Raw genomic sequence first — 57,671 nt, 5'->3', positions numbered from 1 at the left:
CTGAAGCAGAATTGATGTTAGATGATGCTGAAATGAAAGAAATGGCAGAAATGGAAATTGAAGAATCCAAAGCCGAAATTGAAGAAGTGGAGCAACAACTTCAAATTCTTTTATTACCGAAAGATCCAAATGATGAATATAACTGCTATTTAGAAATTCGTGCGGGTACTGGTGGTGATGAAGCGGGTATCTTTGCCGGTGATTTATTCCGTATGTACAGCCGTTATGCAGAAAGTAAACGCTGGCGTGTTGAAATGCTCAGCGCAAATGAAAGCGAGCAAGGCGGTTATAAAGAAGTGATCGTTAAAGTAAGCGGTGATGGCGTGTATGGTCAGTTGAAATTTGAATCAGGCGGCCACCGTGTACAACGTGTACCAAAAACGGAAAGCCAAGGTCGTATTCATACCTCTGCTTGTACTGTTGCGGTGATGCCAGAATTACCAGAATCTGAAATGCCGGAAATCAATCCTGCAGATTTACGTATTGATACCTACCGTTCATCTGGTGCGGGTGGTCAGCACGTTAATACCACAGACTCTGCGGTACGTATTACGCACATTCCAACAGGTATTGTGGTGGAATGTCAGGATGAGCGTTCTCAACATAAAAATAAAGCTAAAGCGATGTCTGTATTGGCTTCACGTATTGTTCAAGCGGAGCAAGAGCGTCAAGCCGCAGAGCAAGCGGATACCCGCCGTAACTTATTAGGTTCAGGCGATCGCTCTGATAAAATTCGTACTTATAACTACCCACAAGGTCGTGTAACAGATCACCGTATCAACTTAACGCTCTATCGCTTAGATGAAGTGATGAACGGCAAAATTGACGAGCTTATTCAACCGATTATCACTGAATATCAGGCAGATCAATTAGCGGCGTTATCTGAGAGTAATTAATGACCTATCAACAATGGCTTGCCGATGCTGCGCAAGCCTTAAATCAGGTAAATCCGACAGAGAATGGCAAAGTTGACGCGTTAGTGCTATTGCAACACGCAACGGGCAAATCGAGAACACAAATTTTAGCTTTCGATGAAACGGAAATTGATGAAAAAGTGCGGTTAAAATTGACCGCACTTTTAGATCGTCGTTTAAAAGGCGAACCTATCGCTTATATCCTCGGTGAAAAAGAATTCTGGTCCTTGCCTTTAAATGTGTCTGAAGGGACATTAATTCCTCGTCCCGATACCGAAATTCTCGTAGAAAAAGCATTACAAATTGCGTTGGAAAAACTGGAAGAAAATCCACCGCACTTTCGTATTCTCGATCTTGGTACTGGCACTGGCGCCATTGCGTTGGCATTGGCTTCTGAGCTTTTTCCTATTTGTCAAAAAAAGGCTATTCAATTGGATGTTATTGGTGTTGATTTAATGCCAGATGTCGTCAAATTAGCGCAATCCAATGCCGAAAAAAATCAGCTTGATGTGCAATTCTTGAAGAGTCATTGGTTTGAACATGTTGAAGGGCAGTTTGATATTATCGTCAGCAATCCGCCTTATATTGATGAAACTGATGAACATCTTTTCCAAGGCGATGTGCGTTTCGAGCCTCGTTCGGCGCTGGTGGCGGGTGAAAACGGTTTAGCTGATTTACGTCATCTTATTGAGTGCTCGCCGGTACATTTAAAAGATAACGGCTATTTATTGTTAGAGCACGGCTGGAAACAGGGTGAAGAAGTGCGGTCAATTTTCTGGCAAAATCATTGGCAAGGGGTTGCAACCATACGGGATTATGGCGACAATGAGCGCGTAACGTTGGGATATTGGAAGCGGTAATGAAATACGATCAAAAAGCCTTATATGCTGAACTGACTCATTTTTATCTAAGCATTTGTGAGAAAGAACAACTTGATGAGCCTCGTATAAGAGGGCTCGTGGGGAGTTTAGTACGCAAAGCTCGCCAATCTATTCCTGAAGAATGGGATGATAAAGCTAAAATTCATCAATTATTGCAGCTATTTTACGGTGATTGGAGCTTTCACTGCGATGCGGATAATTACTTCTATGCTCGCAATTTATATCTTCCGTATATTTTAGAAGAGCGTGAAGGCATGCCGGTGAGCCTTGGCGCTTTAGTACTTTATTTAGCCGCAAGTTTAAAATTGCCGATTTATCCCGTGAATTTCCCGACGCAACTGATTTTACGTGCAGAAGTCGATGGTGAAGTGGCGTTTATTGATCCTTGGAGTGGAAAATACATTTCAGTGGATGAATTGAAAAAACTCTATGAAGGCGCCTTTGGTTTTGGGGCTCAAATTCAACCAGAGGATTTAGCTCGAGCAGATATTCCGATGCTTACTGCACGTTTCCGTCAGCTCGCCAAGAATGCCTTAATTCGTGAAGAACAAAACGATTTGGCTTTTAATTATATCCAATTCTTGTTAGCGGGAAGAAAAGATCCTTACGATATTCGCGATCGTGGCTTAGTGTTGGCGCAAATGGGCGCTTATCCTTCAGCCATTGAGGATTTGGAATATTTTGTGGATCAATGTCCGAATGATCCCACTTCTTCTCTGTTAAAAACTCAACTTTTAGAACTGAAAGGCGAAGCATTGAAAGATGCCAAGTCCATCCATTAAAAAGGAAATATTATGCAAAATAAAATTGTAAAAATTGGCAATATTGATGTCGCAAATGACAAACCTTTTGTACTTTTCGGCGGGATGAACGTGCTTGAAAGTCGCGATATGGCGATGCAAGTTTGTGAAGCTTACGTAAAAGTGACTGAAAAGTTGGGTGTGCCTTATGTCTTCAAAGCATCTTTCGATAAAGCTAACCGTTCTTCAATTCATTCTTACCGTGGTCCTGGCATGGAAGAAGGTTTAAAAATTTTCCAAGAGTTAAAAGAAACCTTTGGCGTGAAAGTGATTACCGATGTGCACGAAATTTATCAATGCCAGCCTGTTGCTGATGTGGTGGATGTGATCCAGTTACCGGCATTTTTAGCGCGTCAAACGGATTTAGTTGAAGCTATGGCAAAAACCGGTGCGGTAATTAACGTGAAAAAACCACAATTCTTAAGCCCGGGTCAAATGGGCAATATCGTCGATAAGTTTGAAGAATGTGGTAACGATAAAATTATCCTTTGTGATCGAGGTTCAAACTTCGGTTACGATAATTTAGTGGTGGATATGTTAGGCTTCGGTGTGATGAAAAAAGTGTCTAAAGGTAGTCCAGTTATTTTTGACGTGACCCATTCATTACAATGCCGCGATCCGTTTGGTGCAGCTTCAGGTGGTCGTCGTGAACAAGTGACCGAATTAGCTCGTTCTGGTTTAGCAATTGGCATTGCAGGCTTATTCTTAGAAGCGCACCCAAATCCAAATCAAGCAAAATGTGATGGGCCTTCTGCATTGCCACTTTCAGCATTAGAAGGTTTTGTGTCACAGATGAAAGCCATTGATGATTTAGTGAAGTCTTTCCCTGAATTAGATACGTCCATCTAATGGAGAAGTGCGGTTGAAAACAGCGTTGTTTTTGACCGCACTTTTGTTCTGTAAAAGGAGATAACAATGAATATCGTATTTTTAGACAGCACGGCAATTCCAAAACATATTCCTATCCCTCGTCCAAGCTTTCCGCATAACTGGGTTGAGTATGAATATACTTCTGCAGAGCAAACCATTGAGCGAGCAAAAGACGCAGATATTATTATCACTAGCAAAGTGATTTTAAGCCGTGAGGTGTTGCAACAACTACCTAAATTAAAACTTATTGCTATCACCGCAACAGGCACCAATAACGTAGATTTAGAAGCTGCAAAAGAACTCGGTGTGGCAGTTAAAAATGTGACAGGTTATTCAGCAACAACAGTACCTGAACATGTATTAGGCATGATTTTTGCGTTAAAACACAGCTTGGCTGGCTGGCAACGCGATCAAATCACAGGAAAATGGACTGAGAGTAAACAGTTCTGTTATTTTGATTATCCTATTACAGATGTGAAAGGTTCAACATTAGGCGTGTTTGGAAAAGGCTGTTTAGGTAAAGAAGTAGGGCGTTTAGCAGAACTTTTAGGCATGAAAGTCCTTTATGCTGAACATCGAAATGCCACAATGTGCCGTGAAGGTTACACGCCTTTTGAAGAGGTGCTAAAACAAGCCGATATTCTCACATTACATTGTGCATTGACCGAAACAACCAAAAATTTAATCAATCAAGAAACCTTGTCACTTTGTAAGAAAGGGGCGTATTTAATCAATACTGGTCGTGGTCCATTGATTGATGAGCAAGCAGTTTGTGATGCATTAAAAACAGGGCAATTAGGCGGTGCTGCATTAGATGTATTAGTGAAAGAGCCACCAGAGAAAAATAATCCACTGATTGAATTAGCGAAAACGATGCCGAATTTAATTATCACACCTCATATTGCTTGGGCGAGTGATAGTGCGGTAACCACGCTAACGAAAAAAGTGACGCAAAATATTGAAGATTTCGTTCAACAATTAAATCAAAAATAATGAATTTACCTATTTCTTTATACGTCGCCCTGCGATATTGGCGAGCAAAAAGCGCTGATCGTTTTGGGCGACTTGTTGCTAATTTGGCAAGCTTTGGCATCGTACTGGGTGTGATGGCATTGATTATTGTGCTTTCTGTCATGAATGGATTAGAAGGCTATCAAAAACAACAGGTGCTTTCGAGCATTCCGCACGCGATTGTTAGCCAAGAAGCGCCTATTTCGGTAGAAAAACCGCTTGAAAATACACCGCACTTTGTGCAAAAAGCGGTGCCGATTAATACCACGAATGTTGTGTTTCAAACAGCAAAAGGCGTAAGTGCAGGCCAAGTGATTGGTATTCAGTCTTTTTCAGATGATCCTTTACTGGAAGGTTTCGATCCTAGCCAATTTAATCAACTTTTACCGCAAGGTGAGTTTAAGTTGATCATTGGTGATAACCTGGCGCAAAAATTAGGTTTAGCAGTGGGTGATAAAGTTCGCTTAATGATTACTGAAAATAGCCAATATACGCCATTTGGTCGTGTGCCGATGCAGCGTTTATTTACTGTGAGTGATATTTACTATGATTATGGCGAAGCATCAGGTTATGAAGTTTTTGCTAATTTAGCGGATATTGGTCGCCTAATGCGTATTCAGCCAGGTGAGGCTCAAGGCTATCGTTTATTCCTAGATGATCCTTTCCAAATCACAGAATTGCCGAGTTATTTTAAAGAGAGTCATATCAGCGATTGGCGTGTCCAAAAAGGGGAGTTTTTCCAAGCAGTTCGTATGGAAAAAAATATGATGGGCTTGTTGATTAGCTTAATTATTGTTGTTGCAATTTCCAATATCGTGACCTCATTAAGTTTAATGGTGGTGGATAAACAAGGGGAAATTGCCATTTTGCAAACACAAGGTGTCACTAAATCCCAAGTACGTTCGATCTTTATTTATCAAGGTTTATTGGTGGGGCTAGTGGGCACGTTAATTGGTGCTGTACTGGGCGTATTAATTACCTTAAATCTTGGGGCAATTTTAAGTGCGGTCAATCCGAACGGTGTTTTCTTGCCGACCTCGATTGAGCCAATGCAAGTCATTATTGTGATTGCCTTTTCTTTATTGTTATCTTTATTATCAACCATTTATCCAGCTTATCGTGCGGCAAAAACTGAGCCTGCGGAAGCATTACGTTATGAGTAAAATATGAATAACTACTTATTAGAATGCCAAAATATTAATAAATTTTACCAAGAAGGCGAGAACCAAACCCAAGTATTAAAAGGCGTAAGCTTTGCTATGAAACCACAAGAATTAGTGGCGATTGTGGGGAGTTCTGGTTCAGGAAAAAGTACTTTATTACACACCTTAGGTGGCTTAGATCAGCCAAGTAGTGGGGAAGTCTTTATTAAAGGACAATCTTTGCAAAAAGCGTCTGAAAGTGAATTGGCTAAATTACGTAACCAAAATCTAGGGTTTGTGTATCAATTTCACCATTTAATGGCAGATTTTACTGCGTTAGAAAATGTGATGATGCCGATGTTAATTGGTCGTCAAAATAAAACAGAAGCAAAAGATCGTGCGGAAAAAATATTAGGTGCAGTAGGCTTAAGTCATCGCATTACTCATCGTCCATCTGCCCTTTCGGGTGGTGAACGTCAACGTGTGGCAATTGCCCGTGCATTGGTGAATAATCCTGCTCTTGTCTTGGCCGATGAACCAACCGGTAACTTGGATCATAAAACCACAGAAAGTATTTTTGAGTTGATTCAAACCTTGAATGCGGAACAAAATATTGCGTTTTTATTGGTGACGCATGATATGTCATTGGCGCAAAAACTGTCTCGTTGCTTAACCATGCAAGACGGCATTTTGAAGGAAGGTGCATAATGAATACGCCTTTTTTCATTAGTTGGCGTTATCAACGAGGTAAGCAAAAGAATCCGTTGGTGGCGTTAATTTCAAAATTCTCTGCTATCGGTATCGCCCTTGGCGTAGCAGTATTGATTGTAGGGTTAAGTGCCATGAATGGCTTTGAGCGTGAATTAAACTCGCGCATTTTGGCTGTCGTGCCACATGCGGAAATCACAGTAAATCCACAGGACAATGAAGCCACATTAAACCATTGGCAAAAGCTAGCAGATCGTCTAAAAACAAATAAAAAAATTACCGCACTTTCACCTTTTGTGAGTTTTACTGCCTTAGTTGAAAACGGCAATAAACTTAAAGTCGTTCAAGTGAAAGGGGTCGATAAACAAGCTGAAGATCAAGTGAGTTCTCTCGGCAAGTTTGTGGAAGGCGATGGCTGGCAAAAATTCGCAGAAGAAGGTGGATTGGTGCTGGGCTCTGGTATTGCCAAAGAGTTAGATGTTAAAGCAGGCGATTGGGTATCGTTATTAATCTCTCAACCAAATGGCGAAGATCAAATGGCTCAGCCTAATCGTGAGCGTGTTCAAGTGACCGCTATTTTGCGTTTAGATGGCCAGTTAGACCACAGTTATGCCTTACTGGCATTGCCTCAAGCGCAAGAATTAATGGGGTATCGTGAAGATCAAATTACCGGTGTTGAATTGAAAGTGGATGATCCATTCAAAGTACAAGATATGGATTATTCGATGCTAAATGATTATCCTCAACTGCTTTACATTCAAAACTGGGTGGCAAAATTTGGCTATATGTATCGTGATATTCAGCTTATCCGTACTGTGATGTATATTGCGATGGTGCTTGTAATTGGGGTGGCGTGTTTTAATATCGTTTCTACTTTAATTATGGCGGTAAAAGACAAGCAAGGTGATATTGCGATTATGCGAACCCTGGGGGCAAATAATGGCTTTATTAAGCAGATCTTTATTTGGTATGGCTTGCTTGCAGGAATGAAAGGGTGTTTGATTGGTATCGTGTTAGGTGTTGTACTCGCGCTGAATCTCACGCCGATTATTCAAGGCATCGAGGCATTACTTGGTAAAAAACTGTTATCAGATGGCATCTATTTCGTTGATTTTTTACCAAGCGAATTACATTGGTTCGATGTTGTATTAGTTCTCGTGGCGGCATTGGTATTGAGTTTACTCGCCAGTCTTTATCCAGCCAGTCGAGCCGCGAAGTTACAACCGGCTCAAGTATTGAGTAATCACTAATAAAAAATCAGGGATTAAGTATTTAATCCCTGATTTTTTTATTGTTCAACCGTTAATCATTATTGGTTTTCTTTATCTGTTTTTAATAAGCCAGATGAACCTTCAGAATAATCACGCGGTGGCTCTTCAGATTTGCTTTCTGATGAGGCGGTCACCAATTGCTGGGTAAATAAACCTTTGTCGGTGGGTTTACCGCCAAGCAAGGCTTCAGATGAAGCTGCATAGTGACGGTACAGTTTTTGATAATCACCAATTAAGGTTTTAAATAATTCAGCACTTTCTGCAAAATGTTTTTCAAGTTGTGCTTGTTTATCGCTTAATTGTGTTTTTACTTCTTTTAGTTCAGCTTCGGTTTGAACTTGTTTTTTAACAGACCCTTTTGTTAATCGTAATACCACATAGCCTAAGATTACGCCAACAACAAGCCCAATCACTGCAGCTTGCCACATTTCTGGTGTCCATGATTGCATACATTACTCCTTCTTTTGAATTCAGTGTTTAGTGTAAAGGAAAATCGAAAAACTTTCTTTGCGGTTGGTCACATTTTGAAAAAACTTGTTTATACAGCCGCAATAATAACGATTTCAACTTTCCAATCAGGATCTGCAAGTTTTGCTTCTACCGTTGCTCGGCTTGGTGGATTTTGACTCTCGCCCCATTCATCCCATGCTTGGTTAAGTTGAGCATAATCAGCCATATCAGCAAGGAAGATTTGCGCGGTAAGAATTTTGCTTTTTTCCGAACCAATTTCAGCCAATAATTTATCGATCAGTGAAAGAACTTCTTTGGTTTGTTCGTAAGCATTTTGCTTAACGGTTTTTTCCGGTACTTGGCCGGCAAAATAGGCAGTATTGTTATGAATGACTACTTCAGAAAAGCGTTTGCTTGGTTGAATGCGTTGAATCGACATAATGGCTCCTTTTTGATGAAGATAATTCCATTCTAAAGGCGGTTTTAGACTTTGTAAATCAAGAAATTGTGGGATAAAATAACTGAGAATTTTTATCAACTAAAGAGAACTATGAAACTCCTGATTTCGAATCAATATGGCGCCATTGTGATGGCATTATTGCCTTTTGTTTACGGTATGTTATTAGCCTCACCTGTTTGGGCGCATTTCTTTTTGCTGTTAGCTTGGTTCACCATGTATTTGCTGAGTTACCCAATGCTTAGTCTCTTTAAAGGCAAAAATATGGCAGAATATAAAAAGTGGACCATCATCTATGGGGTTGCGGCTTTTTTATTTGCTCTTCCTGCCATTTTTTATAACTGGCAAATTCTTTTCTTTATTGCCGCCATGTTTCCTTTTGTGTTGGTGAGTATCTATTACACCAAGAAAAAAGATGAACGCAATCTTCTCAATGATTTAGCGGGTATTGCAATTTTTGCCCTTGCAGGTATGGGAGCCTATTATTTTTCTGACCGCACTTTTGACGAAAAAATCTGGTGGGTAGCATTGTATCCAAGCTTATTTTTTATTGGCACGACGCTTTACGTCAAATCAATGATGCGTGAACGTAAAAATCCGCTTTATCTCAAAGCCTCTATTATTTTCCACGTGCTTTGCGTACTCGGTTGCTTGTTTACCCAACAATATGTCTTATCACTTGCTTTCATGCCGGCGTTAATTCGTGCCATTTATTTACCCACCAAGAAACTTTCGGTTAAGCAAGTCGGTCTAATAGAATTCGGAACATCCGCCATTTTTTTGATTATTTTATTGATAGCGACGTTATAAGATGAAGAAATTAGCCAAACTTTTAGTCCTTGCCACCTTCACGTTAAGCAGTTCAGCATTTGCTATGAAAACCATTGATTTAGTTGATAAAGCGCAAATGACGGATCAGCAAAAAATGGATCTGGCACAAAAACTGGCAGAAAAACAAGATTGGAAAGCGGTTTTTGAAATTATGTATCCTTTAGCTTTGGAAGGTAATTTACAAGCGCAAAGCAATTTAGGTATGCTTTATAACTTAGGCCGTGGAGTGGATGAAAATAAAGAGTTGGCTTATTGGTGGTTTAGCGAAGCTGCTGAGCGAGGCAGTATTAAAGCTATTAATAATTTGGCAGTGATGTATTTCAACGGCAACAACTATGTGAAACAAAATACCGATCAAGCGATTAAATTATTTGAAGCCAGTGCAACAAAAGATCCTGATGCCATGCTTACATTAGGGGAAATTTATACCAATCAGAAGGAATTTACCAAAGCCTTTGAATGGTTTCAAAAAGCCGCAAATGCGGGTAGTAATGAGGGGCGATTCCGTTTGGCTCGTTTGTACGAGGAAGGGATAGGGACACAAGTGAATATTGGCTTGGCCAAATTACTTTATTTGGAAATTATGAATACGGCGAAAAAGGATGAAATCAAAGAAATCGCCAGACAGCGATTACAACGTTTAAGCTTGTATTAAGAAAAAGTGCGGTTGATTTTAACCGCACTTTTTTTATTTCACCTCCGCCCCTTTTAACCAGCGTCTGACCCAACTGCGGTTTGGCATTAAGTTATGAATCAAATCTTCACTCATTGGTAAGGGTTCGCCATAAATTAAGGAAGCTAGTGTTTCCCCTAACAACGGTGCAGAGGTTAATCCTCGTGAGCCTAATGCGCCGATTAAATAGAGATTAGGGTAGTTTTCGGCTTGTTCTATTGGCTGTTTACGGCGGCGCAAATTAAATAAATTCTGATATTGTGTTTGCTGAGCTGAAAAATGCGGAACAGCCCCCATCATTGGGGTGAGATCACGTACCGAACAACGCACACCGATTCGAGCAATATTACCTGATGTATCTACTTCTTTTGTCCAATCTTCAGGGATATTTTGCTGAATTTTTTGTTGGTTTTCTTGTTGTTCGGTTAGGCTAAATTCACGAGTCGCATTATCACGAACATGACTTGCGCCAATACAATGACTGGCTTTCGCTTGATCGACTGGCGTAAGATAGCCGTCATAGCACAACACGGTTTTGAGTTTAAGTAAGTTTTCCGATGTCGGAATTTCGCTCACTTGTCCGCGAACAGGATAGAGTGGCAGTTTTTGTGTTTGTTCAAACTCAGTGAGTTTATGTCCGTTTGCTAAAACAACCACTTCATGGCAGAAAGTTTCATTTTCAGCTGTGGTGATTTGCCAACCGTGTTCTGTTTGCGAAAGTGCGGTTACTTTTTGTGATGTTTTAATCTGGACACCTTGTTTCTCTAAAAAGGCAAAAGCATGCTGAACTAACTGACGTGGTGCAAGCCAAGCGCCTTGAGGAATAAAACCGCCTCCAAAAGGTAACGGTAAACCCACTTTTTCACTTAATTCAGATTGGCTTAAAGACTGATATAAATCAGAAGGTAAATTCAGCTCAGCGATTTTACTTAATTTACTTTCAGCTTTGTCGCTGTAAGCACAAAGCGCGACACCGCAAAATTCATGTTCAAATTCGATTTTGTGCTGAATTGCCCATTGTAGGAATTGATGGCCATAGGCAAAGGCATGAATATAAAAACGAATATTGCGTTCGTTATCATCACTCAGTTGCGGATAAAAGGCACCTTGTTTGTTGCCGGATGCATTGAGGGCAGTTTGTTCATCCTCACAATAAATCGTAATTTTTGCTCCGCGTTTAACCAATGAAATGGCGGTGCAAAGCGAGGCTATCCCGCCACCAATAATGGCAATATCTTCTTCTTTGAGATTGGCTGGCTGACTATGAAACCAGGGTGCTGAAAGTGCGGTCAGTTTTTCATACGTTTTTTGACCGGAAAGACATTCCCGTTTTTTACCAAAACCTTTTCTTTTAGTAATATTAAAGCCTGCATTTTCTAAGCCTTTTCTGACCGCACTTGCTGCAGTAAAGGTCGCAAAGGTGCCTTGTGGTTTGGTAAAACGAAATATTTGCTGATAAAGCTGCTCGTTCCACATATCGGGATTTTTACTTGGTGCAAAACCATCTAAAAACCACGCATCAATTTTACCATTCATATAATCGCCAAGCTGTGGCAGATTTTCAGCCACATCACCAAACCAAAGATCTAACGTGGTTTCATCAAAATGAAAACGATAGCAACCTTGAATGGGATTAAGCCAATGCTGTTGTAAATGCTGAGCAAGACGAGAAAATTGCGGATAGGCTAAATGAGCTTGTTGTAACGCATCAAGTGGCAAAGGGTATTTTTCAAAAGAGATAAAATAAAGGCGTTTTAAAGGCGAATCTGGGTATTTTTGACGAAATTCACGGAATAGCGAGGTCACTGCAAAGAAATTTAATCCTGTGCCAAACCCCGTTTCAGCAATAACAAAGTGGGCTTCTTGGTAATGAACCCAACGTTCCCACAACTGATTGCCTTCTAAAAACACATAATGGGTTTCCGCTAAACCATCTTGATTAGAAAAATACACATCATCAAATTTATCCGAAACAGGGGTATTCTCTTCGTTAAAATGAATTTTTGCGTGCTGAATGGTGAACATGTGTTAGCCCTTTTTTGCCTTATCAAATTCTTTTATAATAGCACGGAAATTTTGAGTCGGTTAAAACTTAACTGGTCGAACAAATGAATTATTGCTTGCAATATTTTCATTTCATAGTAAATTGCGTTCAGCTAACAACTGTAAGTTGAATTAAATTTCCCCTAACTCATAAGGAATAAAGAATGAAAAGAGCTGTAATTACTGGTTTTGGTATTATTTCAAGTATCGGTAACAACAAAGAAGAAGTTTTGGCTTCATTAAAAGCAGGTAAATCTGGTATTGAAGTCGTGCCTGAGTTTATTGAAATGAAAATGCGTAGCCATGTTGCCGGCACAATCAAACTTGATCCAAGCGAACACATCGATCGTAAAGTGTATCGTTTTATGGGTGATGCGGCAGCTTATGCATACCTTTCTATGCGTGAAGCGATTGAAGATTCAGGTTTAACAGAAGATCAAGTTTCAAATGACCGTACCGGTCTTGTAATCGGTGCAGGTACCGGTTCAGCACATAACCAATTAGTGGCTTGTGATGCAGTGCGTGGTCCACGTGGTGTGAAAGCAATTGGTCCTTACGCAGTAACTAAAACTATGGCATCAAGTGTGTCAGCTTGTTTAGCAACCCCTTACAAAATCCGCGGTGTGAACTACTCAATCAGTTCTGCTTGTGCAACGTCTGCGCACTGTATCGGTCACGCAGTTGAATTAATCCAATTAGGTAAACAAGATGTGGTTTTCGCGGGTGGTGCGGAAGAATTATCTTGGGAATGTGCAACAGAATTCGATGCAATGGGTGCAGTTTCAACTAAATACAATGATACCCCAGAAAAAGCGTCTCGTGCTTACGATGCAAACCGTGATGGTTTCGTTATTGCAGGTGGTGGTGCTGTTGTGGTTGTGGAAGAATTAGAACACGCATTAGCTCGTGGCGCAAAAATCTACGCTGAAATCGTAGGTTATGGCGCAACCTCTGATGGTTACGACATGGTAGCACCAAGTGGTGAAGGTGCAGAGCGTTGTATGAAACAAGCAATGGCAACGGTAGATACCCCAATTGATTACATCAACGTACACGGTACATCAACACCAGTTGGTGACGTGAAAGAATTAGGTGCAATCAAAAATGTATTTGGTGACAAAATCCCAGCGATTTCTTCAACCAAATCAATGACTGGTCACTCTTTAGGTGCAGCAGGTGCACATGAAGCAATCTATACCTTATTAATGTTACACAATGACTTCATTGCACCAAGCATTAATATCGAAACATTAGACGAAGCGGCAGAAGGCTGCAATATCGTGACTGAAACAAAAGAAAATGCAGGCTTACAAACTGTCATGTCAAACAGCTTTGGTTTCGGTGGTACAAACGCGACTTTAGTGTTCAAACGCTATAACGGCTAATTAAAAAACTCTTAAAATCGAACCGCACTTTGGGGCTTCCAAGTGCGGTTTTTTCTTGTCATCGATTCTTTTCCTTCCACTCATAAGAAAAAATAACATTTAAAATGTGATCTAGTTCAAATTTCTGAACAAAAGAATAAAATTTTTTTATTTTTATAAAACTCTATATAAAAATGCAATTCTCTATGTTTTTTGACATAAATCTTTATTTAAAACTTTATTTTATAATTTATATAGATTTTAATGCTTTTAAATTTGTTTTTTTAGACTTTTGCAATGCTAGACAAGTTGTTTTCTTTCGGTATGATGGTTCCATTGTTTTGACAACGAATCGTAGTAATAAAAGTGCGGTCAGTTTTAGGAGTAAAATATGAAGAAATTATCCGGTGCGGAAATGGTGGTTCAGTCTTTGCGTGACGAAGGCGTTGAGTATTTATTTGGTTATCCAGGCGGTGCCGTATTGGATATTTATGATGCAATCCATACTCTTGGTGGGATTGAACATATTTTAGTTCGTCATGAGCAAGCTGCGGTGCATATGGCTGATGGTTATGCACGAGCGACCGGTAAAGTAGGTTGTGTGTTAGTGACATCTGGTCCAGGTGCAACCAATGCGATTACGGGGATTTTGACCGCTTATACTGATTCGGTACCAATGGTGATCATTTCTGGTCAGGTAATGAGTAGCTTAATCGGCCGTGATGCGTTCCAAGAATGTGATATGGTGGGGATTTCTCGTCCAGTGGTTAAACACAGCTTTATTGTTAAGAAAGCAGAAGATATTCCAGGTATCTTGAAAAAAGCCTTTTATATTGCTTCAACAGGCCGTCCAGGTCCCGTTGTCGTAGACATTCCAAAAGATACGGTAAACCCGACTTTAAAATATCCTTACGAATATCCAAAATCTGTTGAGCTTCGTTCTTATAATCCAACGGTAAATGGTCACAAAGGTCAAATTAAGAAAGCGTTAAAAGCATTATTAGTAGCGAAAAAACCAGTTTTATTCGTGGGTGGTGGGGCAATCGCTGCAGGTTGTCATGAAGAATTAACGCAATTTGCACAACGTTTAAATTTACCGGTTACCTCGTCATTAATGGGTTTAGGTGTGTATCCAAGTACCGATAAACAATTCTTAGGTATGCTTGGGATGCACGGGACTTACGAAGCCAATACAGCCATGCATGAAAGTGATTTGATCCTTGGGGTTGGGGTGCGTTTTGATGACCGTACCACTAACAACTTAGATAAATATTGCCCGAATGCAAAAGTGATTCAGATTGATATTGATCCAACCTCTATTTCTAAAAACGTCCCTGTTGCGATTCCAATTGTAGGTAACGCGAAAAATGTATTGGATGAGTTCTTAAGCTTATTAGGTGAAGAAATTGGTTCACGTCCTCAAAACCAATTAGAAGATTGGTGGAAACAAATTGATGAATGGAAAGCGAAAAAATGCTTGGATTTCGACCGCACTTCAGGCGTAATTAAACCGCAACAAGTGATGGAAGCGGTATATCGTATTACAAAAGGCCAAGCTTATGTGGCATCGGATGTAGGCCAACATCAAATGTTTGCCGCATTACATTATCCGTTTGATTTACCACGCCGTTGGATCAATTCAGGTGGTGCAGGTACGATGGGCTTCGGTTTACCGGCTGCATTAGGGGTAAAACTTGCGCATCCTGAAGCAACCGTGGTTTGTGTAACGGGTGATGGCAGTATTCAAATGAATATCCAAGAGCTTTCAACAGCAACGCAATATGGTATTCCAGTAGTGGTAATTTGTTTGAACAACCACTTCTTAGGCATGGTAAAACAATGGCAGGATTTGATTTACTCTGGCCGCCATTCTCAAACTTATATGAATTCTTTACCGGATTTCGTGAAGTTAGCCGAATCTTATGGTCATGTGGGAATTCAAATTTCTACACCAGATGAATTAGAAAGCAAATTAAAAGAAGCCTTCAGTATTAAAAATAAATTGGTCTTTGTTGATATTAACGTTGATGAAACCGAACACGTTTACCCAATGCAAGTTCGCGGCGGGGCGATGAATGAGATGATTTTAAGCAAACCACAAGAGGAGAAAGAATAATGCGTAGAATTTTATCTGTTTTATTAGAAAATGAATCCGGCGCATTATCTCGTGTGGTCGGCTTATTTTCCCAACGTGCATTTAACATTGAAAGCTTAACTGTGGCACCAACCGATGATCCAACGCTTTCTCGTATGACGATTGAAGCGGTGGGTGATGAGCAAGTGCTCGAACAAATCGAAAAACAACTTCACAAATTAGTGGATGTGTTTAAAGTTATTAACTTGAGTGAACATGAGCACGTTGAGCGTGAAGTGTTGTTAGTGAAAGTACGTTCAACGGGTTCATCGCGTGATGAGTTAAAACGTTTAGCCGACATCTTCCGTGGTCAGATTGTGGATGTAACAACAAAATCCTACACGATTCAATTAACGGGTACAAAAGACAAATTAGATGCTTTTGTTGAGGCTGTGAAGGAAGAAAGTACATTACTTGAGATTGTTCGTTCAGGCTTAATTAGCCTTTCCCGTGGTGAGAAAAATATTCTCTAATGATGTGGAAAGTGCGGTTAAAAATGACCGCACTTTTGAAAACGAAAAAAGGAAGTCATAATTGACTTCCTTTTTGTTTATTCTGAATGAATGTTAAGCTTCCGATTTATTGGTTAATGCGATATATAAACAAACTGCAAAACCGGCAATTAAAACATAAGGCGTAAAGGTTGGAACACCAGTAGGAGCAGCCGCGAAACCAAAGTTATGTGCCGCAGCTGCGCCTAGTAGCATACCGAGCACAAATAATGCTGAGTCATTGTTCCCTTCACCAATATTGACTAATTGTTTACCTGGACAACCACCGCCTAATGCAAAGCAAAGTCCGCAAAGCGCCATAGAAAGGAAATTGTAGAGATAGTCATTATGTGCGATAGGTTGTTTTTCAAAGCCTAAATGAAATTGACCTAATAAGGCATTGGTTATTGCTGCAAAGACTATCAGTGCAATCACACCATTTAATAAATGTGCATCACGGAAGAGGACAAAGTTTCGGAATGCCCCAATTGTACAAAAACGTGATTTTTGCATCAGCACACCAAGAAGTAATCCGCCAGCAAGTGACATCCAAATAGCCGCATGTTGTGCACCAGGGCCTTTTTCAGAGGTGTAAATTGCTAGATTTTCACCAAATTTAAATTGGGTTAAGGCTAAAACAAGCAAAATCACGGCAAAGATTGGACCGATTAAGCCAGAAGATTGGCTTTGTTCCTTAGATTTACCTAATGAGAATCCTCGATTTGCGAAGAAAATGCCACCTAATACACCAGCAAATAATCCTACGATACCTGCAATTGCAGTGAGATCACCGCCGCCTAATCGTAAATAAGCACGCCATGGACAACCTAAGAAAATGAGTGCACCAAGCATCGCAAAAAAGCCTAAGCTAATACGAGCAAGTGGGGCAGAGCCACCACGAGGTTTGAATTCCTTAGATAAGAATGCACTAGCGAGAGCTCCTAAAACTAATCCAATGAGTTCTGGACGAAGGTATTGCAATGGGGCGGCGTGGTGTAATCCAAGCGAGCCGGCTGTATCGCGTAAGAAACAGGCCGCACAAAATCCCATATTACCAGGATTGCCATTGTAAGTAAGAAGTGGCGCAACGATACCAAGTGCAGCACCTGCAACCACAGGCCAAGTTAAAATTTTCATAATTAGACCCTTGTGATATCTGAAGTTAAATTGAATTGTGTGTTTTTAATAATAAAAACAAAGGTATTGTAGAAAGAGTTGAAAAATAAAGAAAGTTTATTTTCTTGAAATTGTGAGCGGGATCAATTAATTGATATTAGTAACCTTTAAATCCATCTCCCCAAATGCAATTCTACAATATCAACTAAATGTCGAAGAAATGTGGTGTCTTGATCGTTGTGGAAACGGTCTGTGTCTCGAGATTTGAAGAGTAAAAGTGCGGTTGGTTTTTGAGGTGTTCCCCCTAAACGGCAAATCGCCACAGAGCCGATAGGGAGTTCTTCAGGAAGGAACATGAGGGCTTTTTCTTTATTGGAGAGATCACCTAAATAGAATTGGCGTAAACCCATACGCTCTAGTCGAATGAGTTCAAAAGCTTTTCGGTCTAGCCAATATTGTTCAGGAATGCTGTCCTTTTTTTGCCAGCTATCAGTGAAAAGTAAGATTTTTGCACCTTCTAGCTCATAGCTTTTTGCCCAGTCATCAAGCTTTTCATTGATGGCGATAAAGTCTTCTGCTTGAAACAGTTTTTTCTGCAAAGGTAAGAGGGCAAAGAAGATATCCGCTTCTTGATGAGCAAGCTGATGAAATTTTTCGAGTAGTAGAGTAAGTGTTTTGATCTGTTCTCGTTGCTGCGCAAGTTGTGCTTCGACTAATGACATCGTCCCTTTTTCATGTCTATGTGGAATGGTAAGCTGTTGAAGTAATTCCGGGTGATGAGTAAAAAAATCAGGGTGATTTTTTAGGTAGTCAGCAATATCTTGTTCAGTCATCAAAAATTCCTTAAAAAATAACCGCACTTGGTTGTGCCAAAGTGCGGTTTATTTTTATGCTGTTTTAGGCCGCAAATGGATCGCGTAAAATCATTGTTTGAACACGATCTGGACCCGTTGAAAGGATAGCTACTGGCACACCAGTTACTTCTTCGATACGTTTGATATAATCACGGCAAGTTTGCGGTAATTTATTTACATCAGTCACACCAAAGGTGTTTTCTTTCCAACCAGGTAAGGTCTCGTAAATTGGCTCTACGCCTTCCCAATCTTTTGCTGCTAATGGTGCATATTCAACGATTTCGCCATTTGGCATTTTGTAAGCTGTACAGATTTTCACTTCATCGAAACCATCTAATACGTCTAATTTGGTCATACAGAAGCCAGAAATAGAGTTAAGTTGAATTGCACGACGAATCGCTACAGCATCGAACCAACCACAACGACGTGGACGACCGGTTACTGCACCAAATTCGTTACCTTTACGGGCAATTTCAGCACCGGTTTCATCGAATAACTCAGTGGTGAATGGACCACCACCAACACGTGTACAGTATGCTTTGATGATACCTAACACATAATCAAGGTTACGAGGACCGAAACCAGAACCAGTTGCTACGCCGCCTGCTGTGGTGTTCGAACTGGTTACATACGGATAGGTACCGTGGTCGATATCAAGCATGGTGCCTTGTGCACCTTCGAATAGGATGTTGTCGCCATTTTTACGAGCAGTATCTAAAATAGTTGTGATATCTGCTACCATGCCAGTAATAATATCAGCTACCGCGAACACATCGTCTAATGTTTTTTGATAATCAACAGGTTCTACTTTGTAGTAGTTCACCAATTGGAAATTATAGTATTCAAGGATATTTTTTAATTTTTCAGCAAAGGCTTCGCGATTGAATAAATCGCCCACACGTAAACCACGACGAGCGACTTTATCTTCATAAGCTGGGCCGATACCACGACCAGTTGTACCAATGGCTTTTTTACCTAATGCGGCTTCACGCGCATGATCCATTGCAACGTGATAAGGTAGGATTAATGGACAAGCTTCTGAAATTAATAAACGTTCACGTACTTTTACGCCACGGCTTTCTAATTCGCCCATTTCTTGCATTAATGCAGCAGGAGAAAGCACTACGCCGTTACCGATTAAACAGGTCACGTTATCACGTAAAATACCTGATGGAATTAAGCGTAATACGGTTTTTTCGCCATTAATAATTAAAGTGTGACCTGCGTTGTGACCACCTTGGTAACGCACCACATATTTAACGCGATCTGTTAATAAATCAACGATCTTGCCTTTCCCTTCATCGCCCCACTGAGCGCCAAGAACAACAACACTTTTTCCCATAATTTCCGCCTTAAGTTTGCGTAAGTTTATAAATCAGACAAACGATTACTTTACTCTTTTTTGGTCATAATCTCAAATTTTAAACGTAAAAAAGTGCGGTTATTTTTAACCGCACTTTCAGTAAATTTTTTATTCAAACAATGATTTGTGTAATGAACGAACCACATCATCTGCTTTGTCGCTCATCGCGAGCATACAAATGTTATTGGTGCTTGCGCCATAGCTAATCATGCGAATATTATAGCCTTCAAGGGTATCAAAAATACGTTTTGCCACACCTGAAGCGAGGTGTAAATCATTTCCAATTAATGCGACAAGAGATAAGCCGGTATCCACTTTTACGGTGCAGTATTGGCTTAATTCTTCTAATAATTCAGGAGAAAGTAATTCTACACCAGATGAAGCAGAGCCCGTTTTATCTAAGGTTAATGCAATGCTTACCTCTGAGGTTGTGATCGTATCCACAGAAATTTTATATTTCGCTAAGATAGTGAATACATTCGCTAGGAAGCCTTGTGCATGTAGCATACTGAGACTTGAAAGCGTTAATAGGGTTTGATCGCGACGTAATGCAATTGCACGGAATGTTGGGCGAGGTTGCGGGTCACGTGTTACCCAAGTACCACCAGCTTCTGGTGCTTTACTTGAACCTACATAAACCGGGATATTACTCCGCACAGCAGGAAGCAATGTCGCAGGGTGTAATACTTTCGCCCCAAAGGTTGCCATTTCAGCTGCTTCAGCAAAGCTCATGGTATCAATACGTTGTGCATTTGGTACGACACGTGGATCGGTCGTATAAATACCTGCCACATCAGTCCAAATTAAGACATCTTTTGCATTTAATACTTCAGCTAAAAGTGCAGCAGAGTAGTCACTACCACCACGGCCTAAAGTCGTCGTTTTACCGCTTGGTTCACGACCGATAAAGCCTTGAGTGATAACTAATTCACCGCGGTCGATTAATGGTTTCAATAAATTATCGCAGTTCGCTTGAGTTTGTGCATCATCTGGTGCCGCTTTCCCAAAGTTATCATTGGTTGCCACTAAAGTACGTACATCAACCCAAGTCGCAGAAGCTTGTAATTCTCTTAATACTTCAATGAAAATTTGCGTTGACATCATTTCACCATGACTAATGAGCTCATCAGTTAAAGCAAGTGATGTTGCAAGGCTAGCTGCTTCAGAAAGTGCGGTAATATTTTCTAAATATTTTTCAATGATAGGGCGAACACGACTGTCGTCTTTTAATTCATTTAAAATGTTTTCTTGAATTTGGCGGACTTCACCAATTAATTTTGCGCGCTCTTCAGCTTCGACACCATTGGCTAAGGCAACTAATAAGTTTGTGACACCAGCGGATGCAGAAAGTACCACAACGCGAGTATTAGGATCTGCAATGACGATTTTAGCACAAGCTTGCATAGCGGAATAGTTCGCGACGGATGTACCACCAAATTTTGCTACCGATAAATGAGACATAAGATAATCCTCTAAAATGAAAAAGTAAGATGTTGTGTTTTATGATGGCTATTAGAAATAGCGATTTAAGTAAAAATTGTCAAATAAATATGATAAAAAATCGTATAAAAATCTTTTTATTTAGCTCTTTTTTGATTAAACAAGGTAAAAATTAAAGAATCATTAACTATTCAGTAGGCATTGGCAGTGGTTCTGGCGTGCCAAGAAAATAAGGTTTTACCCCGATAATTAAGTCTAATACGGCTTTCACGCGAGCAAACATTTCGCGGACACGCGTCCCAAAATAAACTTCAGGCTGTTTCGCGGTGAAACAAATGGCATCAATATCGTAATGTTTAGCAATAAGCAGAGCACGTTCACAATGGAATTTTTGACTGATGATCGTAAAAGAGGGCACTTGGAAAACTTTATTTGCTCTCACAACAGAGTCTAAGGTGCGGAATCCTGCAAAATCTTTAAACATGACGCTTTCAGACACGCCCATTTTACGTAGGTCTAAAAACATGGTGCGAGGCTCGTTATATTGAAGCGTGCGGTTATCGCCACTTAGCAATAAATAATCAACTTTATTTTGATCGATTAAGTATTTTGATGCTTCTAAACGGTAGTCGTAATATTTGTTGGTTTTGCCTTTGGCAACATATTTAGATGTACCAAGTACTAGTGCATAGTGGCGATGAGGGAGCGTTTCAACGTCTTCATAAACGCGATCCTGTACATAGAAACTAATAGCACGATCAATGGTGAAGCAACCAATCAAGACGAGTAAACCTAACCCCAAAGCGTAGCCGAGGAGTTTTTTCAGCGGAAGGCGAGAGAGCCATGAAAGTGCGGTCATTTTTAACCGCATTTTGGATAGTTGCATATGGCTAACATACTGAAAAATCAAAATAATTTCAAGTGTAATTTGTTTACCAAATTGATAAGGAAATATTTGGACGTCTAAACGTCTAAAACTTCTTGACAAAAAACATGAGCTGTTGATAATTGTTAAATCATCAACGTAAAAGGTTATCATTTTAATGGCTGTGCAAAATGTCGTGCTTTTTCAAGACAATCCCCTCCAATTAACATTGGGTGGGCAGCTTTCGCCTATCAATGTCGCGTATCAAACTTACGGGACTTTAAATGCAGATAAAAGCAATGCTGTATTGATTTGTCATGCCTTAACGGGAGATGCAGAACCTTATTTTGATGAACCGAATAAAGATGGTTGGTGGCAAAATTTTATGGGGGATGGCCTCGCATTTGACACATCTAAATATTTTTTCATTTGTTCAAATGTATTAGGAGGTTGTAAAGGAACAACGGGACCAAGCTCAATTAATCCCACTACGGGAAAACCTTATGGTAGTCAGTTCCCCAATATTATTGTTCAAGATATTATCAAAGTACAAAAAGCGTTACTTGACTATCTCGGTATAACACATCTAAAAGCGATAGTGGGCGGCTCTTTTGGCGGTATGCAAGCTACACAATGGGCAATTGATTATCCGGATTTTATGGATAATATTGTGAATCTTTGCTCTTCAATTTTCTTCAGTGCGGAAGCTATTGGGTTTAATCATGTGATGCGTCAGGCTGTCATTAATGATCCGAATTTTAATAATGGTGATTATTATGAAGGGACACCGCCTAATCAAGGTCTTTCTATTGCTCGTATGTTGGGAATGTTGACCTATCGGACCGATGTACAGTTAGCCAAGGCATTTGGGCGAGCGACTAAATCTGAAGGACAATTTTGGGGTGATCACTTTCAAGTGGAATCCTATTTGAGTTATCAAGGTAGAAAATTCTTAGAGCGTTTTGATGCTAACACCTATTTGCATTTATTGCGTGCTCTCGATCTGTATGATCCTAGCGTAGGGTATACGGATGTCAAAGAAGCGTTATCTCGAATTAAAGCCTGCTATACATTGGTTTCAGTGACAACAGATCAACTATTTAAATCCATTGATTTGCATAAAAGTAAACAGCTTTTAGAGCAAGCTGGCGTGGATTTAAGATTCTACGAATTCCCATCGGATTATGGTCACGATGCGTTTTTAGTGGACTATACAGCGTTTGAAAATAAAATCCGAAGTGGATTAGAAGGCGAGTTTGAATAACATGAATAGAAAAGGCGGAAATCTCCGCCTTTTTTGATCTTTATAGATGGCTCACAAAACGTGATAAATCTTTTGGTTTACAGTCTCTTTCTAATTTTTCAGCTGCGGTACCAATTTGTAATAAGGCAACGATCTTATCATTTTTGTCACAACCAAATGCTTCACGTAATTCACGTCCCTCAACGAGAGGACCAGTTGCCCAAAAACTTTCAAAACCCAATGCATTGCCTGCAAGTTGAATCGCATAAGTTGCTGCACCTGCAGTAAGCATTTGTTCCCAACCTGGTACTTTTTTAACTTCATGATTAATTTTAGCTATCACTGCAATGACCATTGGCGCACGGCGTGCAAAGTTTTCTGCTTTTTTTAATCGTTCTTCACCTAAATCAAATTCAGTCACCGCCGCTTTGAGTAAGCTTTCCAATTCACTTAAACCTGTGCCTTGGATTACCACGAAATGATAAGGTTCAAGTTTACCATGATCAGGGGCATGTAAAGCCGCTTGAAACATCTGTTCTAATTGCACTTGGCTAGGGGCTGGTGCCATTAATTTTTTATTCGATTTGCGTTGTGTTAAAAGGGTTAATGCATCCATAGTATTTTCCTTCTTCTAGTTAAGTGCGGTTGATTATAGCATAGTTTTTCATAGGACTTTATGATAGGCTACGCACAATTTTTATTTCTGTTTTAAAGGTTTAATTTCGCATGAATGTCATCTTAAGCGTATTGAAATTTTGTTGTAAAGCGCTCAATTTTATCCGAAATCTTGTGATGAATTTTGTGTTCTTACTGTTTGTTTTAGCGTTGATTGTGCTTGTCAGTCTTTTTAGTGATGGTAAGAAAAGCCAAGTTTTATCAGGCGATCAAGGCGCATTATATTTAAATTTAACAGGCTATCTTGCAGATAACACGGAAGATATGCTGAGTTGGCAAGAGGAATTTCAACGTTTAAATAATGAAAAGGTCTCTTATAAATATTCCACTTTTGATGTGGTACAAAGCATTTTATCTGCAAAAGATGATGAACGAATTCGTGGTTTGGTACTGAATTTAAATGACTTTGAAGGGGGTGATCTTCCCTCATTAGAATATGTAGGAAAAGCGATTCAAAGCTTCAAAGAGTCAGAAAAGCCGGTTATTGCTTATGCTGATAATTACACGCAGGCACAGTATTTCCTCGCGAGTTTTGCGGATGACATTTATCTCAATCCGATTGGGCAAGTCGGTATTCAAGGTTTGCGTCAGGAAAATCTTTACTTTAAATCCATGCTCGAAAAACTTGAAATCACACCTCATATTTTTCGTGTAGGGACTTATAAGTCCGCGGTAGAACCGTTCTTGCGTGATGATATGTCGCCAGAAGCAAAAGCGAATATGCAAAAATGGCTTGGTGGCATGTGGCAAAATTATATGCAAACACTAATGGTTAATCGCCATATTACCGCCAATGATGTATTACCGAATGCACAAAAATATATTAGTGATTTAAAAGCGTTAAAAGGTGATGAAACGGCTTATGTGAAAAAACGTCAGTTGGTGACACAGTTTGCGACAAGATTGGATTTAGATAAAAAATTGACCGCACTTTTTGGTCAAGGTGAAGAAGGCAAAGCCAAATTAGTGGATTTTGAAGATTATTTATCTGATTTAGGCGATCGTTTCTCTGTGGATCCAAATGAAAAAAATATCGTTGCGGTAGTGAATGTCGAAGGGACCATTATTGATGGTGAAAGCGATGAAGAATCAGCTGGCGGCGATACCATCGCGAAGTTATTGAGACAAGCCTACAATAACGAGAAAGTAAAGGCGGTTGTTCTCCGTGTTAACTCACCGGGTGGCAGTGCATTTGCATCAGAAATTATTCGCCAAGAAACTGAAAACCTTCAGAAAGCAGGTAAACCTGTTGTGGTATCCATGGGGGGAATGGCCGCTTCTGGTGGTTATTGGATTTCTTCAACTGCTGACTATATTGTGGCAGATAAAAATACGATTACGGGTTCAATCGGGATTTTTGCATTATTCCCAACCTTTGAAAATACAATCAAAAAAATGGGAATGAGTACTGATGGCGTAGCGACAACGGATCTCGCTGAAACGTCAGCTTTAAGTCCATTGGGTAAAAATACACAGGATATTTATCAACTTAGTATCGAAAATGGTTATGATCGTTTCTTAGATGTGGTAAGCCGTGGTCGTCAATTATCAAAAGATAAAGTGGATAAAATTGCTCAGGGCCAAGTTTGGTTAGGGCAAGATGCACAGAAAAATGGCTTAGTGGATGAATTAGGCGATATTGATGTAGCCATTGATAAAGTGGTCGCACTAGTCAATCAACATCCTGATAAATACATGGATAATTTTAGTGTGCAATGGTTGGTGGATGAAGATAATAGCTTCTTCGCTAAATTAGATCGCAAGCTTAAACAAAAAGGTCAAACACTACTGACAAATTGGTTGGGACTGCCACAGGAAGTGCATCAAGTGAAAAAACAACTGAATGTGTTGAGCCAATTTAATGATCCAAAAGGGCAGTATTTATATTGTTTAAATTGTGGTTCAGTGAAGTAATTCGTAAAGTATAAAAAAGGGCGGAATGTAATTTCCGCCCTTATTTTTTATCCAATTAGTTTATTTTTCATTTTTGATATTGGAGAAAATATTCGCCAAAATTGGACCTGATACATTGTGCCAGAAACTAAATAAAGCACTTGGTACCGCGGCAATTGGGTTGAAGTGAGCAGCTGCCAGTGCAGCACCTAAACCTGAGTTTTGCATACCGACTTCAATTGCCACCGCTTTACTATCCGCCGTATTAAGTTTAAATAATTTTGCCGCAAAGTAGCCAATTAAATAGCCTAAGCAGTTATGTAAAACCACCACGCTGAAAATTAATAGGCCAGATTCTACGATCTTATCTTTACTTACTGCAACGACGGCTGCAAGGATTAACACGATAGAAATAACAGACACTAATGGCATAGTTTGGCTTGCTTGCTCCACTTGTTTTTTGAATAATGCACGAACGACTAACCCTAAGAAAATTGGGAACAACACCATTTTTAATACAGACATAAACATTGCACCGGCATCAATATCTAACCATTGGCTTGCTAATACATAGAAAATAGCAGGGGTTAATACTGGTGAAAGCAAGGTTGAGATTGTGGTACAAGCAACAGAAAGCGCAGTGTTACCTTTCGCTAAATAAGTCATTACGTTTGATGAAGTACCACCCGGGCAAGAACCCACAAGAATTACACCAACCGCTAAATCAGCAGGTAAATTAAAGGCTTTTGCTAATCCAAATGCGATAGCCGGCATAATGATAAATTGACCCGCTACACCAATGAATACAGATTTAGGGTGTTTAGCCACTTCACTGAAATCTGCAAAAGTTAAGGTAATCCCCATACCAAACATCACTAAACCTAAAAGGTAAGGAATGTAGGGTGCAAAAATTTTGAATTGCTCTGGGAAGAGAAAGGCGAGAAGAGCAAAAACAATCGCCCATAATGCGAAAGTTTTGCTCACAAAGTTAGTGAGTTTTAATAATGCTTGCATAGTTGCTTTCCTATTTTGTTAAAAAGAATGAAAAGAGCGGTCAATTTTAAAGACGTTTTTTTGAGATGTCTATGCCTAACTTGTTTGACAGAGAATTAGGAAGTAGTTGTTTGCCAAGCATTTTCATCAAGCAATTGACCAAAATGACTTTCTACAAGTAGGCGAGTAATATTATTTTGAGGATTGGTAAAGATCTCTCTCGGGGTGCCAGACTCGATAATCTCACCTTCATCCATTACTAAAACTTGATCTGCTATATGTTTGATAATGCCTAAATTTTGTCCAACATAAATATAGGAAATGCCTAAATGTTCTTGTAAATCTAAAATCAGATTAAGCAATTGAATACGCACAGAGGCATCTAATGTACTCAATGCATCATCAATAATAATGATCTCAGGTTGAAGAATCAGCGCACGAGCTAAGGCGATACGCTGTTTTTGACTGACCGAAAGGTGTTTAATTTTCAGATTAGTATAATCAGGATAAAGCCCTACCAATGAGAGCGTTTCAAAGATTTTTTCATTGCGAGTCTCTTCATCCCAATCGGTAATTAATCGTAGTGGTGCATCTAAGGCTTGTCCAATATTTAAACGCGGGTTAAACGCTGAATTCGCATCTTGGAAAACCATTCGAATATGCTGTGCGCGATAGTGAAAATCTTCGAATTGTAATGGTAAATCATTAAATAAGATTTTTCCTGAAGCAGGGGGAGTTATCCCTGCGATCATTTTTACTAAGGTCGATTTACCCGAACCATTTTTACCGATAATCGCAAGCGTTTCTTTACGGTTAAGCGTAAAGCTGACTTCTTTTACCGCATAAAATTGCTCGAAACCAAAAAGTTTTGCGGGTTCATCAAAGGTTTTACTGAGATTTTCCACTTGTAATAATAGCATTATTCGTTTCCTTTTGATTCGGTATTTAGCGTAAGCGGTGAAGTTGCAATTTTATCTTTAAACTGCCGTTCTCGAAGATTAATTGGATGATGGCAGGAAAACTCATGCTGTTTAATGCGATATCGGCTTGGCTTTTGAATACATTCACGCTGAGCAAAAGGGCAGCGAGGTCCTAAACGACAGCCAATCGGCATTTGTTCTAAAATCGGCACAGTTCCTTCTAATGTCCCTAATTTGCTTTTAAAGCCTAAAGGGCGACTAAAATCGGGAACAGAGTAAAGCAATGCTTGTGTATAAGGATGATGAGGCATTTCTAATATTTGGTCGGTCGGCCCAGACTCAGTATTTTGCCCACAATAAAGAACGGAAATGCTATCACACCATTCACTGATACTTTTAAGATCGTTACTGGCTAATAAAATTGTTGTACCTTGGTTTTGGTTCATACTTGAAAGCAAACGGAAAATTTGCAATGCCGTAATGGACTCTAAAGAATTAGTGGGTTCATCCGCAATTAATAATCGAGGTTGATTCGCCACTGCTACGGCAATCATCACTTTTTGGCCTTCACCTTCAGTGAGTTCATTTGGATAACTCGCCATAATATCTTGGTGATCTTTAATCCCTACACGGTGCAGTAACTCAATCGCACGACGTTTTTTCCAACCAAACCACTGCCACCAACGGCCTTTAAAGGTCCAGTTTGGAATACTTTGGATAAGCTGTTTACCAATTTTTCGGCTTGGATCAAGGCAACTTAATGGGTTTTGGAAGATCATTGAAATTTCTTTTCCAACGATTTTTCGACGTTGATTCGGTGTCAGTTTAAGCAATTCAATATCATTAAAACGAAAACGGTCAGCCGTGACAATCCAGTTATCTTTAATGGAATTACTAATTACTTTAGCAATTAAACTTTTACCTGAACCTGATTCACCGACGAGTCCTAGAATTTCCCCTTCATTAAGCGAAAGATTGACGCCGTCCACAATTTTCATGCGACCGTTTGGTGTTTGAATTTCAATATTAAGATTGCGAATATCTAACAGCGCCATGGGTTACTCGTAATATTTATTGATTGCTTTACACAATCCGTTAGTAAAAATAATGCTTAATAAAATGGTAAAAATAATAGCAAAGCCCGGTAATAAAACCGTCCAAGGGGCAAGATAAATCAGCTCTAACGAATCTTTAATCATTGCGCCCCATTCTGGCATTGGACGTTGTGCACCAAGAGAAATAAAGCTGAGTGCCGTAATATCTAAAATAGCGACAACAAATGCTCGAGAAATTTCTTGCGTATAGACGACACTAATATTCGGCAAGATTGTAGTTTTTAATAATTCCCAGTTTGAAATACCATCTAATTTCAGTAAGAGTACATAGTCTTTCTTTAGTTCTTGCTGAATCGCTTGATAAATCGCATGGACAAAATACGGCAAAATAGCCAACAGAGTGGCAAACATGGCGTTTATTAAGCTTGGTTCCATTAATGTAGAAATGATAATGGCAATCAGCAAAATGGGGATAGATAAAAACGCATCAAAAATATGACCTAAGAAACGGGATTTAATTCCTTCTGACATACCGGCAAGAATACCTAATGCGCCACCAATAATTGCCACAGCAATGACCACTAAAAGAGAGGAACCGAGAGTATATTGTGTCCCCATAATTAATCGACTGAGTACATCACGACCAAGATCATCGGTACCAAAGAAAAAAGCAATACGACCTTTTTCTACCCAAGATGGCGGCATGAGTTCTTCTCCGACAAACTCCATGCTTTCGCTATAAGGCATAATGAGTTTAGGAAAAAGTGCGGTCAAAATCAGAAGACAAAATAAATAAAAACAGAATAATGCCACGCGATTCTGACGGAAAAGCAACCAAATCTGAAAGAAGGAGGTGCTTTCGCGAAATTCATCAGGTTCTCTATCTTGCATACCAGCCCTTCTTATTCAATGGATCTAACACAAACATGAGCAACTTGGCGAACGTATCGATAATAATGATACAAATACCAATTACTACGACACCGGCAGAAATACTGTTGTAATCTTGTTGGGTTACGGCATCAATCAACCAGCGTCCAATTCCTGGCCAGCCTAATACTGTCTCAACTAACATACATTGCGTTAACACTAAGGTAAATACACGCGTAAGTTGTGGAATCAATAATGGAAAAGTATTGCGGAAAACATAACGTCTTAAAATCCCCCATTTTGACCAGCCACGTGTTGCTGCCGCTTTAGCATATTCTTGTTGAAGTAAATAATCTGCTCGTTGCTGAATGATGCGGATAAATTCCATGGTCGGCAGAATACAAAGCACTAATGTAGGCAAGGCTAGATGTTGTAAAACATTTTGTACGATTTTAGTTCGGTAAGGCACATCCACAAACCACACATCAATAATAGGGAAACCCGTGATAGGTTTGATTTCATAGAGTAAATTATATTGCCCAATGGCTGCGATCTCCCAGCTTTGAATCGCTGCTACATAAAGCAAAATCGGGGCAAACCAGAAAATCGGAATAGACAAACCAACATTGGATATACTCTGCAATGTACGTGAAAAAACACGTTGATTATAGACCGCACTTAATACACCGAGAGGAATACCTAAGATACAAGCTAATAAAAGCGCAGCAAAACAGAGTTCTAATGTGGGTGGTAATACCGTAAAAATTAAATCTTTTAAGGATTCTCCGCCGTTATAGGTAATTCCTAAATCACCCTGTAACAATGATGTAAGGTAATGATAATAAGCACTATAAATGTTATTTGTGACAAGATCGGCGTTGAGTGGATCTCGCATCAAAATCACAAAACTTAATACGGACAGAATCAATAATAAAATGGTCACCCAAACCACATGACGGATTGCTGAAATGAGCATTATTTATTCTCCTTATTTTTCATGAAATACAAGGTAGAAAAATTGATGCTACCAAATGGGGTCATCTCAATTCCTTTAACATTGCCACGTGCGACCAAAAGTCGTTTGACGTTTGCAATTGGCACAATAGGCAATTCGTTTAATATGAGGTCTTGTGCATTGTTATATGCTTTAGAGCGCTCATATAAATGATTGGTCGCCAGCGCACGATTCATCATCTTATCAAATTCAGGATTACACCAATTTGATAAATTCGTGATTTCATTTTGCGTATCACAACTTAAAATCGGACGCATAAAACCGTCAGGATCAAGGTTTCCAGCAAGCCAACCCGTTAAGATTAAATCGTAATCTTCTGTGCCTTTGCGTAATTGTTCGATTAAATATGTACGTGTGACTGACCGCACTTTAACATCCACGCCGGCTTTGGCTAAATCCCATTTGATGAGCTCCGCCATTTTAATTGGGGCTGGGTTATACACTTGCTCTTCATTCATCACCCACATATTCAACGTGAGTTTTTTATCGCGTAATGCTTTCTCTGCTTCAGCTGGCTGATAATCATAAGGAAAATCAGGCGTATTAATTGCCGAAGCCCAAGAAATTTCAGGAATAATGTTATTCGCTACAGTTGCTGTGTTGTGGTAAATATTTCGCACAATTCTAAAACGGTTTAAACTTTGTGAAATGGCTTGGCGAATAGTTTTATCCTGCATTAATGGCTTTTGGAAATTGAAAGCCAAATAGGCCAAGTTCATTCCATCTGTAGATTGCAGATAATAGCGGTCATCTTTTTCGCTTAATAAACCGAGTTGGCTAACTTCAGGATAAGAAGCAATTTGGCATTCATTATTAAAGAATTTTATTAAACGCCCTGTACGATCCGTAGAAAGATCCACGATGATATTTTTAATTTTAGCTTCTTTTTTCCAATAATCCTCATTACGAACCAAGCGAACATATTGGTTATAAACGTAATCTTTCACTTGATAAGGGCCCGTGCCAACAGGATGCGTATCCAATTGGGTGAGATTATCATCGGCACTTAATTGGTATGCATATTCTTGCGAGAAAATAATAGAGTATTGGCTGGCAAGATGGGAAAGAATAGAGGCATCGGGTTCAAACAGATCAATTTTAACCTGATAAGGATTCGTTGCTGTGATACTTCTAATTTTTTGATTCAGCTTAATACTTTCAAAATAAGGAAAGTGTACCTTCTTGGCCTGTTCGTGAAAGATTTTATATTGCGGATTTTTGTAGGTGACTACATCATCTGAGAGTGTTGGCAAGTAAGTATCATGACCTAAAACGCGATTAATCGAAAAGACCACATCTTCTGCATTAAAGTCACGCGTAGGCGTAAACCAAGGGGTATGATGGAATTTCACCCCTTTACGAAGATTAATGAGAATTTGTTTTCCATCAGATGAAATAGAATAAGATTGGGCTAATACAGGAACAAGCGCTGCACTATGATCTTTAATATCAAACAATTTGTTATAAATTTGTTCCGTCACCACATTCATACTGGTGCCAGCGTCTGCAGTTTGTGGGTTAAAAGAAAAACCCGATGCATTTGTGCAGTATGTTAAGCCGTTTTCTGTCAGCATTTTGGGTATGCTTGGTGCGGCTTGTGCCAGATTAATTTGGCTCAACCCACACAATAAAAAACAAAAAGTGACATTTCGACGTAACATAGCTTTATTATTAAAGACCGTTTTGTGATAAATTGAGTGAATTGTAAAATATCTTGGCAAAAATGGCTAGTTATTGGATTTTTAGGATATGTTTAAATCAATTAATCGGGAAATTAATCAAATAATCAATCGTGGGTTTGATCGCACTTTACGTTTGGCTGTGACAGGGCTAAGTCGAAGCGGTAAAACAGCCTTTATTACGAGTTTGATTAATCAATTGTTACATATTAATCAAGAGGGAAATGCACATCTTCCTTTATTTGAGGCCGCCCGAAATCAATCTATTTTAGCAGTGAAACGAGTGCCTCAGCAGGATTTAAGTATTCCACGTTTTGATTATGAAGCGAATCTTAATGATTTAATGAATAATCCACCACAGTGGTGCCAATCTACCCGAGGCGTAAGTGAAACACGTCTTGCAATTCGATTTGAACGCCAATCTGGCTTACTTCGTCATTTCAAAGAACGCGGCACATTATATTTAGATATTTTTGATTATCCTGGTGAATGGCTATTGGATTTGCCTTTACTAAATTTAGATTTTCAACAATGGTCACTCGAACAAGCCAAAATTACATCGGGTATTCGTCAACAGTTTGCGCAAGATTGGTTGGATAAACTGAAAAAACTCGATCTAAGAGCGGTCGTCAATGAAGATGTTTTAGCGCAGATTGCAAAATCTTATACCGATTATTTACTTGCCTGCAAAGCTGAAGGAATGCAATTTATTCAACCAGGTCGATTTGTCTTGCCTGGAGAATTAGAAGGTGCACCTGTACTGCAATTTTTCCCGTTATTGCATTTGTCGGAAGAACAATGGCAAAAACTAAAAAGAGAGGCGAAATCTAATAGCTATTTTGCCGTGCTAAATAAACGATATGATTATTATCGTAATAAGGTGGTGAAAGGCTTTTATGAAAATTATTTTTCGACCTTTGATCGCCAAGTTATTTTAGCCGATTGTTTAACACCGTTGAATCATAGTCAGCAAGCTTTTATCGATATGCAGACAGGGCTTAATCAGCTTTTTAAAAATTTCCACTATGGCAAACGCAATTTACTTAATCGCTTGTTTTCCCCGAATATTGATAAGCTCATGTTTGTGGCAACAAAAGCCGATCATATCACAACCGATCAAATTCAAAACTTAATTAGCCTTATGCGTCAATTGGTGCAAGAAGGTGGTCGTCATGTAGAATTTGAAGGAATTGATACAGAATATACGGCAATTGCCGCCATTCGTGCGACGAAACAGGTTTTAGTTAATCAAAATGGTAAACAAATCAAAGCTATTCAAGGTGTACGTTCTTTAGATAAGCAGCTGATTACACTTTATCCAGGATCTGTACCAAGTAAACTACCTAGTGCAGAGTTCTGGTCAAAACAATCTTTTGATTTTGATTCCTTTGAACCTCAAGTTTTACGACAAGGTGAAAGCATCCAGCATTTAAGAATGGATGCAGTCTTACAGTTTTTATTGGCGGATAGGTTTGATTGATAGGAAAATTAAATCAATTTAATTGTCAAATACTTAATATAAACCACTATTTTTTTATTGGTATTTAGGTAGAATCAATTTGAGTCTTTCTAAAGTAAAGGAGCTTATGATGAAAATGAAAACTCTCTTAGCATTAGCAATCAGCGGAATTTGTGCTGCTGGCGTGGCAAATGCACATGACCATATGGCAAAACCAGCAGGTCCTTCAATCGAAGTAAAAGTACAACAATTAGATCCTGCAAACGGTAACAAAGATGTAGGGACTGTAACCATTACTGAATCAAATTATGGTTTAGTATTTACACCAAATCTACAAGGTTTAGCTGAAGGTTTACATGGTTTCCACATTCATGAAAATCCAAGCTGTGATCCAAAAGAAAAAGACGGTAAATTAACAGCAGGTTTAGCGGCTGGCGGTCACTGGGATCCTAAAGGTGCAAAACAACACGGTTATCCATGGCAAGATGATGCTCACTTAGGTGACTTACCGGCTTTAACTGTATTACATGATGGTACAGCAACTAACCCTGTTTTAGCGCCACGTCTTAAAAAATTAGATGAAGTTCGTGGTCATTCTATTATGATTCACGCAGGTGGCGATAACCACTCAGATCATCCAGCTCCACTTGGCGGTGGCGGCCCACGTATGGCATGTGGCGTGATTAAATAAGTCGATTCTTAAAGACAAAAAAGTGCGGTCAATTTTGACCGCACTTTTATTTTTTATCAGGTTACTTAACTACTTCCGCCGTATATTCTAACTTGTGAATTGCATTAATCAATTGCTCATCAGAAACTTTTGGATCTTCTACAACAGTCACAGTTCTATCTTTAATGGAGGCTTTAGTGGAAATCACGCCATCAATATTACGTAATTCTTTATTCACCAAATAAGCACAAAGCTGGCAGTTCATTTCATTCACTTTTAACATAACTTGCTTTGTTTCTTCTGCCTGAGCGATAGAGAAAGTGAATAATGAAAGCAAAAGTGCGGTTGTTAATTTCTTCATTTTTTGTTCCTAATTAGAAAGCTCTAAAATCCACGGTAAAATGGTTGGATAAGTTAAGAAAAAGAGCATGACAATAAATACAATCCAATACAAAACAATGAGCTTTTTACGGGAAATGTATTTGCTGCAAATGATTTTTTTGGAAAACATCAGCAACCAAAAGCCGTAGGCAAAGGCGCATAATGAAACGATAAGCATCGGAATGCGTAAATAATCATATTCACCCAAGCCAATCAACCATGTGGATGACACGCCAAATACTAAATAGATTAAAGGCGCAATACAGCACAATGTTGATGCCACCGCAGCACTTAGCGCGGTGGCAATCGCAACCCAAAAAGATTTATTAGAGCTTTTTAGAGACGTAGTCATATTTAAATTCTTTCGGGTCAAAGGAATTTAACGGGTCACCACCCACTTCGGCATACGGATAACCAAAGTTATTGAGTGGAGCAAGTTCTGGTTGCGGATATAAATCGAAGTCGCGAGCATGGTTAAAGCCAACCCAGTTTGCTTCCCAGTTACCGAATAAGTATTTGGCAACGGCTTGTGTATCCTTATCGTCAACAGATTTTTTCTCTGCTAAACGCATTTTTGCCACATCTGCAGAATCAACAGGCACCCAGCCGAATCCAGCAAGATAGAATTCAGCACGACAATGCTGACCACCACTTACGTTTGCTACGCCATGTTCGTCCGCACTACCGAATGCACCTTTGGAATATTTGCCCATTTTATCCGCTGCACCTAAACGAATACCGAAAATTTCACGAGCTGGGATACCGCTGGCACGAGCTAGTGCAACGAAAACAGAGTTAATATCGGTACATTTACCTTTTAACACACCAGTGGTCAGAATTTTTTCTACATCACCATCGCCACAGCCTAGAACAGAATTGTCACGTTCCATATTGTTGACGATCCATTGGTGAATCAATTCAGCTTTTTTTAATGGATTAGTTTCAGTGCCCACAATTTTATCGGCGAACTGTTTCACAATAGCATCTGTTTTAATATGTTGAGTCGGTTTTAAATATTCTTGTACATCAACAGAATAGTGAATGTCTTTTGGTGGCTTGTAATTCGTCAACGCACCTTTAACCATAGGTTCACGATCTTTGGTTTCAATCACCATAGTGATTTTTAAATCGCGTTTTTGTGCATCTTTATCCCAAGTCGCAAAGAGCGTTTTCGCACCATATTTGTTGTTTTCTGTCACATAGGCATCCAAATAGTTACCTTCAAAATGGATAGATTTTACCTGTTGATACTCGCCATTAAACGGTAAAGGCACCCACAGATTCGCTTGTCCTTGCGAACCTTTTGGCGCAACTAAGTCATAAGTTTGAGTGAATTCATACAGATGAGAATCAGTATTGTAGTTTGGAATGTCGGTATTGGCGTAAGCCATGGAACATGCGGAGAGTACCGCAGTGGCGATAAGTTTCTTCATGAAAAGATCCTTCTTAGTTAATAGTTAAAACTTAACACATTAGATAAACTAATTGTGGACATGACTATAGTAGCTCATTTTATTTTCTAGTCAATATTGCTTTTTTATTTCAGCCATTTAAGATTTGCTAAAGAAATTCGAAGTAAAATACCGTTTCTATTTTTATTGGAAAGAATAATGACAAAACAAATTTTCACACAATCTCAACAACCAGAAGAACAAGAAATTCTGCCTAAGCAAGAATTTTATAATGTTGAAACAATCCTAGATAATGAACCTTTAGAAGGGGAGTTGTTGGACGAGCAATTTGAGCAAATTGTGAAACCTAAATCGAGTGGTTGGAAAACGGCTTTAAAATTGACCGCACTTTTATTTTTAGGAGCGACAGTTGCGCAATCTGTTCAATGGATTTGGGACAGTTATCAAAATCAACAATGGATTTACCTTGCTTTTGCGTTAGTGAGTTTTATTGTTGTATTGTTTGGTTTATCTGAAATCATCACAGAATGGCGACGTTTGGTGAAACTTAAAAAACGCTTGAATTTACAAGAACAAAGTCAGCGATTAATAGGTGAAAGTGCGGTCAAAAATCATCAAGTTTTTTCAGAGCAGGATAGTGAGCAAGGAAAAGCATTGTGTTTGTCTATTGCTGATACTTTAAAGTTAGATTCGCAACATCCTGCGATTGTTCAATGGGAAAAACAGCTGAATGAAAGTTATTCTGCTCGCGAAGTTACTCATTTATTCAGTAAAACGGTGTTACAGTCTTTTGATCAAAAAGCGAAAAAACTGATTACGAAAATGTCGGCAGAATCTGCAGTGATTGTGGCAATTAGTCCTTTGGCCGTTATTGATATGTTTTTTATTGCGTGGCGAAATATTCGTTTAATCAATAAAATTGCAGCGATTTATGGGATTGAGCTTGGGTATTTTACCCGTCTTCGTTTGCTCAGAATGGTATTGGTGAATCTTGCTTTTGCTGGTGCGACTGAAATCGTGCAAGATTTAGGAATGGACTGGCTTTCGCAAGATATTACTGCGAAACTTTCTGCAAGAGCAGCACAGGGAATTGGCGTGGGATTATTGACAGCTCGATTGGGTATTAAGGCTATGGAGTTTTGTCGTCCACTAGCATTTGAAAAGTCGGAAAAACCAAAACTTTCTCATGTGCAAAAAGAATTGCTGACGGTGATGAAAGATGCAGTGTTAGGCAAGAATAAACTGAAAGAAAAAGAAGAAGTATAATAAAAAAGAGCGGTTAAAATTGACCGCACTTTTTTTTGTATAAAAGAGATGATTAAAGTCCTGCTTTCAGGCTTGCCTCAATAAAGCGATCAAGATCGCCATCCAGTACGGCTTGTGTATTACGATTTTCCACGCCTGTACGGAGATCCTTAATACGCGCATCATCTAACACATAAGAACGAATTTGGCTGCCCCAACCGATATCAGATTTATTATCTTCCATCGCTTGTTTGTCTGCATTTTTCTTTTGTAACTCAAGCTCATACAATTTCGCTTTTAACTGCTTCATGGCTTGATCTTTATTTTTGTGCTGAGAACGATCGTTTTGACATTGCACGACAATCCCACTTGGCATGTGAGTAATTCGCACCGCACTTTCGGTTTTATTGACGTGCTGACCACCCGCACCGGATGCACGGTAAACATCAATACGTAAATCAGCCGGATTGATTTCAATATCAATATCGTCATCAATTTCTGGATAAACGAAAGCCGCTGCAAATGATGTATGGCGGCGATTGTTGGAGTCAAATGGGCTTTTACGTACTAAACGATGAATCCCTGTTTCTGTGCGTAACCAACCGAAAGCATATTCACCACTAACACGAATCGTCGCTGATTTTAAACCCGCCACATCACCATCGGATACTTCCATTAATTCTGTTTTAAAGCCTTTGCTTTCAGCCCAGCGAAGGTACATGCGAAGTAACATTTCTGTCCAGTCCTGCGCTTCTGTACCACCGGAACCTGCTTGTAAATCGACATAACAATCGCACGCATCATGTTCACCGCTAAACATACGGCGGAATTCTAATTTTGCAAGTTGTTGTTCAAGTTCGTCTAATTCAGCAACGGCTTCATTGAAGGTCTCTTCATCTTCAGCTTCAACGGCTAATTCAAGCAGCCCTTCAACATCCTCTAAACCTTGTTCTAAATTCTTGATGGTATCAACCACTTGTTCAAGTGAAACGCGTTCTTTCCCAAGCGCTTGAGCTTTTTCAGGATCGTTCCACACATCGGGTTGTTCTAATTCGGCATTAACTTCTTCTAAACGCTCAACTTTTTCATCGAAGTCAAAGATACCCCCGAAGCACAGATGTGCGCTCGGAAAGGTCGGCGATTTTGTTTTTGATTGGATTAATTTCAAACATAATAAATAAACCTCTATAAGCGGCAGAAGTATAAGTCATTTTCAGTTTTTTGGGTAGTTTGGCTTGCACAAATCATCGATCCATTTATAATTCTAATCTTTGTTGTTTAGATATTTAGGAATAAAAATGAAAAAATTACTGACCGCACTTTTAATCACTGCTTCTGCCACTGCGATGGCGACTGATGCTGAGATTAAATCGAAATTACAAGCATTAGGTGCGAAAAATATTGAAGTGAAAGATTCACCGGTAAAAGGCCTTAAAACAGCGGTGACTGATCAAGGCATTTTATATGTAAGTGAAAATGGTCAATATGTTTTGCAAGGCAAAATGTATGAATTAACAAATAAAGGCCCAGTTGATGTGGCAGGTAAACTTTTAGCGGATAAAGTGAATGCGTTAAAAAACGAAATGATCATTTATCCGGCAAAAAATGAAAAATATGTTGTGACCGTATTCATGGATATTACTTGTCATTATTGCCATATCCTTCATCAACAAGTGAAAGAATATAATGATTTAGGTATTACCGTTCGTTATCTTGCATTCCCACGTGCTGGAATGAATGAAACAGCTCGCCAAATGGAAGCCATTTGGACAGCGAAAGATCCTGTATTTGCATTGAACGAAGCAGAAAAAGGTAACTTACCAAAAGAATTGAAAACACCTAACATTGTGAAAAAACAGTATGATTTAGGTGTACAACTTGGTGTGAAAGGTACGCCAAGTATTGTGACTTCAACAGGTGAAATGCTTGGGGGATATTTAAAACCTCAAGATTTATTAGCTGTGTTACAAGAATCAGCACAATAATTGTTAGTAGTGAGGGCGTATGATATACGCCCTTAAAATATTCATATCATCAAAGCACATATCGAATGTTCCTTTAGTGGTCATTTTTAATAACAAAATACTGTGAAAAAACTCATCAAACGTCGTGAAATTCCTGCCGGAAATCCTGTTTCAGATAATGCATTACTCGATCGTCTCTATCGTTCTCGTCATATCAAAAATAGCCAAGAATTAGACCGCACTTTGCAATCAATGCTGAACCCTAATAAATTATACGGTATTCAACAAGCCGTGGATTTATTGTTTGAAGCTTATCAACAGCAACAAAAGATTGTTATCGTCGGTGATTTTGATGCCGATGGAGCAACCAGTACGGCACTTTCAGTATTAGCTTTGCGTATGCTTGGCTTTACTGATGTGGAATATCTTGTGCCAAATCGTTTTGAACAAGGGTATGGATTGAGTGTGCCAGTTGCTGAAATGGCAATGGAAAAAGGCGTGCAGTTATTGATGACGGTAGATAACGGAGTATCCTCCTTTGAGGGCGTGGCGTATTTAAAAGAGCAAGGGGTGAAGGTGTTGATTACCGATCATCACTTACCGCCAGAAATACTGCCAAATGCTGATGCCATTGTTAATCCAAATTTGCAACAATGTGATTTCCCTTCAAAATGTTTAGCCGGCGTAGGCGTGGCGTTTTATTTAATGCTCGCTTTGCGTGCTAAATTTCGCGAATTGGGTATTTTTACGGCAGAAACACAACCTAATTTTACTGAATTACTGGATTTAGTCGCGCTCGGCACAATTGCAGACGTTGTTCCCCTTGATCAAAATAACCGTATTTTAGCCCATCAAGGCTTGATGCGAATTCGTGCGAAACGTTGTCGACCAGGAATTATTGCTCTCGCAGAAGTGGCTAATCGGGAAGTTGAAAAACTTTGTTCGGCTGATTTGGGTTTTGCGATTGCTCCCCGTTTAAATGCTGCGGGTCGATTAGATAATATGTCTGTTGGTGTGGAGTTATTACTTACAGAAAGTATGCAAGAGGCTAGAGCGCAAGCCTTAGATTTGGATAGTTTAAATCAAGCCAGAAAAGAAATTGAGCAAGACATGAAGTTAGAAGCCTTAGAAATTTGCCGAAATCTCACCGCACTTTCTGATGAATTACCTATGGGGATAGCCTTATTCCAGCCAGATTGGCATCAAGGCGTATTAGGCATTGTAGCTTCTCGAATCAAAGATCAATACCATCGACCCGTTATTGCTTTTGCACAAGATCAAGAAGGTATTTTAAAAGGTTCTGCGCGTTCAATTGAAGGCTTGCATATGCGCGATGTATTAGAGCGCATCCATTCCCAACATCCTGATATGATTTTAAAATTTGGCGGTCATGCCATGGCAGCAGGATTAAGCATTAAAGAAAGCTTTTTCCCTGATTTTCAAAAGATTTTTAATCAAACGGTGCAAGATTGGTTAAATGAAGATCAATTACAAGGTGTAATTTGGACGGATGGCGAACTTCAAGCAAATGAATTTAGTATTGAAACAGCAGAAGTGATAAAATCTGGCGGACCTTGGGGACAAGCTTTTCCTGAGCCTGTTTTTGATGGTGAGTTTAAAATTTTTGAGCAACGTGCTATCGGACAAAATCAAAATCATTTAAAAATGCTTGTTGAGCCTAAAAATGGTGGTCCATTATTAGATGCCATTGCGTTTAATATCGATACTCGGTATTATCCCGATTTGTCGATTAAGCAGGCAAAATTTGCTTATAAGTTAGAAATTAATGAGTTTCGTGGAAATCGAAACGTCCAATTATTAGTCGATTATATTGAACCAATTGGTTAATTTATGAAAAAAGTTTGGCAGAATAAATTATTAAAAGGATCCTTTGCAATGATATTGCTGAGTGTGACGAATGTCGCATTCGGTGAAGTCAGTGCAAAGGATTTTTCTGCCAAAAATCCACCGCACTTACCACCAGCGAATGTCGCACAGTTTGAAGATGGTCGAGATTATTTTTCATATCAAGAACCGATTGAACAAGCCAAAAGAAGCGATCGTAAAATTCCGATCCAATTTTTCTTTGATTATGACTGTCGAGTTTGTTCTTCAGCGCAAGACATCTTGCAGCTTTATAGCCAAATTCGCCCAAATAAAGTGGCATTAGATGAATACCCGGTTGCTACGAACGAAGCAAAATTTTCAGCGACAATATTTTATACCTTACAGCGTTTAAAAGTAGGCGAGTTGTCAGATACGCTGTTATTTGAAACCTCTGAAAAGGCACGTTATACCGAATTATCGTCATTAGATAAGATGCGTGAATGGATAGTCTCGCAAGGAATCAGTAAAGCTGAATTTAATAAAGTCGTGCATTCAGCTGAAGTAAAAGAAGATGTGAATGATGCCATTAATTTAACAGAAGAATATGGTGTATTTACGTTCCCTTATGTGGTGGTGGGCGGAAAATATGTTCTCACCGCGAGTACATTGTATAACGATGATTATGGCGTTGCGGTATTAGATTTCTTAGTGAGTAAACTCGAACAAGAAAGGAAAAAATAATGAAAATCGGGATTGTTGGTGCGATGGCACAAGAAGTGGAAATTTTATCCCAATTAATGACAGATAAAAAAGAAACGAAAGTGGCAAGTGCGGTCATTTTTGAAGGCAAAATTAATGGTAAAGAAGTCGCATTATTGCAATCAGGAATAGGTAAGGTCGCAGCGGCTATTGGTACCACTGCTTTATTGCAATTGGCTAAACCGGATGTGGTTTTAAATACCGGCTCAGCAGGCGGTGTCGCAAAAGATTTAAAAGTAGGAGATATCGTTATTTCGGATGAAACTCGCTATCACGATGCAGATGTGACAGCATTTGGCTATGAAAAAGGTCAATTACCCGACAATCCAGCCGCTTTTCTTTCAGATAAAAAATTAGCCGATTTAGCCGATGAAATTGCCCAATCACAAGGGCAAAATGTAAAACGCGGTTTAATTTGCTCGGGTGATAGTTTTATTAATAGCGAAGAAAAAATTGCTCAAATTAAAGTGGATTTCCCTAATGTAACAGCAGTAGAAATGGAAGCAACAGCGATTGCACAAGTTTGTCATGCCTTTAACGTACCGTTTGTAGTCGTTAGAGCTATTTCTGATGCAGGAGATGGCGAAGCGAGTATGTCATTTGAAGAATTTCTCCCACTTGCAGCAAAGCAATCCTCGGCATTGGTGTTGGGTATGATAGATAGATTGTAAGCTTATATATAAAATCATTATATAATAGGGAAATCAGTTATTAGATAGCCTCTTATAAAACACATAAAATCAAAAGCCTCCGTTAATGGAGGCTTATTTTTTATAACAATAAAAGGATTATCAAAATGCTAAACATCATACATAAAACTCTTGTGGGAGGATTGCTGTTATTGTTGTCTTTCTTTTCACAAGCTAATGACGCAAGCCCTTTACGAGTAGGAATTGATTTAACTTATGCTCCTTATGCTTACTTAGATAATAAAGAGGCTAGTGGATTTGATCCTGATTTAATGCGATTACTTGGAAAAAATCTGAATCGTCCAGTCGAGTTTAAAGACACTCGAATTGAAAATATTATTATTGGATTAAATGCTGGACATTATGATCTTGTCGCTTCCGCTTTATATGTTAATCCTCAACGTGCGAAGCAAGTTGATTTTCTCCCTTATTTACAAACTGGAGGCGTTCTTGTTGTCCGAGGTAACGATAGCTTTTCTCCACAAAAACTAGAGGATCTTTGTGGTAAAAGCATTTCTTCAATGAAAGGTGCAGCTTGGATTCCAACGATGAATGAGGTTTCAGAGAAGTATTGTGCGCCTAAAAATCTAAAACCGCTTATTGTGAAAGAGTATCCGAGTGCGCCAGAGGCGGCCCAAGCACTTTTATCTGGTGGTGTTGATGTTCAGTATGAAGATGCAGCTGTTGCACAGATGGTGATTAATCAATTAGGTGATCGTTTAAAAATTACAAATAAAGAACAGTTATATCCGGTATTGATTGGGCTTGCTTTTAATAAGAATGACTTATCAGGTAAGGCTGTTATTGCACATGCGATAAAAGATACTTTAGCAGATGGTTCATATGAAAAATTACTAAAAAAATATAACCTTGAGTTTCCAAATGAAGCATTATTAAAACAAAATGGACTAGAAAATGCCTTAGATAATGCGATTCTAGCTAGTGAAAATGGAAATGATAAAACGATATCAAAAGGTTTTAATTGGTCATATTTAGCAAGCTTATTCGTAAATACTGATTTCTGGAAAGCTGTTTTAACCGTATTTGAGTTAAGTACATTAACTTGGATCTTTGCTGTTATTTGGGGATTTTTTCTTGCGCTTGGAACTCAATCGAATAAAAAACTAGTTAATAAATTTTCGAATACTTATATCTGGTTGTTTCGTAGTTTACCTTTATTAGTGTTATTAATTTTTATCTATAATGTGCCTCAATTCTGGAGTGCTAGTTCTGTTTTATTATCAAATCCATTTATTGCAGGTTTAATTGCTATGGTGCTCAGTGAATCTGCTTATATAGCAGAAATTCATCGTGGAGCCTTATCCTCTATACCTAAAGGTCAATATGAAGCCGGTAAAGTATTAGGAATTCGATTCTGGGGGCTTCAACGTTTAATTATTATTCCTCAGGCATTAAAAGTAGCGTTACCTCCACTAACTAACCAGTATATTACAATTGTAAAATTAACTTCTCTTGTTTCGGTAATTTCTTTAACTGAGATTTTATTAGTCGGACAACAGCTTTATACACGTAACTTTTTAGTATTAGAAACTTTGCTTGCTGTTGCATTTTATTACATTGTTATCGTGAGTTTCTTGTCTTGGGTGCTAAAAAAAGTTGAAAGCAAATTAGATGTATCTTTGATAAAAAATGAAAATTATGCTGAGGTTAATATCGATAAGTCAGCATTAGTACCTTATAGTATTTTGAAAACTGAACATGCTAATAGCGATGAAGCCTTGAGTGTTCATGGAGTAAAAAAATCCTTTAACGGCGTACAAGTTCTAAAAGGTATTGATCTTTCTTTAAAATGGGGTGAGGTACTTTCTATTATTGGTTACTCAGGATCTGGTAAAACAACATTAATTCGAAGTATTAATGGTTTAGAGTCATTAGATGAGGGAAGTATCAAATTAGAAGGAGAGGACTTTATCAATGGTAGCCATTTTGTTTCAAATTCAGTGGGTAAAATTGTGAATTTAGGAATGGTATTCCAAAATTATAATTTATTTCCGCATAAGACAGTATTAGAAAATCTTCTCCTTGCTCCTGAGTATCATAACAAGCCTAAAGATGAGACTCGATTATTGGCTTTAGCAATGCTTGATAAAGTGGGGATGTTGCAACATGCCAATAAATATCCACACCAATTATCAGGTGGCCAACAACAGCGAGTAGCTATTGCAAGAGCTTTAGTGATGAAACCTAAAATTATGTTGTTTGATGAACCAACTTCGGCATTGGATCCTACATTAGTTGGAGAAGTATTACTTGTTATGGAAGAACTTGCAAAAGAAGGTATGACAATGATTATTGTGAGTCATGAAATGCAATTCGCAATGCGGGTATCTGATAAAATTGCTTTTATGGATTCTGGTGAGATAGCATTTTTACAAACGCCAAGTGAGTTAAGAAATAATGATGATCCTCGAATTCGTCGATTTATTAATAATGAAATTTTACGTAACGATTTTGTAATTTAAAGGAGTAAAAATGAATAAAGATTTTCCTGAGTTTGTCGAGATTGGTATTTTACAACAACGTAAAATTGAAGCAGAGATAATTAAACCTATTTACGAAATTATGAAACGTGAATTTGGTTTAGATAAAGCTAAATCTATCATAGAGGAAGCTGTTGCTAATGCTGCAATTGATGCAGGAAAGGAATATGCCAAACGAGAACCTAATGGTACGAGTGTAGAGAGTTTTGTAGCCTTACAATATTTATGGGAAAAGGATGATGCATTACGTATAGAGGTTATTAATAATGATCATTATAAATATGATTATAATGTACATCGTTGTCGTTATGCTGAAATGTATAAAGAAATGGGATTAGAAGAAATTGGTTTCTTGCTTTCTTGTAATCGAGATAGCAAATTTATTGAAGGGTATGCACCAAATGTAAGTTTGAGTCGACCTCATACAGTCATGAATGGTGATGGTTTTTGTGATTTTAGATATCGATTACAAGAAGAGTCAGCTAAAAAAGAGGAATAGCATGGATGTTAATAATTCAAGATTACTTCATTTGTTAGATGTTTTTTCTCAATTTGGGAAAACCCCTTTAAATGGTGTGACAAGACTTGCATTAAGTAATGAGGATAAACTTGCAAGAGATTATTTGATTAAACTTTCCAAAGAGGCTGGCTTTTCGATAAAAATAGATGCAATTGGTAATATTTTTATTCGCCGTAATGGAAAGGATAATCAGTTAGCTCCAATATTAATTGGTTCTCATGGTGATTCTCAACCATTAGGTGGTCGTTACGATGGTATTTATGGGGTGTTAGCTGGTTTAGAAGTGTTATTGTCATTAAATGATCATAATATTGAAACTGCGCGACCAATCGATCTTGTTATGTGGACAAATGAAGAAGGGGCTAGATTTTCTCCTGCTATGATGGGGGCCTCGGTTTTTATTGGCAATTTATCTCTTACAGCTGCATTATCTGAAAAAGATAAGGACGGTATTTCAGTAGAGGAAGCATTAAATAATATCAACTATTTAGGCGCAGACGATTTTTCATCATATCATCCTTATGCTGTATTAGAGCTTCATATCGAGCAAGGTCCTGTTCTAGAAAATAATCAGACTGAAATAGGCGTAGTAACTGGTGCATTAGGACAGGATTGGTATCAAATCACATTGACGGGATTATCTTCTCATGCTGGAACTACGCCAATGAATATGCGCCAAGATGCATCAGTAGGCATGGCAAATGCGATAGTCAAATTTAATAAATTAGGTTTGAGAGAGGTGGTGAATCAGGGACGTGTGACTATTGGTCATATTAAATTAACGCCCAATTCACCCAATGTAATTCCTGGTGAAGCTTATTTCACGCTAGAGGTTCGTCATCCTAATGAGCAAAGTTTAATAAATATCGAAAGAGAAATTTATCAGATTTTGAATGATATTGCTCGAGAAAATAATTTAGTGTTTGATGTTAAGAAAGTTGTTTCTTTATCTCCAGTTAAATTTAATTCGGCGTTGATAAAAACGGTCCAAGATAGTTGTGGCTCATTAGGTTATTCTTGGGAGTATATTGTTTCTGGCGCAGGTCATGATGCTTGTCAATTAAATCATAAATTTCCAACATCAATGATATTTATTCCTTGTGTTAATGGATTAAGCCATAACGAGGCAGAAAATATTACAGATGATTGGTGCCAAAAAGGAGCAAAAGTGTTACTTGATTCGACAGTAACTCTGGCTAATCAAATTTAAAAAGCAATAATGTGGAGAATAAGGTAAAATTCTCCACATTATTATTTTAACTGGAGATTTTTATGGGGATGATTATCACCGTTGATGGCCCAAGTGGAGCAGGGAAAGGAACGCTTTGTTATGCTTTGGCAGAAAAGTTAGGTTTTACCTTATTAGATAGTGGTGCGATTTATCGCGTTACGGCATTGGCTGCGCTGAAACGTCATGCAGACTTAACCGATGAAGAAGGATTAGCGGAGTTAGCGCGTCATTTAGATATTAAGTTCATTCCAAAGAATGGAGAAGTCAATGTGCTTCTTGGTGGGATGGATGTGAGTCACTTAATCCGTACGCAAGAAGTGGCGGAAGCCGCTTCAAAAGTGGCGGTTTTTCCTAAAGTGCGGTCAGCTTTACTGCAACTTCAGCAGGATTTTGGCAAAAATGATGGCCTGATTGCTGATGGACGAGATATGGGAACTGTGGTTTTCCCAAATGCACAAGTTAAACTGTTTTTAGATGCAAGTGCGGAAGAACGTGCAAAAAGACGCTATAAACAGTTGCAAAATAAGGGAATTAATGGTAACTTTGCACAGATTTTAGCCGAGATACAAGAACGTGATTTTCGTGATAGAAATCGTGAGGTTGCACCATTGAAACCGGCTGATGATGCTTTATTGTTAGATAGTACAACATTGAGTATTGATGAGGTCATTGCTCAAGCGTTAGCTTATATTCAACAAAAAACGTCAATTTTGATTTAACTGTTTATTCAAGGAAGAATAGACATTTATCCTCAACCCCGCATTTTATGGATCTTAATGTGGATGTTATTAACTTAAATTAAGAAGATTATTTATATGTCAGAATCTTTTGCTCAACTCTTTGAAGAATCATTAAAAGGCCTTGAAACCCGTCAAGGTTCAATCGTTAGCGGTACTGTTGTTGCTATTCAAAAAGGCTTTGTACTTGTTGATGCAGGCTTAAAATCTGAATCTGCAATTCCTGTTGCTGAATTCCAAAACGCTCAAGGTGAACTTGAAGTTAAAGTTGGCGACACAGTAAACGTAGCTTTAGATGCAGTTGAAGATGGTTACGGCGAAACTAAACTTTCTCGTGAGAAAGCTGTTCGTCATGAATCTTGGATTGAATTAGAAAAAGCTTACGAAGATAAAGCGACCGTTATCGGTTTAATCAACGGTAAAGTGAAAGGCGGTTTCACAGTTGAGTTAAACGGTGTTCGTGCATTCTTACCAGGTTCATTAGTTGATACTCGTCCAGCACGTGAAGCAGATCACTTACTTGGTAAAGAATTAGAATTCAAAGTAATTAAATTAGATCAAAAACGTAACAACGTTGTTGTTTCTCGTCGTGCAGTGATCGAATCTGAAAACAGCCAAGAACGTGAACAAATCCTTGAGAACCTAGCTGAAGGTTCAGAAGTTAAAGGTATCGTTAAAAACTTAACTGACTACGGTGCATTCGTAGATTTAGGTGGCGTTGACGGTTTATTACACATCACTGATATGGCTTGGAAACGTGTTAAACACCCAAGCGAAATCGTGAATGTAGGCGACGAAGTAACTGTTAAAGTATTAAAATTTGACAAAGATCGTACTCGCGTATCTTTAGGCTTAAAACAATTAGGTCAAGATCCTTGGGTTGCTATCGCTGAAAACCACCCAGTAAACAGCAAATTAACTGGTAAAGTAACTAACTTAACAGACTACGGCTGTTTCGTTGAAATCTTAGATGGTGTTGAAGGTTTAGTTCACGTTTCTGAAATGGATTGGACTAACAAAAACATCCACCCATCTAAAGTTGTAAGCCTTGGCGATACTGTTGAAGTAATGGTATTAGAAGTTGACGAAGAACGTCGTCGTATTTCTTTAGGTTTAAAACAATGCAAACCTAACCCATGGACTCAATTCGCTGAAACTCACAACAAAGGCGACAAAGTTACTGGTAAAATCAAATCAATCACTGATTTCGGTATCTTCATCGGTCTTGAAGGTGGTATCGACGGTTTAGTTCACTTATCTGACATTTCTTGGAATGTTGCAGGTGAAGAAGCAGTTCGTAACTACAAAAAAGGTGACGAAGTTTCTGCAGTAGTATTAGCAGTAGATGCAGTGAAAGAACGTATTTCTTTAGGTATCAAACAACTTGAAGATGATCCATTCAACAACTTCGTAGCGATCAATAAAAAAGGTGCAGTAATTTCTGCAACTGTTGTTGAAGCTGACGCGAAAGGTGCTAAAGTTGAATTAGCAGGTGGCGTTGAAGGTTATATCCGTGCAGCAGACTTAACAAACGAAGTTGCAGCAGGCGATGTAGTTGAAGCGAAATACACCGGTGTTGATCGTAAAGCACGTATCGTTCACTTATCTGTAAAAGCGAAAGATCAAGCTGAAGAAGCAGCTGCAGTTGCAAACGTGAATAACAAACAAGAAGATGTTGCTATTCCAAACGCAATGGCTGAAGCTTTCAAAGCGGCTAAAGGTGAATAATTAATTCACATAAATAAGGCTGGGTCATTGACTCAGCCTTATTACTACCAGCTATAATTAACAAGGATTTAGCGGTAATTTATTATGAACTAATGCATTACCTGTAAGTCTTAATAACAAGTTTAAGTATAAATTTAAAGGAGAGTTGACGATGACTAAATCTGAACTAATTGAAAATCTATCAACAAAGCACCCAACTTTATCCGCAAAAGAAGTAGAAGGTATTGTAAAGGATATTCTTGAACTCATTGCACAATCTTTAGAAGAGGGTAATCGTATCGAAGTTCGTGGTTTTGGTAGCTTCTCTTTACACCATCGTCAACCGCGAGTGGGCCGTAATCCTAAAACCGGTGATTCTGTAAAATTAGATGCTAAATCTGTACCGCACTTTAAAGCGGGTAAAGAATTAAAAGATCGCGTAAATGTTTTTGCTTAAACATTCAATCGATATCAATAAAACGACACTTAGGTGTCGTTTTTTATTACAAATTTTGGCATAATGAACCTATTCTTAACAAAGGAGATTGTGATGATTAAATATATTCTTGGGCTCATTATTGTATTGGCTATCGTACTTGTTGCGGTAACTATAGGGGCAAATAATGATCAAGTAATCACCTTTAACTACATTGTTGCTGAAAGCCAATTCCAACTTTCAACATTAGTTGCCATTTTATTTGGTTTTGGATTAATTTTAGGTTGGTTAATTACCGGATTTTTCTACTTAAAATTAAAATTCAAAAATATGTCGTTAGCGCGTCAAGTTAAACGTCAAACATTACAAATTAACGAATTAACGACTACTCGCGATAAGGCAGTATAATGCTTGAATTACTCTTTCTGCTTCTGCCAATAGCCGCCGCTTATGGTTGGTATATGGGGCATCGGAGTGCCAAGAAAGATCAGGAAGATATTAGTAATAAACTCTCCCGTGATTATGTCACGGGGGTCAATTTTTTGCTTTCTAATCAAACGGATAAAGCCGTTGATTTGTTTCTTGATATGTTGCAAAAACAAGAAACAGAAAATGAAATTGAAAGCAACTCTCAATTTGAAGCTGAGCTAACGCTCGGTAACCTTTTCCGTTCTCGAGGCGAAGTGGATCGTGCTTTAAGAATCCATCAAGCCCTCGATCGTAGTCCAAATTATTCTTTCGAACAAAAATTATTAGCTAAACAGCAACTTGCTAAGGATTTCATGGCGGTGGGTTTTTATGACCGTGCGGAAGCCCTTTACATCATTATGGTGGATGAACCTGAGTTCGCTGAAAATGCGCTACAACAGCTTTTAGTGATTTACCAAAAAACAAAAGAATGGAAAAAAGCGGTTAATATTGCAGAAAAACTAGCCAAAATTTCCCCTAAAGAAAATGATGTGGAATTAGCACAATGTTATTGTGAATATGCCTTAAGTGGTGAACTTGAAAGTGCGGTCGAAAAACGCAGTATTTTACAAAAAGCGTTGAATGTATCTCCAACCAGTGTGAGAGCATCAATGCTGCTTGCGGATTTAGAAATGGCAGATAAAAACTACCGTCAAGCCATTCACTTTTTGGAGAATATTCTTAATCAAAATCCAATTTACATTGGAGAAGTGTTGAAAACACTCAAATATTGTTATGATGAATTAGGAGAGAGAGATAACTTTGAGTTATTCTTGATTCGAGCCAGCCAGCAGATTAACAATACGAAAGTAGATTTGATGTTAGCAAGTGTGATTGAAGAGAAAGATGGCAAGAGTGCCGCGCAATCAAAGCTTTATCAACAACTCACAAAACATCCAAGTACCTCTATTTTCCACCGTTTTATTCAATTCCAAATTGATGATGCAGAGGAAGGGCGAGGTAAAGAAAGCTTAATTTTGCTACATAAAATGGTCGGAGAGAGAATTAAGCAAGGCTTTGGTTATCGTTGCTCTAATTGCGGTTATCAAACCCATAAATTAATGTGGAATTGTCCTTCTTGCAAACAGTGGGAAACCATCAAACCTGAACATAATTAATTGACACAGTGAGGTAAAATTATGAATAGCAAAGTAATCGTTGCATTGGATTACGAAACGGAAGCAGAAGCGTTATCTCTCGTGGATCAAATTGATCCAAGCTTATGCCGTTTAAAAGTGGGTAAAGAAATGTTTACCACACTGGGAACCAGTTTCGTTAAGCAATTACATGAGCGTCAATTTGATGTTTTCCTCGACCTAAAATTTCATGATATTCCGAATACTGTGGCAAGAGCTGTGCGTTCTGCGGCTGATTTAGGCGTATGGATGGTTGATGTCCATGCTAGCGGTGGTTTAAAAATGATGGAAGAGGCGAAGAAAATTCTCGAGCCTTATGGAAAAGATGCACCGTTATTAATCGCGGTAACTGTATTAACAAGCATGGAAGATTTAGATTTGTTGCAAATTGGTATTAATTCTTCGCCACTTGAACACGTTTTACGTCTTACAAATTTAACACAGCGTGCAGGATTAGATGGGGTAGTTTGCTCACCACAGGAAGTAGAGATTTTACGTAATACTTGTGGTCCTGATTTTAAATTAGTCACCCCAGGGATTCGTCCAATTGGTAGTGATTTTGGTGATCAGCGTCGCGTCATGACACCAGCAGCAGCTATTCGATCTGGTTCTGATTATTTAGTGATTGGTCGTCCAATCACTCAAGCTGAAGACCCAGCTAAAGTGCTTCGTTCAATTAATGCATCAATTGAGTAATATGACTGAGAGTACTTTAGTATATTCTACCGAAGTGGGTCGAATTAAAGAGCAAAAGCAACCGGTACAACGCCCTAAGGGTGATGGTGTGGTTCGCATCCAAAAACAGACCAGTGGTCGAAAAGGTGCGGGCGTCTCAGTGATTACTGGGCTAGATTTATCCGATGACGAATTAAAAAAATTAGCCGCTGAACTTAAAAAACGTTGTGGTTGTGGTGGTTCAGTTAAAGACGGCAATATTGAGATTCAAGGCGAAAAACGCGATTTACTTAAACAACTTTTAGAACAAAAAGGGTTTAAAGTAAAATTAGCTGGTGGTTAAGATAAGACAAAAAATCCATCTTCAATTGAAGATGGATTTTTTCATAATTAGCCTTCCATAAAGTTTGGTTGGTAAGCAAAGAACATTGCACCTAAGAAACTTAACAAGGCAAATGCCAGAAATGCACTGTTGGGATTGACCGCTTTACGACTAAAATATTTAGCCGAGAAGAAGATATAAAGCACAAGCATGATGATTTTCATGACCAGCCAGCTTTGTAACTGGTAACCGACCAAGAAGAAAATCGTTAAGCCGCTAGCAATTAAAAGTGTATCAACTAAGTGCGGTAAAATTTTTAGCAGTTTAATCGCGCGCCAATTTTTCCCACTTAATTGCATTCCCCCACGGATAATTAATAATCCTAAACTTAAAAATGCACAAACAATGTGCAAATAAACTAACATAATCACTCCAGATGTAAAAGGAAAGTGCGGTCAAAAGTGACCGCACTTTAATTTCTTATTTTGCAATACGCTTATATTTAATACGATGTGGTTGTGTTGCGGCTTCACCTAAGGTTTTCTTTTTCCACTCTTCGTAGTCTGAGAAGTTACCTTCGTAGAACGTCACTTTACCTTCATCACCGTAATCTAAAATATGAGTCGCAATACGATCTAAGAACCAACGGTCATGGGAAATCACCATTGCACAACCCGGGAATTCTAAGATCGCATTTTCTAATGCACGTAAGGTTTCAACGTCTAAGTCATTGGTAGGTTCGTCCAATAACAGTACGTTACCACCACGTTGTAGAAGTTTCGCTAAGTGTAAACGACCACGTTCACCACCTGATAATTCGCCAACGCGTTTTTGTTGATCTACGCCTTTGAAGTTAAATCGGCCAACATAGGCACGGCTTGGAATTTCAAAGTTACCAATGGTCAGAACATCTTGTCCGTTAGACACTTCTTCCCAAACGGTTTTCTTGTCATCCATTGAATCACGGAATTGATCCACAGAAGCAAGCACAACGGTTTCACCCATCGTAATTGAGCCGCTATCGGGTTGTTCTTGGCCTGAAAGCATACGGAATAGGGTCGATTTACCCGCACCATTTGGCCCAATAATACCCACGATAGCCCCTTTTGGAATGCTAAATGATAAATTATCAATTAAAGTGCGGTCGCCATAAGATTTGGTTAAGTTCTGCACTTCAATCACTTTATCACCTAAACGTGGACCAGGTGGAATAAAGAGTTCATTGGTCTCGTTGCGTTTTTGGTATTCGCCAGAGTTCAACTCATCGAAGCGTGCCATACGAGCTTTGCTTTTCGCTTGACGGCCTTTCGGATTTTGGCGTACCCATTCTAACTCTTTCGCAATCGATTTTTGACGCGCATTTTCAGCAGCTTGTTCTTGCTCTAAGCGTTTCTCTTTTTGCTCTAACCAAGAAGAGTAGTTACCTTCCCAAGGAATACCTTCACCACGGTCAAGCTCTAAGATCCAACCTGCTACGTTATCTAAGAAGTAACGGTCGTGGGTAATTGCCACAACAGTACCTTCGTAGTCATGTAAGAAGCGTTCTAACCATGCTACAGATTCCGCATCTAAGTGGTTGGTTGGCTCGTCTAATAAGAGCATGTCTGGTTTTTCGAGTAATAAACGACAAAGCGCCACACGACGACGCTCACCACCAGATAAATGCTCAATTTTGGCATCCCAATCTGGTAAACGTAATGCATCAGCCGCACGCTCTAATTGGTTATCTAAATTATGTCCATCATGTGCTTGAATAATCGCTTCAAGGTTTGCTTGTTCTGCGGCTAGTTTATCGAAATCCGCATCAGGATCGGCATAAAGTGCATAAACTTCATCTAAACGAGTCAATGCATTTTTTACTTCAGAAACGGCTTCTTCGACCGCTTCACGCACAGTTTGTTGCGGATCAAGTTTTGGTTCCTGTGGAAGATAACCGATCTTAATACCCGGTTGTGGACGCGCTTCACCTTCGAACTCTTTATCCACGCCCGCCATAATGCGTAAAAGGGTTGATTTACCCGCACCATTTAAGCCGAGCACCCCGATTTTTGCACCAGGGAAGAAGCTTAAAGAAATATCTTTCAAAATATGACGCTTCGGTGGCACCACTTTGCCGACACGGTGCATCGTATATACAAATTGCGTTGACATAATTTTCTCGATGTTATGAATAAAAGTGCGGTTATTTTACTTTATGTTTAGGGAATAAGCTATTTGAAAGGCAAAAAAAACCACCCATACAGGGTGGTAGGAAAGTAGTTTAGCTATATTTATGATTATTTTATTTAGGAACTTTATGAATATCAAGCAATCACTTGACGAGACAAATAGTACATAAATTTCAGTTATAAGGGAAATGCGAATGAATCATTTTTTGATAAAAATCAATAAAATCATAGGATTTTTTACTTTTAGACTGATTTTTATTCGATTTTGATTGGGAACTGCTTGTGATAAAATCTGTCTATTCAATCATTTAGCCACTCTTTTTTCTTATTTATGTTTAAAAAATTACTTCTTGGATTATTGCTGATTTCACCTTTTTCAGCGCTAGCGCATCCCCACGCATTCATCGATATGCAAACGAAACCCTTAGTGAAAGATAATCAATTAATTGGTTTCTCGACGCAGTGGTTACTTGATGAGGCCAGTTCTTCAGCCGTCCTGTATGATGTGAAACAGGCGAAAGGGGATAAGGCCGCCCAACAGAAGTTAATTGATGAAGTCATGGCGAACGTTGTGAATGAACATTACTTTAGTTATGTCTTTGACAAAGAAAATCATAAGATTAAATACACAAAACACCCTGAAAATTACGGTATGCGTGTGAAAGGGAACGAGGTGGAATATTATTTTGATTTTCTTTTGGCACAGCCACAGGCCTTACAAAATAATGAATTTACGCTGATGACTTATGACCGCACTTATTATGTGGCTATGCGGTATGCAGAACCAGGCAAAAGATCGGTTGATTTTTCATCACTTCCTGCAAATTGCAAAGGCGAGGTGCTGGAACCTAATGTCGATGAAAAAATTCAATCTTACGCATCATCATTGGATAAATCGCAAAAAAATGAAGATGATTCTCTTGGTGTATTGTTTGCGCAGAAAGTAAAAATTAAGTGTGAATAAAATGAAGTTAAAACTGACCGCACTTTTTATTGGTTTATTAGCGATTATCTTCGCATTATTACCTTGGCTGTTTGTGCAAGTTGCCGATTGGCAAAAAGCCTTTAATCAGCTGATTTCTGAAAATCTCCATCAGATTCAAGCTCATTCATCAACGGCAGGATTGTGGTTGATTTTTGCCGCCTTTTCTTATGGTGTATTACATGCATTAGGGCCTGGGCATGGCAAATTTATTATCGCTAGTTATCTTTCTACGCACGAGAGTCAACTTAAGACCAGCGTACGCTTAAGCTTGCTTTCCTCTCTTATGCAAGGTTTTGTCGCAGTTGCTGCAACCTCCATTGTGGTGGTGATACTTAATCTTTCCTCTAAATATTTTAAACTTAGCCAGTTATGGCTGGAGCGTAGTGCTCTAATTTTATTAGTGTTATTAGGGATTTATTGGATTGCTCAAGGTCTGAAAGGATTAAAGAAAAAGCAATCTTTTCGCATTACATCGATCCAATCATTACCAAAACAGATTGGAACAGCTTCGCCATTTCGATATGAGCAAGGAAAAGTAAGTCAAACACAATGTAGTTGTGGGCATCAACATCTACCGAATGATCAACAGCTTAAGCAATCAGGTGATTTAAAATCTCAGCTCTTAGTGATTTTAACCATTGGTATGCGACCGTGTAGTGGCGCTATTTTTGTGCTCTTTCTCGCTTATATGCTGGATCTTTATTGGTGGGGAATTGTAGCTACGTTTGCCATGTCTCTGGGCACAGGATTAATGCTTTCACTTTTTGCTGCGTTAGTGCGCTATGCGAGAAATGTCGCAACGCGATTAGGCCATTGGTACGGTTTAACTGGTTCTAATCAAAAAGGCGAGGCAATGATCAAATGTATTGCGGGCGCAATTATGATCTTTTTTGCACTAAGCTTGTTATATGGCACGATGGAGGCTGTAACAGGTGGCGGTGCCTTGTTTGGTGGGTAAAGAAAAGGGCAGCGTTTGCTGCCCATTTATTTGAAAATAGATTATTCAACCCAAGTAACGATTTCTTCAATTGGTCTACGTGATTTTTTAGTAATGTCTCTCGCACGATAACCAAATGTTGCTGCCACAGATACGCCCCATTCATTTGGATCAAAGAGACCTTCAGCGGTTAAAGTTTCATTCATTTTATCGTAGTTAAAGCCTTCAATAGGGCAAGAATCTACACCGATAGCGGCGGCACCAGTGAGCATATTGGCTAATGCAATGTAGGTTTGTTTGCTTGTCCAGTCAAATAATGCACGCTCGCTTTCTGCGGTTTTCATTTCAACTTCTTGTAAGCCTTTATATTTTGCCAAGGCTTTTTCTAACTGCTCACCTTGTAAACCTCTACGCACCGCTACATCACGGAAGAAAGGCGTGTCATAGCGTGCATTTTTCTTCGCAAGAATGATCACTAAATGGCTACAATCATCTAATTGATATTGCATACCCCAGCTAAAAGGTTTGAGTTTATCGCGTAATGCTTTATTTTGAATCACTAAGAACTTCCATGGCTCAGAGCCGACAGAGCTTGGTGATAAACGAGCAAATTCTAAAATTGCCGCGAAATCTTCTTGGCTAATTTTTTTATTCGGATCGTAATAACGTGTGGAGCAGCGATTTTCGAATACCTGAAGCATTTGTTCGCGTGTAATTTGACTCATGTTTTCTTCCTCTTAACATTATCTAATTTGTGATCTTTCGACCGCACTTTAGCGCTCTTTCCAATATCCAATCCACTCTTTGAGTAATTGCATATTTTTCGTAATCGCGCCACCTTGTGGAATAAAATGCATCATATTGAGTCCATAACTGTCAGGCGTAATGCCTTCACCTACACTTGCAGGTAACACATCAAAACCTTGTTGTTGGAACAATAATTTTGCACGTTGCATATGCCATTCATTGGTGACTAAAATAATTTTGTGAATACCTTCTTTTTCCAACATTTGTTTGGTGAAAAGGGCATTTTCTTTGGTAGTAAGAGCTTTAGGTTCAATCCATTTAGTTGGCACATTAAAGAAGTTTTTGAGTTCTTCCGCAGCGATTTTTGCTTCAATGGCGCCAGTTGGACTCGCCCCTGTAATTAATAATGGCAAGTGCGTTTCTTTTTGCAAGAATGCGGCATAGCGTAAGCGTTCAAGTTGAATACCTGTTGAAGCTAATGGTGCATAAAGCTCTTTGCTATCACGTAAACCACCGCCAAGTAAAACGATCGCTTGAGCTTGTTGATAATCTTGCAGTGTTAAATGATCTTCAGTAATGAGACTGTCTTTAAGTACTTGTGCCGTGTAAGGAATGCTTAAAAGATAGAGTAGAGAGAAACCAAGTGCGGTCGAAATTCGGCTTAATTTTTTGAA

57 protein-coding genes (2 of these 57 cut by a window edge) are annotated in these 57,671 nt (G+C 38.9%); 34 read left to right on the top strand and 23 right to left on the bottom strand.

What is annotated here, in order from left to right; all coding sequences use genetic code 11:
* The 8 genes from prfA to lolE form a co-directional block, all read left to right on the top strand.
* Positions 1–896: the 3' portion of a peptide chain release factor 1 gene (prfA, locus tag DPV81_RS01360; protein WP_111386330.1), read on the top strand. It extends 187 nt beyond the left edge of the window; 896 of the gene's 1,083 nt are visible here — the last part of the coding sequence; its start codon lies beyond the left edge, outside the window; its stop codon occupies positions 894–896.
* On the top strand, positions 896–1,774 hold the full coding sequence (gene prmC / locus DPV81_RS01355) for a peptide chain release factor N(5)-glutamine methyltransferase (RefSeq protein WP_111386328.1): 879 nt from the start codon (positions 896–898) through the stop codon (positions 1,772–1,774). Before prfA ends, prmC begins: the two co-directional genes overlap by 1 nt.
* Positions 1,774–2,577, top strand: coding sequence for a SirB1 family protein (locus tag DPV81_RS01350; RefSeq protein ID WP_111386326.1), 804 nt, complete (start codon positions 1,774–1,776; stop codon positions 2,575–2,577). The genes prmC and DPV81_RS01350 overlap by 1 nt, the downstream gene beginning before the upstream one ends.
* Positions 2,578–2,589: 12 nt before the next feature.
* Positions 2,590–3,444 carry a 3-deoxy-8-phosphooctulonate synthase gene (kdsA, locus tag DPV81_RS01345; protein WP_049367492.1) on the top strand — a complete coding sequence of 285 codons (855 nt, stop codon included), beginning with the start codon at positions 2,590–2,592 and terminating at the stop codon, positions 3,442–3,444.
* 66 nt (positions 3,445–3,510) lie between these two features.
* Complete coding sequence (locus DPV81_RS01340; RefSeq protein WP_111386324.1) at positions 3,511–4,458, top strand: 2-hydroxyacid dehydrogenase; 948 nt, start codon at positions 3,511–3,513, stop codon at positions 4,456–4,458.
* On the top strand, positions 4,458–5,639 hold the full coding sequence (locus tag DPV81_RS01335) for a lipoprotein-releasing ABC transporter permease subunit (protein WP_111386322.1): 1,182 nt from the start codon (positions 4,458–4,460) through the stop codon (positions 5,637–5,639). Before DPV81_RS01340 ends, DPV81_RS01335 begins: the two co-directional genes overlap by 1 nt.
* A 3-nt stretch (positions 5,640–5,642) precedes the next feature.
* A complete protein-coding gene (gene lolD / locus DPV81_RS01330; protein WP_014065207.1) occupies positions 5,643–6,326 on the top strand; it encodes a lipoprotein-releasing ABC transporter ATP-binding protein LolD in 684 nt (227 codons plus the stop codon).
* Positions 6,326–7,576, top strand: coding sequence for a lipoprotein-releasing ABC transporter permease subunit LolE (gene lolE / locus DPV81_RS01325; RefSeq protein WP_111386320.1), 1,251 nt, complete (start codon positions 6,326–6,328; stop codon positions 7,574–7,576). The genes lolD and lolE overlap by 1 nt, the downstream gene beginning before the upstream one ends.
* 59 nt (positions 7,577–7,635) lie before the next feature.
* On the opposite strand, the gene DPV81_RS01320 is transcribed toward lolE, so the two are convergent.
* Entirely contained in the window at positions 7,636–8,046 is a 411-nt protein-coding gene (locus tag DPV81_RS01320) for a Z-ring associated ZapG family protein (RefSeq protein ID WP_111386318.1), read from the bottom strand.
* Positions 8,047–8,135: 89 nt separating this feature from the next.
* Complete coding sequence (locus tag DPV81_RS01315; protein WP_111386316.1) at positions 8,136–8,486, bottom strand: RidA family protein; 351 nt, start codon at positions 8,484–8,486, stop codon at positions 8,136–8,138.
* A 111-nt stretch (positions 8,487–8,597) separates the two neighbouring features.
* Here DPV81_RS01315 and DPV81_RS01310 point away from each other — a divergent pair, with 111 nt between their 5' ends.
* Together DPV81_RS01310 and DPV81_RS01305 are read left to right on the top strand one after the other, a co-directional pair.
* Positions 8,598–9,314 (top strand): YwiC-like family protein, encoded by a 717-nt coding sequence (locus DPV81_RS01310; RefSeq protein WP_111386314.1) that lies wholly within the window; start codon positions 8,598–8,600, stop codon positions 9,312–9,314.
* Between the two features lies 1 nt (position 9,315).
* A complete protein-coding gene (locus DPV81_RS01305; protein ID WP_111386312.1) occupies positions 9,316–9,990 on the top strand; it encodes a tetratricopeptide repeat protein in 675 nt (224 codons plus the stop codon).
* A 33-nt stretch (positions 9,991–10,023) separates the two neighbouring features.
* On the opposite strand, the gene mnmC is transcribed toward DPV81_RS01305, so the two are convergent.
* Positions 10,024–12,033, bottom strand: coding sequence for a bifunctional tRNA (5-methylaminomethyl-2-thiouridine)(34)-methyltransferase MnmC2/FAD-dependent 5-carboxymethylaminomethyl-2-thiouridine(34) oxidoreductase MnmC1 (gene mnmC / locus DPV81_RS01300; RefSeq protein ID WP_111386310.1), 2,010 nt, complete (start codon positions 12,031–12,033; stop codon positions 10,024–10,026).
* A gap of 182 nt (positions 12,034–12,215) precedes the next feature.
* On the opposite strand from mnmC, the gene fabB reads away from it, so the two are divergent.
* The 3 genes from fabB to ilvN all read left to right on the top strand — a co-directional run bounded on the left by fabB (position 12,216) and on the right by ilvN (position 16,022).
* A complete protein-coding gene (gene fabB / locus DPV81_RS01295) occupies positions 12,216–13,436 on the top strand; it encodes a beta-ketoacyl-ACP synthase I (protein ID WP_111315755.1) in 1,221 nt (406 codons plus the stop codon).
* A 370-nt stretch (positions 13,437–13,806) separates the two neighbouring features.
* Complete coding sequence (locus DPV81_RS01285) at positions 13,807–15,531, top strand: acetolactate synthase 3 large subunit (RefSeq protein ID WP_049367501.1); 1,725 nt, start codon at positions 13,807–13,809, stop codon at positions 15,529–15,531.
* Positions 15,531–16,022, top strand: coding sequence for an acetolactate synthase small subunit (gene ilvN, locus DPV81_RS01280; protein WP_111386306.1), 492 nt, complete (start codon positions 15,531–15,533; stop codon positions 16,020–16,022). The genes DPV81_RS01285 and ilvN overlap by 1 nt, the downstream gene beginning before the upstream one ends.
* 93 nt (positions 16,023–16,115) lie before the next feature.
* On the opposite strand, the gene yedE is transcribed toward ilvN, so the two are convergent.
* The 5 genes from yedE to DPV81_RS01255 all read right to left on the bottom strand — a co-directional run bounded on the left by yedE (position 16,116) and on the right by DPV81_RS01255 (position 21,699).
* Positions 16,116–17,177: a YedE family putative selenium transporter gene (gene yedE / locus DPV81_RS01275; protein ID WP_111386304.1), complete on the bottom strand. Its 1,062-nt coding sequence runs from the start codon at positions 17,175–17,177 to the stop codon at positions 16,116–16,118.
* A gap of 146 nt (positions 17,178–17,323) precedes the next feature.
* Entirely contained in the window at positions 17,324–17,989 is a 666-nt protein-coding gene (locus tag DPV81_RS01270) for a DUF484 family protein (RefSeq protein WP_111386302.1), read from the bottom strand.
* 64 nt (positions 17,990–18,053) lie between these two features.
* The gene (gene purA, locus DPV81_RS01265; RefSeq protein ID WP_005695883.1) at positions 18,054–19,352 is read right to left on the bottom strand and encodes an adenylosuccinate synthase; all 1,299 of its coding nucleotides are present in this window, start codon (positions 19,350–19,352) and stop codon (positions 18,054–18,056) included.
* 129 nt (positions 19,353–19,481) lie between these two features.
* Positions 19,482–20,834: a lysine-sensitive aspartokinase 3 gene (gene lysC / locus DPV81_RS01260; protein ID WP_111386300.1), complete on the bottom strand. Its 1,353-nt coding sequence runs from the start codon at positions 20,832–20,834 to the stop codon at positions 19,482–19,484.
* Between the two features lie 166 nt (positions 20,835–21,000).
* Positions 21,001–21,699 (bottom strand): SanA/YdcF family protein, encoded by a 699-nt coding sequence (locus tag DPV81_RS01255; protein WP_049369006.1) that lies wholly within the window; start codon positions 21,697–21,699, stop codon positions 21,001–21,003.
* Positions 21,700–21,856: 157 nt separating this feature from the next.
* Between DPV81_RS01255 and metX the strand changes: the two genes are divergently transcribed.
* A complete protein-coding gene (gene metX / locus DPV81_RS01250) occupies positions 21,857–22,942 on the top strand; it encodes a homoserine O-acetyltransferase MetX (protein ID WP_070867973.1) in 1,086 nt (361 codons plus the stop codon).
* A gap of 40 nt (positions 22,943–22,982) precedes the next feature.
* Here the strand turns inward: metX and DPV81_RS01245 are convergent, their stop codons facing one another.
* The gene (locus tag DPV81_RS01245) at positions 22,983–23,537 is read right to left on the bottom strand and encodes a nitroreductase family protein (protein WP_070867972.1); all 555 of its coding nucleotides are present in this window, start codon (positions 23,535–23,537) and stop codon (positions 22,983–22,985) included.
* 110 nt (positions 23,538–23,647) lie between these two features.
* Here DPV81_RS01245 and sppA point away from each other — a divergent pair, with 110 nt between their 5' ends.
* Entirely contained in the window at positions 23,648–25,510 is a 1,863-nt protein-coding gene (gene sppA / locus DPV81_RS01240; protein ID WP_111386298.1) for a signal peptide peptidase SppA, read from the top strand.
* Positions 25,511–25,570: 60 nt separating this feature from the next.
* Here the strand turns inward: sppA and DPV81_RS01235 are convergent, their stop codons facing one another.
* The 6 genes from DPV81_RS01235 to DPV81_RS01210 form a co-directional block, all read right to left on the bottom strand.
* Positions 25,571–26,503: a bile acid:sodium symporter family protein gene (locus tag DPV81_RS01235; RefSeq protein WP_111386296.1), complete on the bottom strand. Its 933-nt coding sequence runs from the start codon at positions 26,501–26,503 to the stop codon at positions 25,571–25,573.
* Positions 26,504–26,598: 95 nt separating this feature from the next.
* Positions 26,599–27,402: a peptide ABC transporter ATP-binding protein gene (locus DPV81_RS01230; protein ID WP_111386294.1), complete on the bottom strand. Its 804-nt coding sequence runs from the start codon at positions 27,400–27,402 to the stop codon at positions 26,599–26,601.
* Entirely contained in the window at positions 27,402–28,457 is a 1,056-nt protein-coding gene (locus DPV81_RS01225) for a peptide ABC transporter ATP-binding protein (protein ID WP_049367513.1), read from the bottom strand. Before DPV81_RS01225 ends, DPV81_RS01230 begins: the two co-directional genes overlap by 1 nt.
* Positions 28,458–28,460: 3 nt before the next feature.
* Positions 28,461–29,348 carry an ABC transporter permease subunit gene (locus tag DPV81_RS01220; RefSeq protein ID WP_111386292.1) on the bottom strand — a complete coding sequence of 296 codons (888 nt, stop codon included), beginning with the start codon at positions 29,346–29,348 and terminating at the stop codon, positions 28,461–28,463.
* The gene (locus DPV81_RS01215; protein ID WP_111386290.1) at positions 29,338–30,303 is read right to left on the bottom strand and encodes an ABC transporter permease; all 966 of its coding nucleotides are present in this window, start codon (positions 30,301–30,303) and stop codon (positions 29,338–29,340) included. Before DPV81_RS01215 ends, DPV81_RS01220 begins: the two co-directional genes overlap by 11 nt.
* Positions 30,303–32,003, bottom strand: a complete 1,701-nt coding sequence (locus DPV81_RS01210) for an ABC transporter substrate-binding protein (protein ID WP_111386288.1) — start codon at positions 32,001–32,003, stop codon at positions 30,303–30,305. The genes DPV81_RS01215 and DPV81_RS01210 overlap by 1 nt, the downstream gene beginning before the upstream one ends.
* An 88-nt stretch (positions 32,004–32,091) precedes the next feature.
* Between DPV81_RS01210 and DPV81_RS01205 the strand changes: the two genes are divergently transcribed.
* Positions 32,092–33,501, top strand: coding sequence for a YcjX family GTP-binding protein (locus DPV81_RS01205; RefSeq protein ID WP_111386286.1), 1,410 nt, complete (start codon positions 32,092–32,094; stop codon positions 33,499–33,501).
* A 109-nt stretch (positions 33,502–33,610) separates the two neighbouring features.
* On the top strand, positions 33,611–34,171 hold the full coding sequence (gene sodC, locus DPV81_RS01200; RefSeq protein WP_005695896.1) for a superoxide dismutase family protein: 561 nt from the start codon (positions 33,611–33,613) through the stop codon (positions 34,169–34,171).
* Positions 34,172–34,232: 61 nt separating this feature from the next.
* On the opposite strand, the gene DPV81_RS01195 is transcribed toward sodC, so the two are convergent.
* Genes DPV81_RS01195 through DPV81_RS01185 form a run of 3 tightly spaced genes read right to left on the bottom strand, consistent with a single transcriptional unit; the run spans position 34,233 to position 35,964 of the window.
* On the bottom strand, positions 34,233–34,511 hold the full coding sequence (locus DPV81_RS01195; RefSeq protein WP_065243712.1) for a heavy-metal-associated domain-containing protein: 279 nt from the start codon (positions 34,509–34,511) through the stop codon (positions 34,233–34,235).
* Positions 34,512–34,520: 9 nt separating this feature from the next.
* Positions 34,521–34,883 carry a mercuric transporter MerT family protein gene (locus DPV81_RS01190; protein ID WP_005695901.1) on the bottom strand — a complete coding sequence of 121 codons (363 nt, stop codon included), beginning with the start codon at positions 34,881–34,883 and terminating at the stop codon, positions 34,521–34,523.
* Positions 34,858–35,964: a transglutaminase-like domain-containing protein gene (locus DPV81_RS01185; protein WP_111386284.1), complete on the bottom strand. Its 1,107-nt coding sequence runs from the start codon at positions 35,962–35,964 to the stop codon at positions 34,858–34,860. Before DPV81_RS01185 ends, DPV81_RS01190 begins: the two co-directional genes overlap by 26 nt.
* Before the next feature lie 177 nt (positions 35,965–36,141).
* On the opposite strand from DPV81_RS01185, the gene DPV81_RS01180 reads away from it, so the two are divergent.
* On the top strand, positions 36,142–37,209 hold the full coding sequence (locus tag DPV81_RS01180) for a TIGR01620 family protein (RefSeq protein ID WP_111386282.1): 1,068 nt from the start codon (positions 36,142–36,144) through the stop codon (positions 37,207–37,209).
* A gap of 52 nt (positions 37,210–37,261) precedes the next feature.
* On the opposite strand, the gene prfB is transcribed toward DPV81_RS01180, so the two are convergent.
* Positions 37,262–38,360 (bottom strand): peptide chain release factor 2 gene (gene prfB / locus DPV81_RS01175; protein ID WP_111386591.1). Its coding sequence is split into 2 segments (ribosomal slippage): positions 37,262–38,284 and positions 38,286–38,360, totalling 1,098 coding nucleotides; the frame shifts between segments, so codons are not numbered across the junction.
* A 126-nt stretch (positions 38,361–38,486) separates the two neighbouring features.
* On the opposite strand from prfB, the gene dsbC reads away from it, so the two are divergent.
* The 14 genes from dsbC to yciH all read left to right on the top strand — a co-directional run bounded on the left by dsbC (position 38,487) and on the right by yciH (position 52,181).
* Positions 38,487–39,173 (top strand): bifunctional protein-disulfide isomerase/oxidoreductase DsbC, encoded by a 687-nt coding sequence (gene dsbC / locus DPV81_RS01170; protein WP_049369018.1) that lies wholly within the window; start codon positions 38,487–38,489, stop codon positions 39,171–39,173.
* Between the two features lie 102 nt (positions 39,174–39,275).
* A complete protein-coding gene (recJ, locus tag DPV81_RS01165; protein ID WP_049369019.1) occupies positions 39,276–41,000 on the top strand; it encodes a single-stranded-DNA-specific exonuclease RecJ in 1,725 nt (574 codons plus the stop codon).
* Positions 41,001–41,048: 48 nt separating this feature from the next.
* Positions 41,049–41,720, top strand: coding sequence for a thiol:disulfide interchange protein DsbA/DsbL (locus DPV81_RS01160; protein ID WP_243583360.1), 672 nt, complete (start codon positions 41,049–41,051; stop codon positions 41,718–41,720).
* Positions 41,720–42,409, top strand: coding sequence for a 5'-methylthioadenosine/adenosylhomocysteine nucleosidase (locus DPV81_RS01155; protein WP_111386278.1), 690 nt, complete (start codon positions 41,720–41,722; stop codon positions 42,407–42,409). Before DPV81_RS01160 ends, DPV81_RS01155 begins: the two co-directional genes overlap by 1 nt.
* Positions 42,410–42,534: 125 nt before the next feature.
* Positions 42,535–44,910: an ABC transporter permease subunit gene (locus DPV81_RS01150; protein WP_111386276.1), complete on the top strand. Its 2,376-nt coding sequence runs from the start codon at positions 42,535–42,537 to the stop codon at positions 44,908–44,910.
* Between the two features lie 10 nt (positions 44,911–44,920).
* A complete protein-coding gene (locus DPV81_RS01145) occupies positions 44,921–45,427 on the top strand; it encodes an L-2-amino-thiazoline-4-carboxylic acid hydrolase (RefSeq protein WP_111386274.1) in 507 nt (168 codons plus the stop codon).
* 1 nt (position 45,428) lies between these two features.
* On the top strand, positions 45,429–46,658 hold the full coding sequence (locus DPV81_RS01140) for a M20 family metallo-hydrolase (RefSeq protein ID WP_165818945.1): 1,230 nt from the start codon (positions 45,429–45,431) through the stop codon (positions 46,656–46,658).
* Positions 46,659–46,720: 62 nt separating this feature from the next.
* Entirely contained in the window at positions 46,721–47,398 is a 678-nt protein-coding gene (gene cmk / locus DPV81_RS01135) for a (d)CMP kinase (protein ID WP_111386270.1), read from the top strand.
* Between the two features lie 96 nt (positions 47,399–47,494).
* A complete protein-coding gene (rpsA, locus tag DPV81_RS01130; RefSeq protein ID WP_111386268.1) occupies positions 47,495–49,144 on the top strand; it encodes a 30S ribosomal protein S1 in 1,650 nt (549 codons plus the stop codon).
* Between the two features lie 145 nt (positions 49,145–49,289).
* Positions 49,290–49,580, top strand: coding sequence for an integration host factor subunit beta (locus DPV81_RS01125; RefSeq protein ID WP_279386107.1), 291 nt, complete (start codon positions 49,290–49,292; stop codon positions 49,578–49,580).
* A gap of 93 nt (positions 49,581–49,673) precedes the next feature.
* Complete coding sequence (locus tag DPV81_RS01120) at positions 49,674–49,967, top strand: LapA family protein (protein ID WP_005699471.1); 294 nt, start codon at positions 49,674–49,676, stop codon at positions 49,965–49,967.
* Entirely contained in the window at positions 49,967–51,145 is a 1,179-nt protein-coding gene (gene lapB / locus DPV81_RS01115) for a lipopolysaccharide assembly protein LapB (RefSeq protein ID WP_111386266.1), read from the top strand. The genes DPV81_RS01120 and lapB overlap by 1 nt, the downstream gene beginning before the upstream one ends.
* A gap of 21 nt (positions 51,146–51,166) precedes the next feature.
* Positions 51,167–51,859 (top strand): orotidine-5'-phosphate decarboxylase, encoded by a 693-nt coding sequence (pyrF, locus tag DPV81_RS01110; protein ID WP_111386264.1) that lies wholly within the window; start codon positions 51,167–51,169, stop codon positions 51,857–51,859.
* 1 nt (position 51,860) lies between these two features.
* Entirely contained in the window at positions 51,861–52,181 is a 321-nt protein-coding gene (gene yciH, locus DPV81_RS01105) for a stress response translation initiation inhibitor YciH (protein WP_049367529.1), read from the top strand.
* Between the two features lie 47 nt (positions 52,182–52,228).
* On the opposite strand, the gene DPV81_RS01100 is transcribed toward yciH, so the two are convergent.
* A complete protein-coding gene (locus DPV81_RS01100; protein ID WP_165816470.1) occupies positions 52,229–52,585 on the bottom strand; it encodes a SirB2 family protein in 357 nt (118 codons plus the stop codon).
* 55 nt (positions 52,586–52,640) lie between these two features.
* Entirely contained in the window at positions 52,641–54,311 is a 1,671-nt protein-coding gene (ettA, locus tag DPV81_RS01095) for an energy-dependent translational throttle protein EttA (RefSeq protein WP_049365883.1), read from the bottom strand.
* A 348-nt stretch (positions 54,312–54,659) separates the two neighbouring features.
* Here ettA and zevA point away from each other — a divergent pair, with 348 nt between their 5' ends.
* Positions 54,660–55,292, top strand: a complete 633-nt coding sequence (zevA, locus tag DPV81_RS01090; RefSeq protein WP_111386260.1) for a zinc transporter binding subunit ZevA — start codon at positions 54,660–54,662, stop codon at positions 55,290–55,292.
* Between the two features lies 1 nt (position 55,293).
* Positions 55,294–56,271 (top strand): zinc transporter permease subunit ZevB, encoded by a 978-nt coding sequence (gene zevB / locus DPV81_RS01085; protein ID WP_111386258.1) that lies wholly within the window; start codon positions 55,294–55,296, stop codon positions 56,269–56,271.
* Between the two features lie 41 nt (positions 56,272–56,312).
* Here zevB and DPV81_RS01080 read toward each other — a convergent pair whose 3' ends face one another.
* Both DPV81_RS01080 and DPV81_RS01075 read right to left on the bottom strand, forming a co-directional pair.
* Complete coding sequence (locus DPV81_RS01080; protein WP_070775440.1) at positions 56,313–56,975, bottom strand: NAD(P)H-dependent oxidoreductase; 663 nt, start codon at positions 56,973–56,975, stop codon at positions 56,313–56,315.
* Between the two features lie 48 nt (positions 56,976–57,023).
* Positions 57,024–57,671, bottom strand: partial view of a YdcF family protein gene (locus DPV81_RS01075; RefSeq protein ID WP_049365880.1) — the 3' portion only. Its footprint extends 96 nt past the window's final position; 648 of the gene's 744 nt are visible here — the last part of the coding sequence; its start codon lies beyond the right edge, outside the window; the stop codon is at positions 57,024–57,026.

Source organism: Haemophilus parainfluenzae, from assembly GCF_003252795.1.
GTDB lineage: Bacteria > Pseudomonadota > Gammaproteobacteria > Enterobacterales > Pasteurellaceae > Haemophilus_D > Haemophilus_D parainfluenzae_K.
Note: the sequence above shows the minus strand (reverse complement) of the source record. Positions and strands in the feature narration are given on the sequence as shown.

Coding starts and splice junctions, on each gene's coding strand:
- prmC (WP_111386328.1), top strand. CDS start 896: ATGACCTATCAACAATGGCTTGCCGATGCTGCGCAAGCCTTAAATCAG.
- DPV81_RS01350 (WP_111386326.1), top strand. CDS start 1,774: ATGAAATACGATCAAAAAGCCTTATATGCTGAACTGACTCATTTTTAT.
- kdsA (WP_049367492.1), top strand. CDS start 2,590: ATGCAAAATAAAATTGTAAAAATTGGCAATATTGATGTCGCAAATGAC.
- DPV81_RS01340 (WP_111386324.1), top strand. CDS start 3,511: ATGAATATCGTATTTTTAGACAGCACGGCAATTCCAAAACATATTCCT.
- DPV81_RS01335 (WP_111386322.1), top strand. CDS start 4,458: ATGAATTTACCTATTTCTTTATACGTCGCCCTGCGATATTGGCGAGCA.
- lolD (WP_014065207.1), top strand. CDS start 5,643: ATGAATAACTACTTATTAGAATGCCAAAATATTAATAAATTTTACCAA.
- lolE (WP_111386320.1), top strand. CDS start 6,326: ATGAATACGCCTTTTTTCATTAGTTGGCGTTATCAACGAGGTAAGCAA.
- DPV81_RS01320 (WP_111386318.1), bottom strand. CDS start 8,046: ATGCAATCATGGACACCAGAAATGTGGCAAGCTGCAGTGATTGGGCTT.
- DPV81_RS01315 (WP_111386316.1), bottom strand. CDS start 8,486: ATGTCGATTCAACGCATTCAACCAAGCAAACGCTTTTCTGAAGTAGTC.
- DPV81_RS01310 (WP_111386314.1), top strand. CDS start 8,598: ATGAAACTCCTGATTTCGAATCAATATGGCGCCATTGTGATGGCATTA.
- DPV81_RS01305 (WP_111386312.1), top strand. CDS start 9,316: ATGAAGAAATTAGCCAAACTTTTAGTCCTTGCCACCTTCACGTTAAGC.
- mnmC (WP_111386310.1), bottom strand. CDS start 12,033: ATGTTCACCATTCAGCACGCAAAAATTCATTTTAACGAAGAGAATACC.
- fabB (WP_111315755.1), top strand. CDS start 12,216: ATGAAAAGAGCTGTAATTACTGGTTTTGGTATTATTTCAAGTATCGGT.
- DPV81_RS01285 (WP_049367501.1), top strand. CDS start 13,807: ATGAAGAAATTATCCGGTGCGGAAATGGTGGTTCAGTCTTTGCGTGAC.
- ilvN (WP_111386306.1), top strand. CDS start 15,531: ATGCGTAGAATTTTATCTGTTTTATTAGAAAATGAATCCGGCGCATTA.
- yedE (WP_111386304.1), bottom strand. CDS start 17,177: ATGAAAATTTTAACTTGGCCTGTGGTTGCAGGTGCTGCACTTGGTATC.
- DPV81_RS01270 (WP_111386302.1), bottom strand. CDS start 17,989: ATGACTGAACAAGATATTGCTGACTACCTAAAAAATCACCCTGATTTT.
- purA (WP_005695883.1), bottom strand. CDS start 19,352: ATGGGAAAAAGTGTTGTTGTTCTTGGCGCTCAGTGGGGCGATGAAGGG.
- lysC (WP_111386300.1), bottom strand. CDS start 20,834: ATGTCTCATTTATCGGTAGCAAAATTTGGTGGTACATCCGTCGCGAAC.
- DPV81_RS01255 (WP_049369006.1), bottom strand. CDS start 21,699: ATGCAACTATCCAAAATGCGGTTAAAAATGACCGCACTTTCATGGCTC.
- metX (WP_070867973.1), top strand. CDS start 21,857: ATGGCTGTGCAAAATGTCGTGCTTTTTCAAGACAATCCCCTCCAATTA.
- DPV81_RS01245 (WP_070867972.1), bottom strand. CDS start 23,537: ATGGATGCATTAACCCTTTTAACACAACGCAAATCGAATAAAAAATTA.
- sppA (WP_111386298.1), top strand. CDS start 23,648: ATGAATGTCATCTTAAGCGTATTGAAATTTTGTTGTAAAGCGCTCAAT.
- DPV81_RS01235 (WP_111386296.1), bottom strand. CDS start 26,503: ATGCAAGCATTATTAAAACTCACTAACTTTGTGAGCAAAACTTTCGCA.
- DPV81_RS01230 (WP_111386294.1), bottom strand. CDS start 27,402: ATGCTATTATTACAAGTGGAAAATCTCAGTAAAACCTTTGATGAACCC.
- DPV81_RS01225 (WP_049367513.1), bottom strand. CDS start 28,457: ATGGCGCTGTTAGATATTCGCAATCTTAATATTGAAATTCAAACACCA.
- DPV81_RS01220 (WP_111386292.1), bottom strand. CDS start 29,348: ATGCAAGATAGAGAACCTGATGAATTTCGCGAAAGCACCTCCTTCTTT.
- DPV81_RS01215 (WP_111386290.1), bottom strand. CDS start 30,303: ATGCTCATTTCAGCAATCCGTCATGTGGTTTGGGTGACCATTTTATTA.
- DPV81_RS01210 (WP_111386288.1), bottom strand. CDS start 32,003: ATGTTACGTCGAAATGTCACTTTTTGTTTTTTATTGTGTGGGTTGAGC.
- DPV81_RS01205 (WP_111386286.1), top strand. CDS start 32,092: ATGTTTAAATCAATTAATCGGGAAATTAATCAAATAATCAATCGTGGG.
- sodC (WP_005695896.1), top strand. CDS start 33,611: ATGAAAATGAAAACTCTCTTAGCATTAGCAATCAGCGGAATTTGTGCT.
- DPV81_RS01195 (WP_065243712.1), bottom strand. CDS start 34,511: ATGAAGAAATTAACAACCGCACTTTTGCTTTCATTATTCACTTTCTCT.
- DPV81_RS01190 (WP_005695901.1), bottom strand. CDS start 34,883: ATGACTACGTCTCTAAAAAGCTCTAATAAATCTTTTTGGGTTGCGATT.
- DPV81_RS01185 (WP_111386284.1), bottom strand. CDS start 35,964: ATGAAGAAACTTATCGCCACTGCGGTACTCTCCGCATGTTCCATGGCT.
- DPV81_RS01180 (WP_111386282.1), top strand. CDS start 36,142: ATGACAAAACAAATTTTCACACAATCTCAACAACCAGAAGAACAAGAA.
- dsbC (WP_049369018.1), top strand. CDS start 38,487: ATGAAAAAATTACTGACCGCACTTTTAATCACTGCTTCTGCCACTGCG.
- DPV81_RS01160 (WP_243583360.1), top strand. CDS start 41,049: ATGATATTGCTGAGTGTGACGAATGTCGCATTCGGTGAAGTCAGTGCA.
- DPV81_RS01155 (WP_111386278.1), top strand. CDS start 41,720: ATGAAAATCGGGATTGTTGGTGCGATGGCACAAGAAGTGGAAATTTTA.
- DPV81_RS01150 (WP_111386276.1), top strand. CDS start 42,535: ATGCTAAACATCATACATAAAACTCTTGTGGGAGGATTGCTGTTATTG.
- DPV81_RS01145 (WP_111386274.1), top strand. CDS start 44,921: ATGAATAAAGATTTTCCTGAGTTTGTCGAGATTGGTATTTTACAACAA.
- DPV81_RS01140 (WP_165818945.1), top strand. CDS start 45,429: ATGGATGTTAATAATTCAAGATTACTTCATTTGTTAGATGTTTTTTCT.
- cmk (WP_111386270.1), top strand. CDS start 46,721: ATGGGGATGATTATCACCGTTGATGGCCCAAGTGGAGCAGGGAAAGGA.
- rpsA (WP_111386268.1), top strand. CDS start 47,495: ATGTCAGAATCTTTTGCTCAACTCTTTGAAGAATCATTAAAAGGCCTT.
- DPV81_RS01120 (WP_005699471.1), top strand. CDS start 49,674: ATGATTAAATATATTCTTGGGCTCATTATTGTATTGGCTATCGTACTT.
- lapB (WP_111386266.1), top strand. CDS start 49,967: ATGCTTGAATTACTCTTTCTGCTTCTGCCAATAGCCGCCGCTTATGGT.
- pyrF (WP_111386264.1), top strand. CDS start 51,167: ATGAATAGCAAAGTAATCGTTGCATTGGATTACGAAACGGAAGCAGAA.
- yciH (WP_049367529.1), top strand. CDS start 51,861: ATGACTGAGAGTACTTTAGTATATTCTACCGAAGTGGGTCGAATTAAA.
- DPV81_RS01100 (WP_165816470.1), bottom strand. CDS start 52,585: ATGTTAGTTTATTTGCACATTGTTTGTGCATTTTTAAGTTTAGGATTA.
- ettA (WP_049365883.1), bottom strand. CDS start 54,311: ATGTCAACGCAATTTGTATATACGATGCACCGTGTCGGCAAAGTGGTG.
- zevA (WP_111386260.1), top strand. CDS start 54,660: ATGTTTAAAAAATTACTTCTTGGATTATTGCTGATTTCACCTTTTTCA.
- zevB (WP_111386258.1), top strand. CDS start 55,294: ATGAAGTTAAAACTGACCGCACTTTTTATTGGTTTATTAGCGATTATC.
- DPV81_RS01080 (WP_070775440.1), bottom strand. CDS start 56,975: ATGAGTCAAATTACACGCGAACAAATGCTTCAGGTATTCGAAAATCGC.